Below are 54,879 nucleotides of genomic sequence, written 5' to 3' on the forward strand. Positions count from 1 at the left end.
TTTCATCAACCCGCATTTTTTCTGAAACGCCAGCGTCACAATGAACCATTGGTCACAGACAGGGCCATTCAGGATTTGAGGGAAATGTGCAATCTTGCCGTCCCGGTCACCCACCGGTCATCCGATCGATCGTCACAACAGGTGGACGGCACTGTGCGTTTCAGAAAATCGCTCCTGACGGCGGCCCTTCTGTCCGGCCTTCTCGCGGCGTGCGCCAGCGATCCGTCATCCTCCTCCCGCGACACCAACATCGACGCCCATATATCGGAGGCCTCGCGCCGCTTCGGGATGCCGGAGCAGTGGATTCGCGAGGTCATCCGCCAGGAGAGCGGCGGGCGCACCATGATGAACGGGCGCCCCATCACCAGCCATGCCGGCGCCATGGGTCTGATGCAGGTGATGCCGGTGACCTATTCGGAGATGCGCCGCAAGCACGGGCTGGGCTCCGACCCGTATCACCCGCGCGACAACATCCTGGCGGGGACCGCCTATCTCAGGGAGATGTACGACCTGTTCGGGTCGCCGGGCTTCCTCGGCGCCTACAATTGCGGACCGGGCTGCTACGCCGATTATCTGGCCGGCAACCGCCGCCTGCCCGGCGAGACGCGGCGCTACATCGCGTCGGTGTCGCCGCGCCTGGAGGGAGGCACCACCGGCGGCACGGTGGAAGTCGCCAGCCTGCCCGCCACGCAGCCCTCGCCCATTTCCGCCGCCCCGGCCCCGGTGGTTCCGGTGACTCCGGTGCCGGCCCCACCGGTCGCTCCCCTGCCCCCGCCGGTCATCGCGGCCACGCCGCTGCCGGTGAAGGTCGCCGCCGCGGGCGGCTGGACCGTCCAGCTCGGCGCCTTCCGGTCGCCCGACGACAGCGCCCGCATCATCGACCGGGCGCGCCGGTCCATGCCGGGAACGCTGAGCCGCACGGAGCGGGTGGTGCAGACGGTGGACACGCAGAACGGGCCGCTCTACCGCGCCCGGCTGACCGGCCTGACGCAACAGGACGCGGCGCAGAGCTGCGCCGGCCTGACGGGCATGGGCATGGCCTGCTTCGTGGTACCCCCGGGCGCATAAGCGCCCGGTACTCCAATAACAAGCGCGTAAGCGCCCGGTATTCCAATGACGGGCGCGTAAGCGCCCGGCATCACCAGGCTGGACGCGGGATCAGATGTCGAGCGGCAGGGAGTCGAGATCCAGGCCGAGGCGGCGGACGATCTCCGCCGCCGTGTTCAGGTTGGTCTCGAACTTCCAGGTCTGGCCGTTGGGGCGGTATTCGTTGACGTTGGGGCGCCCGTTCGCGAAGCGGTAGGGCTGCACGCTGTACCAGCGGGCATCGCTCATGCCGATCCCCTGCTCCGCGGCGTAGGATTCGGCAGCCTGCGGCCACATGATGCCGCCGGGCTGGGTGGGCTGGTCGCTGTCCAGGAAAGCGACGATGCGGACGCCATTCAGTTCGAAGTCCACGCGCTGTTTCACACCACCGCCGGTGGAATTGTCGGGGACGGACGCGGCCGAATTCTGCGGCACTGTTACCTTTTCCATGACCTATAGCTCCGATTTGTCTGACAGCGTATAGGCAGTGGCGCACCGGAACCAGAGGCAAAATGCTCCGACCAGCCCCGCCGGCTTGCAAAAGCGGCGGCCGCGTCCCGCGGAAGGTGCCGAGGCGGCGATGCACACGGCTTTCGTCATAACCTGCGATCGAAGAATTACCGCGGGCGGGCCATCGTTGGGGATTCCCACGGACCGTGCGATGCGCTAGATTCGGTTTTGGTTTTGTTCGCAGCCACCATCCCTGGTCAGAATGGCCCGCCTCATCGACCGTCCCGCCGAACATCAGGACCGTTCCATCGCCCCCAGCCCTGCCGCTCCGCGGTGCGAGCATTGCGGGCGGCCGCACGGCCATACGTTGCGCTGTTTGCCGGACGGCCGCTGGCTGTCGCCCGACGGGATCTGGTTCAGCGACGAAGGCGACCCGGCCCCCTGGCCGGACGTGGTCGAGTATGCCGGGGTCCGGACCTCGCGCAGCATCGTCGGACAATACCGCCGCGCCGCGGCGATCGAACGGTCCGCCGAAAAGGCGATGGCCGAGAAGGCGATGGAACGGCGGTGGCTGTGCCGGCGTTGTCATATGGTCACCGCGCGCGACGAGCATCGGCGCGTCACCCGGACCCGGTCCCTGATGCGCCTCGCGCTCGGCGACCTGTTCGAGGGAACCTACACCATCTGAAGGGCTGCTCGGCCCTTCCGGGGAAAGAAAGCCAGACATTCCATGCAGAACGGACATTCGACGCGCCGCGGGACCGAGCCGCGGCGTACGGTGGGGGACTCCGCTTCGCGCCCCGCGAGGCCGGTCGATCCGGTCGTGATGGCTCTGAACCTGCTGAACGGTTCCCGCACCCGGACGGCGCTTCTGAAAGCCGTGGAGGAACGGGTGAAGACGGATGCGGAGGAACGCCGCCGCTTCGCCGCCGCCGCCGGGCGGGTGCAGGGCGCTACGGGCGAGCAGGCGCTGACCCAGGCGGTCGGCAATTACCTGCGCGACCTGTCCCGCCTTCCCGAAGCCGGGCGCAGCGGGCCCTATCTGTGGCTGGCCGAGACGGTCGCCATCCTGGCCGGCGGCGGGCGTCCGGGACAGCCGGCCAGCCTCTTCCGTGACCCGCGGGCCGAGGCGGAAGCGCTGTTCCGCCCGCGCGGAGCGGCCTCGGCGTAACGGCGGCGCTGGAAAACGGGAGAAGCCCGGCGCCGGAGATTCTCCGATGCCGGGCGCTTCCTCAACGGACCACGCGTGCGATCAGGCGATGGTGCCGTCGAACAGGGCCGGTTCGATGGCGTGCATCTTCGCCGTGTTCACCGCCCAGTCGTCGGTCATGATGCCGCCGGTGTCGCCCGAGCCGGGGCTCCAGGCCCAGTAGGTGAAGCTGACGCCCTGGTCGCCCGCCGCCAGGTCGGACTTGCCGTCGCCGTTGTAGTCGCCGTCCATGTACTTGACCATGGCGTCGAGCCACTGCTTGTCCTGGCTGGTCTCCAGCTTGGTGCCGAACTCGCCGACCAGGACCGGCGCGATGTCCTTCTGGACGATCCAGCCCCAGGCGTCCGTCCAGATGTCCTTCATGTTGTTCGGATAGCTGGGGTCGTTGAACCAGCCGAAGCCGGCCATCGACGGCGGGTAGTCGTGGACGGAATAGACCAGCTTGTTGTCGACGTTGAAGTCGACCGGGTTGGTCTTCACGCCGTCCAGGTTGCCGCCCCACCAGTAGGTGCCCTCGGACGAGTTCTCGACGCCCTCGACGATCAGCAGCCAGTTCGGGTTGACCGACTGCACGGCGTTGCCGATGCGCTCCGCCGCGGCCTTCCAGTCGGTGGCCTGGTTGCCGTCACCCCAGGTGGCTTGGCCGTGCGGCTCGTTGTGCAGGTCGGCGGCGACGACCGACGGGTTGTCGGCGTAGCGCTGGGCCAGCATCTTCCAGTTTTCGATCATCTTCGATTCCGGGTACTGGTCGGTGTACCAGAGCCCGTTCTCGTTGGCCGAGGCACCGTCGCCGGAGCGGTGGTGGTCGAGGATGATCTTCATGCCGGTCTGATCGGCGTATTCGATGATCTTGTCGAACACCTCGAGGCTGGTCTTGCCCTGAAGCTCCGGGTTCTTCGAATAGTCGATGCCGGTCGGCATGCGGCCGTTGTCCAGCATGGCGTCCGACCAGGGCAGGCGGATGGTGTTGAACCCCTGGTCCTGCATCTGGTTCATGATGTTCTTGTAGCTGTCCTGCCACAAGCCCTGCGGGGCGAAGGCATAGCCCTCCGCACCGAACCAGTTGACGCCGGTCAGCTTCACGTTGTTGCCGGCGCTGTCGACGATCTGGCTGCCTTCGGTGTGCAGGTAGCCGCTGCTTGACCCGGCCCCGCTGTCGGTGGAGGGGGTGGTCACCGGGGCGGCCGGCGTCGTGCTCGGCGACGTGGAGGGCGCGGAGGCGGAGCCGGAGGTGAACAGGCCCTTGTCGGCCTCCACCACCAGCGTGCCGTTCCACCACAGGTCGGCCTGCCCCTTGATGACGTCCTTGCCGTCGAGCGCGCCCTTGTCGTAGCTGACCGCGGAGCCGGTCGGGGCGTATTCGTGGCCGTTGATGGTCACGCTGCCGACGTGCAGGTTGCGGTCCTGGCCGTTCACCGTGGCGTCGTTGTCGTACTGGACCTGGATCTTGTGCGCCTGATCGGCGGCCAGATCGGTCTTGAAGGAGAAGTCCTTGGACTCGGTGCCGGCCGTGCCCTCACCGATCTTCTTGCCGTCCGCCAGCACCGTGAAGTGCGCGTTCTGGCCCGCCGCGGCGGTGCCGCGGGCGTTGATGGTGATGGTCGAGGAGCCGGTGGCGGCGGAGGCGTCGCTGCCGCCCGTGGCGGCGCTGTCGGCCTCCGGCGCGGCGGGGGTGCTGCCGGACGTGGCCGTATTGGTGGCCGTGTCGGGCGTGGCACCGTAGAGCGACGCCGGGGTGGAGAAGCTCAGCGCCCCGTTCCACCACAGGCCTTCCTGGCCGGCCATGGTCCCGCCGGCATCGTCGTGCCGCTCGTAGCTCGCGTCGGTCGGGCTCAGCGTGTGGCCGTTGATGACGATGGACTTGATGCCCAGGTCGCGGTTCGACCCTGCGTTCACATCGTCGTTGTCATAAACAACCTGGACTTTGTGTGCCTGACCAGAGGAAACGTCAACGTCGAATGTATAGGCTTTCGGCTCGGCCGAGCCCACCGACGCCTGACCAACATCCTTGCCGTCGATCATCAGACGAAAGTGAGGATTCACAGCGTCCGAAGAGGTGCCATAGGCGTTCACGACGATTTTGGACTTGGTCAAACCAGTGGAGGTCGTCGCCATTTGTCTATTCCATTGCGGTTTCGATGGCTAGACCGTGGCTCCAGATGGTTAATGAGATACTAACAATTCCTTTAAAATGAATTAACCATTTGTGGCAAATAGGAGCGGCCGACCGCAGGCATTGCCTGATGCGGCGGCGCAACAGCAGGCCAGCCCTGGGTTTGCGGGGGACGTGCCGGGGACACCGCCGCCGCCCTCGCGCAGGACCGTTCGGTGCCCGTGCCCCAGTCTGGTCACAGGCGGGAGGTCACCCCATTCACATCCGGGATGCCCCCATCGTCCCGGTATGGACAGCGTGGTGCGAGCCGGCGCGGAGTCCGCCCTTCCGAAGTGTCAACCCGTGGGCGAAGCCGCGCGTGCTACACTGTGCGCCACGACGGATGGTGGATGATGACGAGCATGAGGATGGTGGCGGCGCTTTGGACAGCGGCTTTGGCGACAGCCCTGGCAACCGCGCTTGCCAGCGCGCCGGCTCAGGCGTCTCCGGCCCCCGCCATGGGGCAGAGCGTGTCGCTGGTAACCACCAGCGGGTCAGCCACTTTCAAGCTGTGCCGCAACTGGGTCTTCACCCACACCTGCCGCGAGTACGGCAACGTGCCGGTGCCGGCGCGCATCGCGGCGGGCGATTCGTTTGAAATCACCTTCGGCAGCAACCCGAAGACGATGTGGTTCCGGGTCAAGGCCGTCCTGCTTCAGGACGGACGTTGCTTGCTGATCCCCAAGCACGAGGACATGCCCGCCAAGGGCGAGGACGAGCCGGTGGACATGCTGATCGTGGACCCCTGCCGCGTCCTGCGATGAAGGTCCTGCGGTAAAGGCGCGCCCGGTCGCGGGCCGCCTTCCGCAGGACGGCGGACTCAGCGCAGCGGGATGTTCATCTGCACGCTGAGACCCGGGGCGGGCGCGTAATAGACCGGCGGCGGCGGTGCGTAGACCACACGCGGGGCCGGGGCGTAGTAGACGGGCGGCGGGCGGCGCATCACCACGACCGGCGGAGGCGGCTCGTAAATCACCACGGGGCCGTGGTCGCGGTGGTGATGCTTGTGCTTGTGCTTCTTCCAGCGCCCATGGTCGTCGGCCATGGCCGGAGCAGCCAGCGCCACGGTCAGCACCAAGCCTCCCAGCGCCACGCCCCAGCCACGCTTGCCGGGCACACGCTTGCCGAAACCACCATTGCCTGAATGGCCCGCGCCTGAGTGGACGGACATTCCCTGCATCCTTTTTCTGCGATCGGTTGACCCGATCCTAACAGCAGATCGTGTGCCCAAGCTCTGGCTCCAACCATCCGCGCTGGGACAAATTTCGGGCACCCCTTATTCCCCGAAGGTGGTGCCCCCCGGCGGAAATGGCGGGTCGAAAACCGAACGAACGTCAGAGGTTGCGGCCATTCGATTTGGTGTTCGCAGGCGCCGAAACTGTGTCACACTGTCGCATGGTGAATGGCATCGGGAGCGTCCGTATGGAAAGCCGCCGCAACCAGCCGCAACGTCACATCGTTCTCGCCTCGCACCCGACCGGCGGCGCCAAGCCGCGCTACACCCCGGTCCACTGGGGCGCCCCCACCGCTGCGGAGCGCGGGCCGGTCGTCGCCTCCCTCTCCGATCCGGCGCAGCGCAATTCCATCGGCGCCCACGCCGGCAGCTATGCGGTCTACCGGGCGCTCGCCGTCGCGGCGGGTCAGCTCAGCGCCTATCACGTGCCGGACCTGACCAACACCGCCCCGGCGGAGCCCATCGGCCCGCACCCGCAATGGGGCGATCCGGAGAAGATCGTCTCCATCGATCCCTTCGGCCACATGGTCAGCGAGGCCTTCGGCGATCATCTGGCGCGCGGTGTCGACGTCCGCCCGACCATCGCCGTGACCAAGGCGCGCATCAAGATGCCGGAACTGGTGGACGCCATGCGCGCCGGGCGGCTGGCGGCGGACGGCCAGATCCTGCTGCCCAGCGGCGACGCCCGCGTGACCAAGGTCGCCATCGAGCCGGTGTGGTTCCTCCCCGGCATCGCCAAGCGCTTCGGCATCACCGAGAGCGCGCTGCGCCGCGGCCTGTTCGAGCACACCGGCAGCATGTTCCCGGAGCTGGTGACCCGCCCCGACCTGAAGGTCTTCCTGCCGCCGATCAACGGGCTGACCGTCTACATCCTGGGCGACGTGGCGGCGCTGACCGACCCGGCGCGCAAGGTGACCTGCCGGGTCCATGACGAGTGCAACGGGTCGGACGTCTTCGGCTCCGACATCTGCACCTGCCGCCCCTACCTGACCCACGGCGTCGAGGAGTGCATCCGCACCGCCCAGGAGAACGGCGCCGGCCTGGTCATCTACAACCGCAAGGAAGGGCGCGCCCTCGGCGAAGTGACCAAGTTCCTGGTCTACAACGCGCGCAAGCGCCAGCCCGGCGGTGACCGCGCGGAGGCCTATTTCGAGCGGACGGAGTGCGTGGCCGGCGTTCAGGACATGCGCTTCCAGGAACTGATGCCCGACGTCTTCCACTGGCTGGGCGTCACCCGCATCGACCGCATGGTGTCGATGAGCAACATGAAGTCCGACGCCATCCGCCGCGCCGGCATCGAGATTGTCGAGCAGATCCCGATCCCGGAGGAGCTGATCCCCGACGACGCCAAGGTGGAGATGGACGCCAAGAAGGCCGCCGGCTACTTCACCCCCGCCGTGCCGACCGCGGAGGAGTTGACCGTCGCCAAGGGCCGGGGGCTGACCGATTGAGCGCCGTCAGCGACGACAATGTGGGGTGGCTGCTCTCCGCCAACGCGGTGCGCCAGCGCGCCCACGCGATCCTGGCGAAGGCCGAGCACGGCGACCTCGCCCATTTCGAGCTTCGCCCGGAGCGGCTGCTCGATGCCGCCGCCCTGGTCGCCGCGGTAACGCGGGAGTCCTACCCGGACCTCGACGTTCCCTACCACAGCCGCTGGCGGCACTTCGTGGTGAACGGCGACGACCGCTGGGCGACGCTTGCCGCCGGGTTGAGGGCGGACGCCGACGAGACCGCGCGCATCCGCTTCGACCTCGCGGTGACCAGCGTTCTGCTCGACGCCGGGGCGGGCGACCGCTGGCGCTACCGCGACGCCGCGGGGGTGGAGCTGGCCCGCTCCGAAGGGTTGGCCATCGCCAGCTTCGACCTGTTCCGCTCCGGCGGCTTTGCCGACGATCCAGTCCACGCCCCTCTGCGCGCCGACGCGGCGGCCCTGTCCGCCATGACCGAGACGGCGCTCGCCCGTGGCTTCCAAGCCGGGCCGGACAACCCGCTGGTCGGGTTGGAGGGGCGCGCCGCCCTGCTGCGCCGTCTGGGAAGCGCGCTGACTGCCGCGCCCGACCTGTTCGGCACGCCGGGGCGGGTCGGCACCCTCTACGACGCGCTGAAGTCGCGGGCCGTGGACGGGACGCTTCCCGCCTCCGCCATCCTCGACGCGGTGCTGCGCGGGCTGGGGCCGATCTGGCTGGGCCGGATCGAGCGCGGCGGCGTCAATCTCGGCGATACCTGGACTCATTCGGCGGTCGGCCTCGTCCCCTTCCACAAGCTGTCGCAATGGCTCAGCTACTCGCTGGTCGAGCCGCTGGAGGCGGCGGGCATCGCCGTCACCGGGCTGGACCGGCTGACCGGCCTGCCGGAATACCGCAATGGCGGGCTGCTGGTGGACAGCGGCGTTCTGGTGCCCAAGGACGCGCGCCTTCTCACCGACGAGTTGGAGGTGGGGGACGAGGCGGTGGTGGAGTGGCGCGCCCTGACCGTCGCCCTGCTCGACCGCCTCGCCGACGACGTGCGCGCCCGTCTGGGCGTGCCCGCGGAGAGCTTCCCGCTCGCCAAGGTTCTCCAGGGCGGGACCTGGACCGCCGGACGCCGGATCGCCCGCGAGCGCCGCCCCGGCGGCGGCCCGCCGATCCGCATCCGCAGCGACGGAACCGTCTTCTGATGTGACGCCAACCACCCGAAGGGTTGCCCATGCCCATTCCGACACTCACCGTCATCGACCATCCTCTGGTCCAGCACAAGCTGACCCTTCTGCGGCGGCGGGAGACCCCCACCGCCCGGTTCCACGAGGTGATGCGGGAGGTGTCACAGCTGATGGGTTACGAGCTGACGCGCGACCTTCCCCTGGAGGACCGCTCGGTGGAAACGCCGCTGGCCAGCTTCGACGCGCCGTTGCTGACCGGCAAGAAGCTGTGCCTCGTCTCCATCCTGCGGGCCGGGCAAGGGCTGCTGGACGGCATGCGCACGCTGCTGCCGTCGGCCCGCATCGGGCATATCGGCCTCTACCGCGACCAGGAGACGCTGACCCCCGTCGAGTATTTCTTCAAGGTGCCGGAGGACATCGAGGAGCGGATGGTCATCCTGGTCGATCCCATGCTCGCCACCGGCCACACGGCGGTCGCGGCGGTGCACCGGCTGAAGGACGCGGGTGCGGCTTCGATCAAGCTGGCGGTGCTGGTGGCCGCCCCGGAGGGCCTGCGCACCTTCCACGACGCGCACCCCGACGTGCCGGTCTTCACCGCCGCGGTGGACGAGCGGCTGGACGAGAACGGCTACATCCTCCCCGGCCTGGGCGACGCGGGCGACCGGCTTTACGGCACCCGCTGAGAATCGTTGCCGCCCTTTTGGTCACATGCCACCCTGCCGACCCGTGAGAGCCGCAGCAGGGCTGACGCGCACGGAATGGCATTGCCGTTGCAACGCCTCTGCTGCATTTCTGAGCTGAAACAGCAAAGCAGACGGAGGGGGTTGCAAAATGGGGAATCTGTTGGGCGTGGCGCGGCGCGCCGTCCTGTGCGGCGCGGCGGCGGCCGCCGTCGCGGCGATGGCTCTGCCCGCCTGGGCCCAGTCGAAGGTCAAGGTCGCCGGCATCTACACCGTGCCGATCGAGCAGCAGTGGGTCAGCCGCATCCACACCGCCCTGAAGGCCGCCGAGGCCCGCGGCGAGATCGAGTATGTCTGGGCCGAGTCGGTCGCCAACACCGATTATGAGCGCGTGATGCGCCAGTACGCCGAGGGCGGCCAGCAGCTCGTCTTCGGCGAGGTCTTCGGCGTCGAGCGCGCAGCCCGCGCCGTCGCGAAGGACTATCCCAAGACCGCCTTCGTCATGGGCTCCAGCTTCAAGCCGCAGGAGCCGAACTTCTCGGTCTTCGACAACTACATCCAGGAGCCGGCCTATTTGACCGGCATGATCGCGGGTGCGGTGTCCAAGTCAAACGTCATCGGCATGGTCGGCGGCTACCCGATCCCGGAGGTGAACCGCCTGATGAACGCCTTCATGGAGGGCGCCAAGGAGGTGAACCCGAACGTGAAGTTCATGGTCAGCTTCATCGGCTCCTGGTTCGACCCGCCGAAGGCCAAGGAAGCCGCCTTCGCCATGATCGACCGCGGCGCCGACGTGATGTACGCCGAGCGCTTCGGCGTGTCCGACGCCGCCAAGGAGCGCAAGGTCCTGGCCATCGGCAACGTCATCGACACCCAGCCGCAGTACCCGGACACGGTGGTCGCCAGCGCGCTGTGGCACATGGAGCCGTCGGTGGACCGCGCCATCGCCGCCGTGAAGGCAGGTAATTACAAGGCCGAGGATTACGGTCCCTACAGCCAGATGGTCCACAAGGGCTCCAGCCTCGCCCCGCTCGGCACCTTCGAGGGCAAGGTGCCCGCCGATGTGGTGGCCAAGGTGAAGGCCCGCGAGCAGGAGATCCTCGACGGCAAGTTCACCGTGAAGGTGAACGACAACGAGCCCAAGTCGACGATGTGATCCACATTTCCTTCTCCCTCCTGTGAGGGAGGCCATCGAACCCTCTCCCCTCTGGGGAGAGGGTGGCCCGAAGGGCCGGTGAGGGGGTTGCGCTTTTGCCGGACGTGCCGAGACGCGCGCGCTTTTGCCGGACGTGCCGAGACGCGCAACCCCCTCACCCTAACCCTCTCCCCGGAGGGGAGAGGGAATATGTTTCTTGCCTCCCCGGCACCCCGCGGACATCCATGACATCACCCCCCATCGTCCTCCGCCTCTCCGGCATCACGAAGCGGTTCGGGCCGCTCGTCGCCAACGAGTCCATCTCGCTGACGCTCCACAAGGGCGAGGTGCTGGCCCTGCTGGGCGAGAACGGCGCCGGCAAGACGACTCTGATGAACATCCTGTTCGGCCATTACGTGGCCGACGAGGGCAGCATCGAGGCGTTCGGCCAGCCGCTTCCCCCCGGTTCCCCCGCGCGGCGCTGGCCGCCGGGATCGGCATGGTCCACCAGCACTTCACGCTCGCCGACAACCTGTCGGTGCTCGACAACATCGCCGTGGGCACGGAGTCGCTATGGCGACCGCGCTCCAACCGCGCCGCCGCCAAGGCCAAGCTGCTCGACCTCGCCCGCCGCTTCGGACTGGAGGTGCGGCCCGACGCGCTGGTCGGCGACCTGTCGGTGGGCGAGCGGCAGCGGGCCGAGATCCTGAAGGCGCTGTACCGCGACGCCCGCGTCCTGATCCTGGACGAGCCGACCGCGGTGCTGACCCCGCAGGAATCCGCCAGCCTGTTCGACACGCTGCGCCGCCTGACCGCCGACGGCCTGGCGGTGGTCTTCATCAGCCACAAGATGAACGAGGTCTTCGCGGCCAGCGACACCGTCGCCGTGCTGCGCGGCGGGCGCCTCGTCGCCACCCGCAGGACCGCCGAGACCGACCGCGAGGAGCTGGCCGAGCTGATGGTCGGGCGCGCCCTGAAGCCGCCTACCCCCGCCCCGCTGGAGCCGGGCGAGCCGGTGCTGACGCTGTCCGGCGTCACCGTCGCCTCCGGCCACGGGCGCCCGCTGCTCGACGGCGTGGACCTGACCGTGCGCCGTCGTCAGATCGTCGGCATCGCCGGCGTGTCGGGCAACGGACAGACCGCGCTGGCCGAGCTGATCAGCGGCCTGATCCACCCCGACTCCGGCACCATGGCGCTGAAGGGAGAAGCCGCCGGGAACGCCAGCCCGGCGGGGATGGTCCGGCGCGGCGTCGCCCGCATCCCGGAGGACCGGCATGCCGCCGGCCTCGTCGGCGCCATGGCGGTGTGGGAAAACCTGATCGCCGAGCGCTACCACGACCCCGCCTTCCAGCGCTTTGGCCTGATTCGCCGGGGGGCTGCCCGCGCCTACGCCGAGGAGGTGATCGAGGCGTTCGACGTGCGCTGCCCGGGGCCGGACGCCCGCACGCAGCTGCTGTCCGGCGGCAACATGCAGAAGCTGATCCTGGGCCGCACGCTGGCCCACGGGCCGGACCTGATCCTGGCGAGCCAGCCTACCCGCGGCCTGGACGTCGGCGCGGTATCCTACGTCCATGGGCGGCTGCTGGAGGCCCGCGCCGCCGGGGCCGGGGTGCTGGTGATCTCCGAGGATCTGGACGAGATCCTGGCGCTGGCTGACGGCATCACCGTCGCCTATCACGGGCGCCTCACCCCCGTTCTGCCCCACGGCCGCGTGTCGGTCCGCCAGCTCGGCCTGCTGATGGCCGGGCATTGGGAGATTTTGCCGGAGATCGTCGGGGAGGGCGTCCAGTGAACCGACACCGTCCACCGTCATTGCCGCGAAGGGGCACTGCCGGCGCCGTTGCCCCTCCCCGACCCTCCCCCGCGTTGCGGAAGAGGGTGCCTTGGGCGAAGCGGCGGCAGTCCCCTCCACCTCGAAGAGGGGGAGGGTTGCGGCAGTCCCCTCCACCTCGAAGAGGGGGAGGGTTAGGGAGGGGGCAGCGGCGGTGCCTGAATGCCGCCGCAGGGAAAACGAACAAGGAAAAAACCATGCGGCTTGAACCGCGAGAGCATACCCCGCTGGCCGCCCGCCTGCTGGCGCCCGTGGCGGCGGTGGTGGCGGCGCTGGCGCTCTGCGCGCTGCTGGTCGCCTGGACCGGCGCGCCGGTGCTGCGCGCCTACGGCCTGCTGCTGGAGGGAGCCGCCGGCTCCCGCTTCGCCCTGACCGAGACGCTGACCCGCGCCACCCCGCTGATCCTCACCGGCCTCGCCGCCGCCGTCGCCTTCCGCGCCAAGCTGTGGAACATCGGGGCGGAGGGGCAGCTCTACATGGGCGCGCTCGCCGCCGTCGTGCTGGGCGGCGGGATGCTGGACCTGCCGGCCTGGCTGCTGCTGCCGACCGTGATGATCGCCGGGGCCGCCGCCGGGGGCGCCACGCTGCTCGGCCCCGCCGTGCTGAAGGTGCGCTTCGGCGTGGACGAGGTGGTGACCACGCTGCTGCTGAACTTCATCGTCCTGCTGCTCGTCTCCATGCTTTTGGAAGGCGCGCTGAAGGACCCCATGGGCATGGGCTGGCCGCAGTCCGCCCCCGTCGTCGAAGCCGCCGAGCTGCCCAAGCTGGTCGAGCGCACGCGGCTGCACACCGGCCTGCTGGTCGCGCTGGGCCTGTCGGCCCTGCTCTGGCTGATCGACACCAGGACCATCTGGGGCTACGAGAACCGGGCGGTCGGCGCCAACCCGCGCGCCGCGGCCTTCGCCGGCATGCCGGTGACCCGCGTCATGCTGCGCACCGCCCTGCTGTCCGGCGGGCTGGCCGGTCTGGCCGGGGTGATCGAGGTCTGCGGGCTGAAGGGCTACCTGACGCTCGACCTGTCGCCTGGCTTCGGCTACAGCGGCATCGTCGTCGCCATGCTGGCGCAGTTGCACCCGGTGGGCGTGGTCGGAGCCGCGGTCTTCATCGCCGGCATCTTCGTCGGCGCCGACGCCATGAGCCGCGCCATGCCGGTGCCCAACTACATCGCCGACGTGCTCGTCGCCACCAGCCTGTTGTGCATGCTGGTCGCCGGGCTGCTGACGCGCTACCGGCTGCGGCGGGGGTGAGCGCCATGGAGCTGTTGCAAACGATCCTCGACATCCTGGTCTCCGCCGCCTTCTGGACGGCGGTGCTGCGCATCGCCACCCCCTACATCCTGGGCACGCTGGGCGAGCTGCTGTGCGAGCGGGCGGGCGTGCTGAACCTCGGCATCGAGGGCATCATGACGATGGGCGCCATGGCCGGCTGGATGGCCGTCTACCAGGGCGCCGACCTGTGGACCGGCGTGCTGGTGGCGGCGCTGTGCGGCGGGCTGATGGGGCTGCTGCACGCCACCCTGACGGTGCCGCTGGGCCTGTCGCAGCATGTGGCGGGCATCGGCGTCACCCTGCTCGGCACCAGCCTGTCCTACTTCGTCTACCGCCTCGTCCTGCCGCAGGCGAGCACCCCGCCGACGATCGAGCCGTTCCAGCCGCTGGACCTGCCCGGCGCGCTGGCCCAGACGCCGATGACCTACATGGCGCTGATCCTCGTCGCCGTGGTCGCCTACGTCCTCTACCGCACGCCGGTCGGGCTGGCGGTGCGCATGGTCGGCGAGAATCCGGCGGCGGCGGAGGCCCAGGGCCTGAGCGTCACCGCGGTGCGCATCGGCGCGGTGGTGGCGGGAAGCGCGCTGATGGCGCTGGCCGGGGCCTTCCTCACCCTGTCGGCCTTCAACGCCTTCTTCTTCAACATGGTCAACGGGCGCGGCTGGATCTGCATCGCGCTGGTCGTCTTCGCCTCCTGGCGACCCGGCAAGGCGCTGCTGGGCGCGGTGCTGTTCGCCGCCTTCGACGCGCTGCAATTGCGGCTTCAGCAGGTGGCGGGGGGCGTCCTGCCCTACCAGCTGTTCCTGATGATGCCCTACCTGTTGAGCATCCTGGCGCTGGTGCTGGTGGCGCGCCGCGCCTCCTACCCGCGGGCGCTGATGATCCCGTACCGCAAAGGAGAACGCTGATGTTCGATCTGATCCTGCGCCGCGCCACGCTGCCCGACGGCCGCACCGGCATGGACATCGGCGTCCGCGAGGGCCGCATCGCCGCGGTGGAAAAGGACCTGCCCGGTCCCGCCGGGGAGGAGATCGACGCGACGGGCCGGCTGGTCACGCCGCCCTTCGTCGATTCGCACTTCCACATGGACTCCACGCTCAGCTACGGCCTGCCCCGGGTCAACCGCTCCGGCACGCTGCTGGAGGGCATCGCGCTGTGGGGCGAGCTGAAGCCGCAACTCGTCCAGGACGCCATCGTCGAGCGGGCGCTAGCCTATTGCGACTGGGCGGTGGCGCGTGGCCTGCTGGCGATCCGCAGCCATGTGGACATCTGCGACCCGCGCCTGCTGGCCGTGGAATCGCTGCTGGAGGTCAAGCGGCGGGTCGCCCCCTACCTGGACCTGCAGCTCGTCGCCTTCCCCCAGGACGGCGTCCTGCGCGCGCCCGGCGCGGTGGAGCTGCTGAAACGCGCGCTCGACATGGGCGTGGACGTGGTCGGCGGCATCCCGCATTTCGAGCGGACGATGGCCGACGGTGCCGCCTCCGTGAAGCTGCTTTGCGAGATCGCGGCGGAGCGCGGGCTTCTGGTCGACATGCATTGCGACGAGTCGGACGACCCGCTGTCCCGCCATGTCGAGACGCTGGCCTACGAGACGCAGCGGCTGGGGATGCAGGGCCGGGTGACCGGTTCGCACCTTACCTCCATGCATTCCATGGACAACTACTACGTCTCCAAGCTGATCCCGCTGATGGTCGAGGCGAAGCTCGGCGTCATCGCCAACCCGCTCATCAACATCACGCTCCAGGGCCGCCACGACACCTATCCCAAGCGCCGCGGCATGACCCGCGTGCCGGAGCTGATGGGTGCCGGCCTGACCGTCGCGCTGGGCCACGACTGCGTGATGGACCCCTGGTACCCGCTCGGCTCCGGCGACATGCTGGAGGTCGCGCACATGGGCCTGCATGTCGGGCAGATGACCGGCTATGACGGGATGCTCGCCTGCTTCCGCGCGGTGACCGAGGCGCCGGCCAAGCTGCTGCACCTCGACGGCTACGGGCTGGAGGTGGGCTGCCACGCCGATCTGGTGGTGCTCCAGGCCGCCGACCCGGTGGAGGCGATCCGCACCCGCGCCACCCGCCTGTTCGTCCTGCGCCGCGGCGCCGTGGTCAGCCGCTGCGCCCCGGTGGAGGCCCAGCTTTCCCTGCCGGGCCGCCCGGAGTCGGTGTCCTTCACCCTGCCTACGGCGCGGGCGCGGTAACGTCCCGCAATCCTTCCCTCTCACTTCCGGGGAGATGGAAGGACCCGCGGATCACGCCTTGTGGACACCGGCGATGAAGCGGTCGATTTCGCGCGCCAGTTCCTTGGACTGACCGGCCACCCCGGCGGCGGCGGCGAGGAGCTGGTCGGCGGCGGCGCCCGTATCGCCCGCCCCGGCCCGGATCTCGCCCATGCCGCCGCTGACCTCGCGGGCGCCGTCGGCGGCCTGCAGGACGCTGCGGGCGATGTCGCGGGTGGCGGCGGACTGCTGGTCCACCGCCGCCGCGATGCCGGACGCGATGCGGCTGACCTGGGCGATGGTCTGGCTGATGCCGCGCACCGCCTCCACCGCCTCGCCCGTTGCGTCGCGGATGCCCTTGATCTGGCCGACGATGTCCTCGGTCGCGCGGGCGGTCTGGTTGGCCAGGCTCTTGACCTCTCCAGCGACCACCGCGAACCCCTTTCCCGCCTCACCCGCACGGGCCGCCTCGATGGTGGCGTTGAGCGCCAGCAGGTTGGTCTGGCCGGCGATGTCGTTGATCAGGCCGACGACGGCGCCGATCCGCTCCGCGCTGTCGGCCAGCACGACGACCGCCGAGTCGGCGCGCTTCACGTCGGCCACCGCCGCCTCGGCGATGCGGGCGGACTCGCCCACCTGCTGCCCGATCTCCTCCACCGAGGCCGACAGCTCCTCGGTCGCGGCGGCGGCGGTCTGCACGTTGTCCGCGGCGGAATGGGCGGAGAGCGTCATCCGCTCCGACCGGCCGTGGGTCTGCTCGGCGATGCCGGTGAGGGCGCGGGCGGTGGATTCGAGCTGCTGCGCCGCCGAGGCCAGCGCCCCGGTCAGGCCGCCCGCCCGCTCCTCGAACCCGCGCTGCAGGTCGAGGAGGGTGGCGGTCCGCGCCTCCCTGGCGCGCCACTCCGCCTCCTGCTGGCGGCCCAGGTCGCGGGCCTGCACCAGCCCCTGCTTGAACACCCCGACCGCGCGGGCCATGGCGCCCGCCTCGTCCTTGCGGTCGGCGCCGGGGATGGCGGCGTCCAGATCGCCGGCGGCCAGCCGGTCCATGGTGACGGTCAGCCCGGCGATCGGCCGGGCGATGCCGTCGCCCACCCGCCACGCCACCAGACCGCCGAGCAGGATGCAGCCCACCCCGACCAGGACGGTCAGCAGGGTCAGCCGGTTGGCATCGGCCATCACGCTGGCCTGCGGCGCGGCGACCAGGAACGACCACGCGCCGTCGGCGCCGGTGAAGCGCACCGGCGACAGGCGCAGGTAATAGGGGGCACCGCCGAGCGTGACGACGCCGTCGTAGGCCCGCCCCTCGGCGATGGCGCGGCGCGCCTCCTCCGGCAGGTCGTCGGCGGGATGGGACAGGCGGCCGGCGTCGGGATGGGCCACATAGACCCCGGCGCCGGTGAGCACCGCCGCGTGGCCGTCGCCATAGGGCTTCACCCGGCGGACCAGATCGGTCAGTCCGCTCAGCGTCAGGTCGACGCCGGCGACGCCGATCACCCGGTCGCCGTCCTTCACCGGTGCTGCGGCGCTGGTCATCAGCGTCTTGGTCAGATCGTCCAGATAGGGTTCGGTCAGCACCGGCTTCCCGGCCGCGGCGGCGGCCCGGTAATATTCCTTCTCCTTCACGTCGGAGAAGGGATAGCCCTCGCTGTCGTCGGCCTTGGGGCCGGGCAGCCACAGCAGGCTCATCCGCCCGGTGCCGGGCAGCCCCAGAATCTCGGCGGCGCGGTCCAGCCCGGCTACCTCGCGGTCGCGCCCGTCGAAGCCGTCGTCAGCCATGTCCACCCACACCCCGGCGTAGAGGGGGCCGACCGCCATCAGGCGGTTGAGGTAGCGGTTGACCGTCTCCCGGCGCGGGGCGCCGGTGGAGCGTTCCACCTCCACCAGCGCGGCGGTGGAACGGGCGTCGGCCAGGGCGGCGGAGATGTCGGCGGCCACCCGCGCGCCGTGATGGTCGGCGGTTTCGGCCACCAGGGTCGTGACCGCCCGCTCCGCGGCGTCGCGCGACAGGAACAGGGAAACCGAGGTGACCGCCGCCGCTCCCACGGCCAGGACAGCGGTCATGCCGATGATGATCTTGGTTCTGAAACGCCCCGTCATGCCCCTACCCTGTTCGAGCCGCCGCCCCGGATCAGAGGCGGTCGGCCATCTTGGCACACCGAAAACCGAACGGCCATATCTGCCGGCTACGGATCATCCGCCGGCTCAACGGTGGCGAGCGCCCGCCCTCCCCCTCATCCGCCACGGACGAGGCGGGTGCCGGTTTTATACCGGAGGCTTCATGGCGGCTCCCTGGTGCCGGAACGGACCCGGATGCGCGCATCGGGCCGCCCCCTCTCCCAGTCTCCGGCATTTGCCGCGAAAGGTCCGAAGCGCGATTAGTTCGCCTAACGCACAAAAGGGCTTGCCAGGCATTTCGCATCTGGTATACGGTATCTCACATCCCATCGCGCTTCGGAAACGAAGTGCAAAACCAAGGGCGCGGGCGTGTTTTGAAGAAAACATGACGGCGTCGGAAGGTTTCGGGTCCGGTGTCGGAGCGAATGCTTTCATGAGCGCAACAGTCGATTTCGCACAGCTGGTCATGGCCGCCGGGGACGCGATCGTCGTGTCCGACGCGCAGGGCGCCATCACCCTGTGGAATCCGGCGGCCGAGCGGATGTTCGGCTTCGCGGAGGGCGAAGCGCTGGGGCAATCGCTCGACATCATCATCCCGGAACGCCAGCGCCAGCGCCATTGGGACGGCTACGCCAACACCATGCGCACGGGCCAGACGCGCTACGGCAGCGATGTGCTGCGCGTCCCGGCCCTGCACAAGGACGGGCACGCCCTGTCCATCGCCTTCACGGTCGCCCTGCTGACCGCGCCGGACGGCTCGGTGACCGGAATCGTCGCCATCATCCGCGACGAGAGCAGCCGCTGGGCCGAGGAGCGCAAGCTCCGCCGACGCCTGTCGGAGTTGGAGTCCGCAAGCCAGTAACCACAACCCATCCCGCCAGTTTGTCCGTGTTGTCCAGTGCTCAACAACGGCATCGCAATAAGTGAGAGGGAGTAAACGAGCCATGAGCAAGCCGCTCGAAGGAATCAAGATCATCGACTTCACCCACGTTCAGGCCGGCCCCGCCTGCACGCAGCTCCTCGCCTGGTACGGCGCGGACGTCATCAAGGTGGAGCGGCCGGGTTCCGGCGACGTCACCCGCAACCAGCTCCGTGACATTCCCGAAGCGGACGCGCTCTACTTCACGATGCTGAACAGCAACAAGCGCTCGCTGACGCTGGACACCAAGACCCCGGCGGGCAAGGAAATCCTTGAGAAGCTGATCAAGGAGTCCGACGTCCTCGTGGAGAACTTCGGTCCGGGCGCGCTCGACCGCATGGGCTTCACCTGGGAGCGCATCAACGAGCTGAACCCGGGCATGATCGTCGCCTCGGTGAAGGGCTTCAGCGACGGCCACCATTACGAGGACCTGAAGGTCTACGAGAACGTCGCCCAGTGCGCCGGCGGTGCGGCTTCGACCACCGGTTTCTGGGATGGACCGCCGACCGTCAGCGCCGCCGCTCTCGGCGACAGCAACACCGGCATGCACCTCGCCATCGGCATCCTGACTGCCCTCATGGGCCGTTCGAAGACCGGCAAGGGCCAGAAGGTCGCCGTGTCGATGCAGGACTCGGTCATCAACCTCTGCCGCGTCAAGCTGCGCGACCAGCAGCGTCTCGACCGCGTCGGCTATCTGGAAGAGTACCCGCAGTACCCGCACGGCGAGTTCTCCGACGTGGTTCCGCGTGGCGGCAACGCCGGCGGCGGCGGTCAGCCGGGCTGGGTCCTGAAGTGCAAGGGCGCCGAGACCGACCCGAACGCCTACATCTACTTCACCATCCAGGGCCACGCCTGGGCGCCGATTTGTAAGGCTCTCGGCAAGCCGGAGTGGATCGACGATCCGGCCTACAACACCGCCCAGGCGCGTCAGGACAAGATCTTCGACATCTTCGCCTTCATCGAGGGCTGGTTGGCCGACAAGACGAAGTACGAGGCGGTCGACATCCTGCGCAAGTTCGACATCCCGTGCGCCCCGGTGCTGACCATGAAGGAAATCGCCGAGTGCCCGTCGCTCCGCAAGAGCGGCACGATCGTCGAGGTCGACCACAAGGCCCGCGGCAAGTACCTGACCGTCGGCAGCCCGATCAAGTTCTCCGACATGACCGTCGAAGTGACCGGATCGCCGCTGCTCGGCGAGCACTCCGACGAGGTTCTGGCCAGCCTCGGCTACACCCCGCAGCAGATCGCCGAGCTGCACGCCAACAAGGTTGTCTGATCGCTTCCCGACAGTCTGACGGCACACCTCGCGAAGACGGCGCCCCCAAAAGGGGCGCCGTTCCTTTTTGTGCGCTTGGCGTCCCGCTCTCTCCAGGGCCCGCTCTTTATAGGGAGAGAGGGCGCTTTCAGCGCAGCCACTCCCTCACTTCACGAATGCGCTGGTTGCCCTCCGGCGTACGGGCGTAGGCCTTGCCGTACTGGGTCTCGTACTCGCGCACGAAGCCTTGACGCAGCAGCCCGTCCAGCACCGGGCGGACGATGGCCGGCTTCAGGTTCGCGGCCTTGGTGATCGTCAGGAACGAGGCCGGCAGAGCCGTCACCTCCGGCCCCGGCGTGGCGCGCAGGGTGTTGAGCGAAGTCCAGTCGACGGAGGTTGGTGAAATCATCGGCTACCCTCGATGCGGCGCGCTGTTGACTCTCTCTCGATACGACCTCAACTTCACTTGAGGTCAAGAGGTTCCGAACCCCAGGGGAGGCCCGGCGATGGCGATTCTCGATCCCGCCGACATGGACAAGGACCTTTCCGTGGGCGAGGTCGCGGAACGCTCCGGTGTGGCAGTGTCCACCATCCACTTCTACGAATCAAAGGGGCTGATCGCGAGCTGGCGGAGCAGCGGCAACCAGCGCCGCTTCCCCCGCGACGTGCTCCGGCGCATCGCCGTCATCAAGGTGGCCCAGCGCCTGGGCGTCCCGCTGGCCACCATCGCGCAAGCGCTGAAGACTCTGCCGGACGGCCGCACCCCCACCGCCGAGGACTGGAAACGCTTGTCCGCGGCCTGGAAAGCGGACCTGGACGAGCGCATCGCCGTGCTCACCAAGCTGCGCGACGGGCTGGAGGGGTGCATCGGCTGCGGCTGCCTGTCGCTCGGTGAATGCCCGCTGCGCAACCCCTGGGACGAGCTGTCGGAGGACGGGCCCGGCCCGCGCCTGCTCGATCCGCGGTGACATCCGCGCTGTTTTGCCGCACCGCAGCATGGCCTCCTCATCCGGCTCCGCCTCGGCAATAAAAAGGCCGTGCTGTTTCCAGCACGGCCAGTATCCGAGAGGCTCGCATATAATGCGGAGCAACAACCCGCCCGATACAAAGGGTGATGAACCCTGTGTAAGAAGAATGATGCCTGAGTCTTCGTCGGGACGCAACAAGGAATCTTAAGTTTCCACATTGCGGAAACAAAGTATTTTGCCAAAAAAAGACCGCGCCGTTGCGGGCGCGGTCAGTTTCTTCAGGGCAGCACTACGTGACAGGAAGGAAAACCGGGGTAACAGCCGCCCCAACCCAATCCGAAGGATTTGCGGATCGGGGCGGATCGCGCCTCCCGGCCGGCGCGAATTCGAATTCCGTAAGGGTGTTCCGGATCAGGCCCAGGGATCAGGCCCGGGGATCAGGTGGGAAAACGCCCGCCGATCTCGGCGGTCACCGCCGCGGCGGTGCGCTTGACCATCTCGCCGAAGGCCACGACGCGGGCGTCGTCCAGGCGCCGGTTGGTGCTGGACAGCGACAGGGCGCCGATGACGCGGGCCTGCTCGTCGTAGATCGCCGCGGCGACGCAGTGCAGGCCGCTGACCCGCTCCTCCTGGTCCACGGCGTAGCCGCGGTCGCGCGTCAGGATCAGCTCCCGGTGCAGCGCCGGGATCGATGACACGGTGGTCCGGGTGAACTGGCGCATGCCGCGCTGGGTCACGATGCTCTGCACCCGCGTGTCGGGCATGCCGGCGAGCAGCGCCTTGCCCACCGCGGAACAGTGCAGCAGCGTGCGGTCGGTGACGGGAAGCGCCGCCTGGGCGACGCGCGGGCCGCCGACGCGGTGCAGATAAATGGCTTCGCCGTTCTCCTCGACGGCCAGATTGACGACCTCGCTGGTCTCCTCCATCAGCCGGCGCATGCGCGGGCGGGCGACGTCGAGCAGGCTGCGCGTCTTCAGGAAGCCGGTGCCGGTCATGTAGGCCTGCACCCCGACCGCCCAGCCGCGCTTGCCCTGGTCGAAGCGCACGTAACGCTCCTCCTGCAGGGTGGTCAGCAGACGGTGCGCCGTGGAGGGCGAGAGATGTGCCGCTTCGGCCACCGCGGTGAGGCTCATCGGGCTGTCCGACTGGCCGAGGATGGTCATGATGCTCAGTGCCCGCGACAGCGACTGCACGAGATTGCCCTTCGCCGCACGGTCCACGGTTTCCGCGCGGCCTTCGGCCCGCGGGGCCGGGGGTGCCATCATCAGCGCTTGCGTCTTCATCGTCCCATCCCTCTCGAAATCGTCCGGCGCTGTTGCATCGCGCCGTTGTCGTCCTCGGGTGTGGCGGCCCCCGGTTCTCCCTTGCGGGGAGCGGGGGCCGCCGGTTGGCTATGCCGCCGGCTCGATGCGGGCCGCGGCGAACTTGAACTCGGGAATCTTCCCGTAGGGGTCCAGCTTCGGGTTGGTCAGCACGTTGGCCGCCGCCTCGGCGTAGCAGAAGGGCACGAACACCAGCCCGGACGGGACGTTGTAGTCCGACCGCGCCTTCAGCTCGATGGTGCCGCGCCGGGTGGTGACCTTCATGCGGTCGCCGCCCTTGGCGCCCATCCGCCGCAGGTCCGCCGGGCTCATGTAGGCCACCGCCTCCGGCTCCAGATCGTCGAGAACCTGGGCGCGCCGGGTCATCGACCCGGTGTGCCAATGCTCCAGCTGGCGCCCGGTGGTCAGGACCATCGGGAACTCGGCGTCCGGCTCCTCGGCCGGCGGGATCACGTCGGCGGGGACCAGACGCCCGCGGCCGGTGGCCGTGGGGAAGCCGTCGCCGAAGACGATCTCCTGACCCGGATCGTCCGCGGACAGACTGGGGTAGGTGACCGAACGCTCACGCTCCAGCCGCTCCCAGGTGATGTTGTCGAGCGACGGCATCGCCCCCTTCATCTCCCGGAACACGTCGCGCGGATGCTCGTAGTTCCAGTCCAGACCCAGGCCGCGGGCCATGGCGTTGACGATCCACAGATCCTGCCGGGCCTCGCCCGGAGGCGGCAGGGCCTGCCGGCCGAGCTGGACCTGGCGGTTGGTGTTGGTCACCGTGCCGGTCTTCTCCGGCCAGGCCGAGGCGGGCAGAACCACGTCGGCGTATTTGGCCGTCTCGGTCAGGAACAGGTCCTGGACCACCAGATGGTCAAGCTTGGCGAGCGCGTCGCGGGCGTGCTCCACGTCCGGGTCGGACATGGCCGGGTTCTCGCCCATCACATACATGCCGTTCAGCGAGCCGGCATGGATCGCGTCCATGATCTCCACGACGGTCAGGCCGCGCTTGGAGTCCAGCTTGGTGTCCCAGAAATCCTCGTAGAAGGCGTGGACCTCGGGATCGTCCACCGGACGGTAGTCCGGGAACATCATCGGGATCAGGCCGGCGTCGGAAGCGCCCTGGACGTTGTTCTGGCCGCGCAGCGGGTGCAGGCCGGTGCCGGGGCGCCCGATCTGGCCGGTGACCAGCGACAGGGCGATCAGGCAGCGCACGTTGTCGGTGCCGTGGGTGTGCTGCGACACGCCCATGCCCCAGAAGATGATCGAGCCCTTGGAGGTGGCGTAGAGGCGGGCGACCTCGCGGAGCTGCTCCGCCGGGATGCCGCAGACCGGCTCCATGGCCTCCGGGGTGTAGCTGGCGATGTGGGCGCGCAACTCCTCGAAGTCCTGGGTGTGCTCCGCCACATACTGCGCGTCGTACAGCCCCTCGCTGATGATGACGTTCAGCATGGCGTTCAGCATCGGCACGTCGCGGCCCGGCTTGAACTGGAGCATATGGCTGGCGTGACGCTTCAGCACCTGGCCGCGCGGGTCCATGATGACCAGCTTGGCGCCGCGCTTGGCCGCGTTCTTGAAGAAGGTCGCGGCGACCGGGTGGTTCTCCGTCGGGTTGGAGCCGATGACGACGATCACCTCGGCGTCCTTGGCCGCCATGAAGGGAGCCGTCACCGCGCCCGACCCGATGCCCTCGATCAGCGCCGCCACCGAGGAGGCGTGGCACAGGCGGGTGCAATGGTCGACGTTGTTGGTGCCGAAGCCGACGCGCACCAGCTTCTGGAACAGATAGGCTTCCTCGTTGGAGCCCTTGGCCGAGCCGAAGCCGGCGAGCGCCGAACCGCCCCGCTCGTCGCGGATCTTGCGCAGGCCAGCGGTGGCGACCTCCAGGGCCTCCTCCCAGCTCGCCTCGCGGAAGTGGGTCAGCGGGTTGAGCGGGTCGATGTCCACGTCGTGCTTGGACACGCCCTCCTTGCGGATCAGCGGCTTGGTCAGGCGGTGCGGGTGGTGGATGTAGTCGAAGCCGAAGCGGCCCTTCACGCACAGCCGGTTCTTGTTGGCGGGACCGTCGCGGCCCGTCACCGACAGCAGCTTCTCGTCCTTGATGTTGTAGGTGAGCTGGCAGCCGACGCCGCAATAGGGGCAGACGCTGTCGACCTGGCGGTCCGGGGCGGCGGCGAAGACGCCGCTGTTCATGTCCACCTGGGTCTTCGGCATCAGCGCGCCGGTCGGGCAGGCCTGGACGCATTCGCCGCAGGCGACGCAGGTGCTGTCGCCCATCGGGTCGGCGAAGTCGAAGACGATCGTCTCCTTGTGGCCGCGCAGCGCCATGCCGATGACGTCGTTGACCTGGACCTCGCGGCAGGCGCGGACGCACAGGTTGCACTGGATGCAGGCGTCGAGCTGCACCGCCATGGCCGGGTGGCTGAAGTCGGGCTTCGGCGCGCATTCCCGGCTGGGGAAGCGGCTGTCCGAGACCTCCAGACGGTCGGCCCAGCGCCAGAACTTGCTGTCGGGGTCGTGGGCCTCCTCCCGCTTCGGCTGGTCGGCGACCAGCATCTCGATGACCATCTTGCGGGCGAACTTGGCGTTCTCGCTGGCCGAGCGGACGCGCATGCCCGGCGTCGGGTGACGCACGCAGGAGGCCGACATGGCGCGCTCGCCGTCGATCTCGACCATGCAAGCCCGGCAGTTGCCGTCCGCGCGGTAGCCCGGCTCGTCGGCGTAGCAGAGATGCGGGATCTCGGTGCCCAGGCGGTTGGCGACCTGCCAGATGGTCTCGCCGGCGTGGGCTTCGACGAGCTCGTCGTCGAGGTGGAACAGGATGCGGTCGCTCATATCACCGGACCTCCCCGCGCAGATCGTCGCGGAAGTGCTTCAGCGCACTCTTGAGTGGGTTCATCGCGGCCTGACCCAGGCCGCAGATCGACGCCGTGCCCATCAGCCGGGCGAGCTCCGTCAGAAGCGGCTCATCCCACACCGGCTGCTTGATGAGCGCCACCGCCTTCTCCGTTCCGACGCGGCAGGGCGTGCACTGGCCGCAGCTCTCGTCCTCGAAGAAGTCCAGCAGGTTGCGCACGACCTTGCGCATGTCGTCCTGGTCCGACAGCACGACCACCGCGGCGGAGCCGATGAAGCAACCGTGCTGCTCCAGCGTGCCGAAGTCCAGCGGGATGTCGTCCATGCTGGCGGGCAGGATGCCGCCCGACGCGCCGCCGGGCAGATAGCCCTTGAGCGTGTGGCCGTCGGCCATGCCGCCGCAATACTCGTCGATCAGCTCGCGGATGGTGAGGCCGGCGGGGGCCAGCTTCACGCCCGGGTCCTTCACATGACCGGAGACGGAGTAGCTGCGCAGGCCCTTGCGGCCGTTGCGCCCGTGGCCGCCCCACCAGTCGGCGCCCTTCTCAAGGATGTCCCTGATCCAGAACAGCGTCTCGACGTTGTTGATGAGGGTCGGGCGGCCGAACAGGCCGACGACCGACGGGAAGGGCGGCTTGTGCCGCGGCAGGCCGCGCTTGCCCTCGATGCTCTCCAGCATCGCGGACTCCTCGCCGCAGATGTAGGCCCCGGCGCCGCGCCGCAGATGGATGCGGGTGTGCCCGGCAAGGCCGGCCTTCTCCACGGCGGCGATCTCGTGCTCCAGCAGCTCGCGGATGTGCGGGTACTCGTCGCGCAGGTAGATGTAGACGTCGGTCGCCTCGACCACCCAGGCGCCGATCAGCATCCCCTCCAGGAAGCGGTGCGGATCGTTCTCCAGATAGTAGCGGTCCTTGAAGGTGCCCGGCTCGCCCTCGTCCCCGTTCACCGCCATCAGGCGGGGGCCGGGCTCGTGGCGGACGAAGCGCCACTTACGGCCGGTCGGGAAGCCGGCGCCGCCGAGGCCGCGCAGGTTGGCGCCTTCCAGCTTGCCGAGGATGTCGTCCACCGGGACGTTGCCCGTCAGACAGTCGGCGAGCAGGCGATAGCCACCCTCCGCCTTGTACTGCTCCAGGCTGACATAGGTGGGGAGCTGCGGGTGCGTCTCGCCGTTCTTCACGGCGGTGACCACGCTCTCGACCGTGGCGTTCTCGTGCAGGGCGTGGCCGATGGCCACCGCCGGGGCGTTGTGGCAGGCGCCCATGCAGGGGGCGCGCACCACCCGGACGTCCGGCCCCATGTCGGCGGCCTTCAGCTCGTCGAGCAGCGTCTCGCCGCCGGCCATGCAGCAGGACAGGCTGTCGCAGACCCGGACGGTCACAGGCGGAGGGGCTTCCTCCCCGTCCATCACGATGTCGAAGTGGGCGTAGAAGGACGCCACCTCGTACACCTCCACCAGGGCCAGCCGCATCTCGTGGGCGAGCGCCGCGAGATGGCGGGCGTGCAGCCCGTGATAGGTGTCCTGCAACAGGTGCAGATGCTCGATCAGCAGGTCCCGCTGCCGGGACCGGTCACCGAGAAGTTCCTGCACCTCCGCCAGGGCCGCCGGATCGACCTGCCGGCCCTTCGGCTGGGGCCGGGTGTTCCGGCGCCCCGAACCGGGATGGATGGAGCGCCTTTTCGTGTCGTCTTTGGCGACGATGGCCGTGTCCATGTCCGCCCTCCCCTCTCGTCTCAGGCTGATTCTTCGTAACGTTGGGATGTCGTGCAGTCGTTTGGAACCGCCCCCCGATTTTTCCGGGGGGCTTTATTTTTATGATTCAGGAAGGCGTTACGTCTTTGGCCCCTTGCGGACGGCGCTGGTGGGGTTGAGGCTGCCGATGTTGCCGCTCTCCGACCCGGCGTTGGGGTCGATCACCGCGTTGATCAGCGTCGGCCGGCCGCTGTCCATCGCCGCGCTGACCGCGCGGTACAGCTCGTCCGGCGTCGTCACGTTGACGCCCGCGCCGCCGAAGGCCTCCATCATCTTGTCGTAACGGGAGTCCGGAACGAAGACCATCGGCGACGGGTCCGACCCGCCCGTCGGGTTCACGTCCGTCCCCTTGTAGATGCCGTTGTTGTTGAACACCACGATGCACACCGGCAGGTTGTAGCGGCAGATCGTCTCCACCTCCATGCCCGAGAAGCCGAAGGCGCTGTCGCCTTCCACCGCCAGCACCGGCTTGCCCGACTCCACCGCCGCCGCCACCGCGAAGCCCATCCCGATGCCCATCACGCCCCAGGTCCCGACGTCCAGGCGCTTGCGCGGCTGGTGCATGTCGATGATCCCGCGCGCCAGGTCCAGCGTGTTGGCCCCCTCGTTCACCAGCAGAGCCTCGGGCCGCTCCTGCACCACCCGGCGCAGCGCGCCCAGCGCGCCGTGGAAGTTCATCGGCGAGGCGTTGCTCATCAGCTTGGGCGCCATCTTGGCGATGTTCGCCTCCTTGCGCGCCGACACCGCCCCCGTCCACTCCGCCGGCGGCGGCGTCCAGCCCTTGGCCATCCCGGCGGTCAGGGCCGACACGCACGACCCGATGTCGCCGACCAGCGGCGCCACGATCGCCACGTTGCTGTCCATCTCGCGCGGCTCGATGTCGATCTGGATGAAGGTCTTCGACCCCGGCTCGCCCCAGGTCTTGCCCTTGCCGTGCGACAGCAGCCAGTTCAGACGCGCACCGACCAGGACCACCACGTCGGCGTCCTTCAGAACCATCGAGCGCGCCGCCCCCGCCGACTGCGGGTGGGTGTCGGGCAGCAGCCCCTTGGCCATGCTCATCGGCAGGAACGGGATGCCGCTCTTCTCGACCAGCTCGCGCACCGCCTCGTCGGCCTGGGCGAGGGGGCAAGGCCTCACCGCGGCGGCGCGATGACCGCGACGGCGCCCGGCCGCACGCGGAAGCGCGCCGGGGTGTGGGTGGTGATGTCGCCGTCGGTGTTCACCGGGCGGCGGTGGCGGGTGGTGATCTCCACCTCCTGCCCGTACCAGGCGTGGACATTTTTCCAGTGCCCGTGCCGCCCGCGCCGGAAGTCCGGGTACAGCAGGGGCCACTCCCACCAGCCGCGCAGGTCGATGCTGTAGACGTCCAACTGCCCGTCGTCGGGGGCGGCGTTCTCCTGCACGGTCATGCCGCCCCCGTAATGGCGTCCGTTGCCGACTCCGATCTGCACCGACTTGACGCGGTGCCGCGCCCCGTTGATGCGGATCTCGGCGCGGAAGGGCGCCATGCGCCGCGCCACGCGGAAGGCCGCCACGGCGTAGCCGAACACGCCCCAGCGCCGCTTCATCTCGCGCGTCAGTTCGCGGGCCAGTTCGACGCTGAGTCCGATGCTGGCGACGTTGAAGAAGGGGACGCCGTTGACTTCGCCCAAGTCGATCCGGCGAATCGGGCCGCTGACGGCGAGTTTCGCCGCCTCCCGCACATCCAGCGGGATTCCCAGCGTGCGCGCCAGATCGTTCGCCGTGCCCATGGGCAGGATGGCGAGCGGCAGGCCGGTGTCGGCCAGCGCCGGAGCGGCGGCGTTCAGCGTGCCGTCGCCGCCCCCGATGATGACCATGTCCACCGAGTCGGCATGGTCGCGGATCGCCTCGGCGATGTCCTCCCGCTCGCGGCACTCGGCGCGGATCAGGGTGACGCCCGCCGTCGCGGCCTCCTCCCGGATGTCGTCGAGCGCGCGCTGCCCCTGGCGGGCCTTCCCGTTGACGATCAGCAGCGCACGGCGTCGGTCGGCGCTCAGCGTCGGCCTCCCACCTCGTCCAGATGCTCCAGCAGGCTGGCGGGGTCCTCATAGACGCGGAAGGCGCCGGCCCGCTCCAGCTCGTCCTGCCCGTAGCCGCCGGACAGCAGCCCGATGCTGAGCGCGCGGGCACGCCGCGCAGCGAGGATGTCCCACACGCTGTCGCCGACCACGATGGCCGTTTCGATGGCGACGCCGAGCCGCTCCGCGGCGGCCAGGAACAGGTCGGGGTCGGGCTTGGCGTATTTCACCTGATCGCGCGTCACCACCGGCACCGTGTCTGGATCGACGCCCAGAGCCTCCAGCCCGGAGCGCGCCGTCTCGATCCGCCCGCTGGTGGCGATGGCCCAGGGGATGCCCGCCGCCGTCAGGTGGGACAGCAGCTCCTGCGCGCCGGGCAGCGGGCGGACACGCCCGGCCAGCCCGCGGAACGCCTCGGCGTGGCGGCGACGCAGCCGCTCCAGAAGCTCCGGACTGATGGCGAGGCCGGTCTCGCGCAGCAGCATGTTGGCGAACAGGCCGCCGCTCATGCCGATCTTGCGGTGGATGCGCCAGACCGACAGCTCGATCCCCTCATGGTCCAGCGCCTCCTGCCAGGCCAGCACATGCTGGTAGACGCTGTCGATCAGCGTGCCGTCGAGGTCGAACAGGAAAGCCGTGTTGATGCGGTCCATGGCGTGTGTCCCCAGGCTGAATCCCGCTCCGGCGGAGCCGGCCCCAGTGAGTTGGTGGCAGCCCCGCTGCGCCGCAACGTCCCCCGGATGGCAATTCTGCGCTCCGGCCGGGACCGGAGCGTTGCGGAACTTCGCGGCCGGTTTCGCGTCAAGCTCATGCTGCCCGACCGGCAGCGCGGCGCAACGGCGGGGAGCGGACGGCCTTGGCACAGCGTGAGGACGCGGACGGGAATCGGCGCTGGTCCATCGACCGGATGACACTCGGCCTCTGGCTGCTCGGCCTGCTGGCCGCCCTGGCCGTCCTGTGGGGCCTCGGCGCCGCCTCGCCGGTGCTCATCCCGCTGGCCGGCGCCTTCTTCGTGGCGGTCGCCGTGGCGCCGGTCGGGCGCTGGGTGCGCGACCGGGTACCGCCGCGGCTGGCCCTGCTCGGCCCGCTCGCCGCCATGCTGACGGTGCTGCTGGTGCTGGCCGTCTTCGCCGGAGGCCTGTGGTTCATCGGCCAGCGCTTGGCCGGCGAGGTGCCGCGCCACGCCGAGGAGCTGCAACGCCTGTGGGGGCAGGCGAACGGCTGGATCGACGGGCTGCGCGAACAGTTCCTTGGCGATTCGGGTGGCGACCCCGACGGCGGAGGCGGCGGGGCGGAGGCGCTGTCCGGCCTCGTCGCGTCGGTGCTGGCGGCGGCGCGGGAGGCCGTCTCGACGGTGGTCATCGTGCTGTTCCTCGCCCTGCTGATGCTGGTTGAAGCGCCGGTCTGGCGCGAGAAGATCGTCAAGACGCTGGGGCCGGAGCGCTGCGCCACCACCGTCACCGCGGTCACCGCCATCGCCCAGCAGTTCCGCCGTTTCCTGCTGGTCAGCACGACGCTGGGGCTGATCACCGGGGCGCTCTACATCGGCTGGCTGTCGCTGTTCGGGATCGACTTCCTGTTCCTGTGGGGCTTCCTGGCCTTCCTGCTGAACTACATCCCGGTGATCGGGTCGGTGGGAGCGGCCACGCTGCCTGTGCTGATGGCGCTGGCCCAGGGCGGATCGACCACCGCCCTGATGGTCGCGGGTGGGCTGCTGGTGATCGAGCAGGTGATGGGCAATTTCATCGGGCCGCGGCTGGAGGGCAAGCAGCTCGCCATCTCGCCCCTGGTGATCGTCAGCTCGCTGCTGCTGTGGAGCTGGCTGTGGGGGGCCGCCGGGACCGTGCTGGCAGTGCCGATGACCGTCCTGATCGCCATCGCGCTCAGCCACATCGACGCGTTGCGCCCCTTCGCCTTCGTGCTCAGCGACAAGAGCGACCGCCGCCGCTTCGAGGCGCGCACCCGGCCGGAATAACGCAGCGCTGTTTTTTCCGCCATTTTTCTGGCGCCCCCCTCTCTTGACAGGTTTCCCGGCCCTCCCCACGTCTCCGGGACCTGTGATCCGGGCCCCTCTGGCGACTTAGACGTGGTCGCGATGTCGGATCTCTTCACCTGCTCTTGCGCCGACGGGCGTGACCGCACTTGGAGGGACTGAATGCTCCCATGGACCCGCGATTCCCAGACCTCTCCCACACCCTCCACATCGTTCCGGCCCCCTCCGGACGCCGCCGCCCACCCAATGGACGACGCGCCGGGGCACGCCCGGACCATCCCTCAAACCACCGAGAGCACGAGCACCGCCATGGACCAGACCGAACGCCAGATCATTGACGACCTCTTCGCCAAGCTGCGTCAGGCCGAGGCCCAGTCCGGCCCACGCGACCCGCAGGCCGAAGCCCACATCCGCGACACCATCGCCCGCCAGCCGGGCGCGCCCTACCTGATGGCGCAGGCCATCGTCATGCTGGAGCAGGCGCTGGCCGCCTCGCAGAACCAGAACCAGGAGCTGGAGCGCCAGCTTCAGGAGCGCCCGGCCGCGGCGGCCGGTGGCGGCGGCATCTTCGGCGGCCTGTTCGGTGGCGGCGCCGCCGCCAAGCCCGCCCCGGCCCCGCAGCAGCGCCCCGGCGGCTCCCCCTGGGGTCAGGCGCCCGGCGCCGCCCCGGCCTACGGCGACCCGCGCGTCGCCGCCTACGCCCAGCAGCCGCAGCGGGCCGGCGGCGGCTTCATGGCCGGCGCCATGCAGACCGCCATGGGCGTGGCCGGCGGCATGCTGATCGGCAGCGCGCTGTCCAGCGCCTTCTCCGGCGGCGGTGAGGCCATCGCCCAGGAGGCCCAGGGCGCCGTCGATCAGGTGGCCGAGGACATCCCCAGCGAAGAGGATTCGTGGGGCGGCTTCGGCGGGGACGAGGAGTTCTGATCCCCGCGGGGACCGGTCGGGCGGCCTCCTCCCACCGCCCGGCCGGTCCCCGGCCACCCTCTCCCGTCTTGAGAGCAGACCGGAAATCATCGTTCGCGGCCCCGTCCGCGACACTTTTCCGACGCGGAACCGTTCCCGCGCTCATCTCCTTGCTTTTTGCAGGCCGGTCAACCGTCCGCCTTGCCAGCAATTTCATGCGCATCTAGTTTCCTTCAAGAGAACGCCCCGTCGCTCCCCCGCCCGACCAAGACAGGGTGAAGCACAGGGCAAGGAAAAGCGGACACGCCGAACCATCGCACGGCGCGCGGAACCCTGCCGCGCGCGACGCCCGAGCTTTGCGTTGCGGTGATCTCCGCTTTTTCAAAAAGAAAAAGATCAGGAGGAAACCGTGCCGCTGTTCGACCATCCCGATTTCGACGACCATGAGCAGGTGGTCTTCTGCTCCGACGCCGCGTCCGGCCTGCGCGCCATCATCGCCGTCCACGACACCGCGCTCGGCCCGGCGCTGGGCGGCTGCCGCATGTGGCCCTACGCCAGCGACGAGGAGGCCCTGCGCGATGCGCTGCGCCTGTCGCGCGGCATGACCTACAAGTCGGCCCTGGCCGGTCTGCCGCTGGGCGGCGGCAAGTCGGTCATCATCGGCAACCCGCGCACCGACAAGAGCGAAGCGCTGCTGCGCGCCATGGGCCGCCACGTCGAACGGCTGGGCGGACGCTACATCGTCGCCGAGGATTCCGGCACCGGCGTTCCCGACATCAAGACCATGGCGCTGGAAACCGCCCATGTCTCCGGCGTGGTCGAGAAGGCGACCGCGGGCGGCGGCACGCGCAGCGGCGATCCTTCCCCCTCAACCGCCTACGGCGTCTTCGTCGGGCTTCGCGCGGCGGTGCGCCATCGCCTGCACCGCACCGACCTGGAGGGGCTGGCCGTCGCCATCCAGGGCGTGGGCAGCGTCGGCGGGCATCTCGCCCGCTATCTGGCCGAGGCCGGGGCGCGGCTATGGGTCGCCGACATCGACGAGGCGCAGGCCCGCCGCGTGGCCGACCGCGTCGGCGCCACGCCGGTGCCCGCCGACGCCATCCTCGATCTGGAGGTGGACGTCTTCGCCCCCTGCGCGCTGGGCGCCGTTCTGAACGACGCCACGATCCCGCGGCTGACCTGCCCGGTCGTCGCGGGTGCTGCCAACAACCAGCTCGCCGAGGCACGGCACGGGCAGGCGCTGGCCGACCGCGGCATCCTCTACGCCCCCGACTACGTCATCAACGCCGGCGGGGTGATCGACGTCTATCACGAGCGCGCCGGTTATGATCATGGCCGCGTGATGACCCACATCGAGCGGATCGCCGATACGCTGACGGAGATCTTCGCCCGCGCCGACATGGAGCGCAAACCGACCGCCGCCGTCGCCGACCGCATGGCCCGGCAGCGCGTGGGGCGAAGTCGTTGAACCGTGCCGCGCTGAATCAGGCTCAGCGCCCCGAGGCCAGCACGGGGAAGGCGTCCAGGAGGCCGGTCAGCAGGATCTGGACGCCGACGCAGAACAGCAGGAAGGCGAACAGCCGCGTCAGCACGCGGGCGCGGGTGTGGCCGAGCAGAGCCACCAGCCGGTCGGCGGAGCGGTAGGACAGCCAGATCAGCAGCGCGATGGCCAACGCCGCCGCCGACACCCCGATGAAGAATTCGGTGAGCCCTTCGGTGCCCCGGGGGCGGGTGGCGCCCAGCGCGATGGCGACGGAGATGGTGCCCGGGCCGGTGGTGAAGGGGATGGTCAGGGGGAAGAAGGCCGATTCCCCGACATCGGAGTCCCCGGCCTCCTCCGCCGGTGCGGCCTGTTCCTGCTTGCGGGCCTCATGCGCCTCCGGCGCGCTCAGCAACGCCCAGGCGCGCTCCGCCACCACGAAGCCGCCGGCGATCCGCAGCGCCGCCAGGGAGATGCCGAAGAAGTTCAGCACATAGGACCCCGCCCACAAGGCGGTCAGCATGACGATGGCCGAATAGACGGCGACCAGCGTGGCGAGCTGTGCGCGCTCCTTCGGGCTGCGCTCCGCCGTCACTTGGCTGAAGATTAGCGCCATGGCGATGGGGTTGACGATCGAGAACAGCGCCGTGAAGGCGAGAAGGAAGCTGTCGAACATGGGACGGGCCGACCTGTGCCTTGGCGGTTGGCGGGGCGCACCGCCGTGGTACAGGCCGGCCCGTTTCTTGGCAAGGCGCCATGATTTGCGGACCCCATTGTTCAGGCTGGAAACACCGTGCTTGCCGTTCGACCGGCAAGACGGCCACACTCCCCCCAGCGGGGAAGTCTTCTTGACGTGATGCCGGAGGAGTTGCGATGGGTCGGCGAACACGGCGGTGGGTTCTGGCTCTTCTGATGACCGGGCTGCTTCCGGTCCTGCCCGCGCGGGCGGAAACACCGGCCCAGTTCCGGGCGGCGGTGTCGCAGATCGCCTATGCCGATCCGGGCACGGGCAAGACGGTGCCGATCCTGCTGCTCTACCCGACGCGCGACCACGTCCAGCCGATCCGCCGGGGACCCTATCACCTGAACGTCGCCCCGGAAGGCGGGCCGGCGCTGGATTCCATGCCGCTGGTGATGATGACCCAGGGGCCGGCGCGCAACGGGCTGGCGATGGTCAGCGTCGCCCTGTTCCTGGCGCGCCGCGGGATGATGACCGCCATCGTGACCCATCTCGGCGGCATGGAACCGGGCGCTGACCCCAGGGCCGGCAAGGGCGACCGGGTCGGCACCGTCCCGCTGTGGCCGGAATTGCCGCTGCAGCTCCGCGCCGCGCTGGACGCCGTGCTGGACTCCTCACCCATGGGCTTCCGGGTGGACCGGCAGCGCATCGGCGTGCTCGGCTACGCGGCGGGTGGCCATGCGGCGCTGGCGGCGGCGGGCGGGGTCGCCGATCCGGGTCGGCTGGCCCAGGTCTGCGCTGCCCATCCCGACGACCGGACCCTCTGCCCGGCGGGCGCCAAGACCAACGCCGCGGCCACGCCGAAGCGGCTGGAGGCCGCCACCGACCCCCGCATCCGCTCGCTGCTGCTGATGGACCCGGTCGGCGCGCTGTTCGGGGACGGCGCGCTGTCCCGTGTCACCGTTCCGGTCCGGCTCTACGAGGCGGAGAAGGGCGACGAGAGCGGCGCCCTCCAGGTGGCGCGGGTGCGCGGCCTGCTGCCCCGGCCGCCGGAGTACGACCTCGTCCCCGGCGCCGGCCACTACGCCTTCCTGACGCCGGTCCCGGCCAGCGCCGCCGCCCGCTTCGGCGCGACGGTGCAGGACCCGCCGGGCTTCGACCGCGCCGCCTTCCACGCGCGGCTGAACGACGAGGTTCTTGACTATTTCCGGCGGACACTGAACGCCGCGCCCTGACCCACCGGGGCCGGAACGCCGCCCAACACCTGCCAACCATCAAGAAAAACGGAAACGCACCATGACGACGATGACCTTGAAGGACGCCCTGGCCGAGGTTCTGGACCCACGGGACCGGACCGTGGTGGATGTCGGCTGCGGCGACGGATCGCTGACCCGCCATTTCGCGGGCCTCGGCGCCCGGGCCATCGGCATCGAGATCAGCGAGGGCCAGCTCGCCCGCGCCCGCAAGGCGGAGCCGGTGGCCGGCGCCGACTACCGCGTCGGCAAAGGCGAGGCGCTGCCGCTGGAGGACGCGTCGGTGGACGCCATCGTCTACTCCAACAGCTTCCACCACCTGCCACTGGCGGTCATGGCCGACGCGATGGCCGAGGCGGCGCGGGTGCTGAAGCCCGGCGGCACGCTGGTGGTGGTCGAGCCCATCGCCGAGGGCGCCTATTTCGAGGTCATCCTGCCCATCGAGGACGAGACGGAGGTGCGCGCCGCCGCCTACGACACGCTGAAGCACCCGCCGCTGCCGCTGGAGGCGGTGGATGAGACGGTCTATGGCACGGTGGTGCGCTACCGAGACGCCGATCATTACCTGACCCACGTCACCGCCGTGGACCCGGTGCGGCGCGAGCGCCTTCCGCCGGTGGAGGCCGAGGTCCGCCGCCGCTTCGCCGCCAACGGGCGGACCGACGCGGAGGGGATGACCGCCTTCGACCAGCCGATGCGGCGCATGGTCTTCAAGAGGCTGCCGTAAGCACGGACCACTTGGCGGCGATACGGCGGCGTGCCAGCATGAGCGCCGCCGTTTGGTCACAGGCGCGCCATCGCGCGTCCGGGGCATAGTGGAGCGGCGTAACCCTTTCAAAGGCCGAAGACCATGCCCCGCCCTGCCTTGTCCCGCTCCGGCCTTTTCCGCTCCGGCTTGTCCGCCGCCGTCCTGCTCTTCCCGGCGGCCCTGCTTCTGACCGGTTGCGGCGTGGTGGTCGCCACTGTGGACACGGCGGCCAGCGTCGCCGGGTCCGCGGTCAGCGTCGCAGGCGACGTGGTGTCGGCCACGGCCCATGTGGCGACCGCGCCCTTCCGCGGCGGCGACGAGAAAAAGGACGAATAGCGCTCAGCGCCGGGCGCTCAACGCCAGAACAGGCGGCGCCACCAGGGGCGCTGCCGCCGCGCCAGCTCGGTCACCAGAATGCGGCATTGGTCGCGCATCGCCTCGTAGGCGGCGACCTCGGCCTCGCGGTCGCGGCGCAGGCCGTCCAGCGTGCCGGTCAGCCGCTCCAGCCGCTTCTCCAGCTCCGCACCGGTCCGTCGTTCCTGCTCCAAGGCCGTTTGCGCCTCCTCGCTGCGGCGCTCCGCCGCCTCGATGCGCTGGCGGAAGCCGCGCTCCCGCGCCTCCGTGTCGGCGATCAGCCGTTCCACGAGGTCGCCGATGCGCTTGCGCTCGGCCTCGCGGTCGGCCTGGAGGCGGTCCAGCGCCACCGCGTGGGACAGGCGCAGGGCGGCGATCTCCGCGTTCACCGCGGACAGCCGGTCCTCCGCGTCCTGAAGCGCGCGGGCCATGCCCTGCTCGCGCGCCGAGGTCTCGGCGATCAGCGTCTCGACGAGTTGGTTGATGCGGTCGCGTTCCGCCTCGCGGTCGCCCTGGAGGGTCCCGACCTCCCCGGAGCGGGCCCGCTCCACCTGCCCGATGGCCTCGCGCCAGCGTTCGCGCTCGGAGGCGTGCTCGGCGATCACCCGCAGCCGCTCCGCCCGTTCGCTGTCCGCCGCGGCCTCCGCCTTGGCGATCTGTTCGCCGAGCGTGGCGACCTGATCCCCGTAGACGCGCAGGAGTTGCGTGGTTTCCTCCGACGGCGCCTTCGCCGAGCGCTGACGGGTGGTCCGCTTGGCCGGCGCCGCGGGCGGAGGCGTCGTATCCTCGGCGTTGGAGAGCGGCATCATCTCGGTCATCGCGGCTTATCCTGACAGTCGGGCCTGCAGCGCCACAGTAGCGCGTCCGGCGCGCCGCGCACAGGAACCTTTTTTCCATAGGCCGGGGCCGGGAGACGGTCCGGCACATAGACTGCCGAGAATTCATCTCGCATTTTCACGGATTTCGTCGGCAAATTTTCCAAAATCAGGTCTGTTAACAGGTTTTAAAACCGCCTTAACGCCGACTCCTGCCTCTCGCCAAGGTATTAACACCAACGATTGACAGTACGGATTTCGATTGGTTTTTTGAATGATGTTTGCAGGCGCGAAAAAGACTTTTCCTAAAAAGCAAAACAATCGCCCTGGTCGATCCGATGCTGCGGAGAGCCCCATGCGTGCTGTTCTGGTTGAACCGAACCCCCTGATCGCCGACGCGCTCGGCCGTCAGCTCGGCATGGGGAAGATCCGCTACGACCGCCAGAACTGGGCCGGGCTGGAGGAGCTTCTGCGGGAGCAGGGTGCGGAAGGACTCGGCTACGACGCCATCGTCCTGGGCAGCGTCGACGATCCGGCGCGCTGTGTGGCGGCGCTGCGGGCGCATCAGGTCGGGGCGGCGATCCTCTGCCTGCTCGACCGGCGCTGCGTGGCGACGACGGTGGAGCTTCTGCACGCGGGGGCCGACGACGTCCTGGTCAAGCCGGTGGTCAGCGCCGAGGTGCGGGCGCGCATCGAAGTGGCGCGGCGGCGTTCGCGCGGCCTGCTGAGCAACGCGGTGCGGGTGGGCCAGCTCACGGTGTTCCTCGACGGGCGCGACCCGGAGGTCGGTGGCGAGCGGCTGCGGCTGAGCCAGCGCGAGCACGCCATCCTCGGCGTGCTGGCCGCCCACCACCGCCGCGTCGTGTCCAAGGAGCACATCTACGACGAGGTCTACGGCCTGTCCGGCGCCGACCCGCTGGACAAGGTCATCGACGTCTACATCTGCAAGCTCCGCAAGAAGATCGCCGAGGCCACCGGCGGCGCCCGCTACATCGAGACCGTCTACGGACGCGGCTACAAGTTCGAGGCCCCGCCCGAGCATGAGGACCCTGCCCCGGCCCTGCCGGCACGCCGGGTGTTGCCGGGCTACGCGGCGTTCGGGCGCGGGGGTGGCGAGGCGCGGCTGGCGGGGTGAAGACGTTGTCGCGTTGAGCCCCCACCCTTCCCACGGCTCACGCCGTGGGCTCCCTGGCGGACGGCGGGGTAGGGTTAGGGTGGGCCCGGCGCGACCACCTCCCCCCTACCCCGACCAGTCCGCGCTGAGAACCTCCTCCTCCAGATCCAGCCAAGCCCCGGCCAGCGGTCCCACCGACAGGTCGCCGCCCAGGCCCGCGTCGCCCATGGCTCCGGCGAATCCGTCCTGCATGTCGGCCAGCGCGGCGGAGGACAGGCCGCCGCCGGTCTGCAGCGTCACGTCGAACCGCCGCCCCTCCCCCGCCGCGACGAGCTGCACCGCCCCCAGCGCCGGCAGCCGCATCTGCAGGACCAGCGCGCTTCCCGTCTGAAGGTCCGCCCCGTCGGAAATGGCGCAGAGCAGGCCGCGGCAGCCGCCCGCCGCCGTGCCGTCCATCACCGGTATGCTCATCACCCGCCACTCCCGCCCGTCGGCGGTGCGACGGTGGCGCGGCGCCAGCGCCAAGTCGAGATCGTCCAGCAGCGCACCGCCGTCGAGCTGCTCCAGCAACCGGCAGCGCTTCGGCCCCAGCCACGCCCGCGCGCCGTTGGCGGTCGCCGCCAGGAAGAAGGCCAGCCCGAGGCCGAAGGTGGAATCGCAGCGCGGCAGCCCGCCGCGCAGCTCCTGCGCCGCCCGCGGGTCCAGCGCCTCGACCACCGCCAGCAGATGGCCAACCTCGGCGACCGCGTCCGGCATCAGCACACCCATCCGTAGACGGCCATCAATAGACGACGGCGTCCGCTTCGTCCGATTGCGGAAGGACGATCGCCCCGTCGTCGGCCATGGCCTTGGCGACCTGCACGATCTCCGCCTGCGCCTCGTTGACGTCGCGCATGCGCACCGGCCCCATGTTCTCGATCTCGTCCTGGAGGATCATGCGGGCACGCTCGGACAGGACCGACAGGAAATGGTCGCGCTGCAGCGCCTCCGCCCCCTTCAGCGCGATGGCCAGCTGGCCGGTGTCGCAGCGCCGGATCACCGCCTGCAGCGACACGCGGTCGAGCCGCAGCAGATCCTCGAAGGTGAACATGAGCTGGCGGATGCGGTGGGTCGAATCCGGCATCACCGCGTCCAGGTCGGTGAAGATGTCCGCCATGGTGTCGCGGTCGATGCGGTTGAAGATGTCGGCCATCCGCTCGTGCGTGTCGGCGCCGTGGGTGCGGGCGTAATTCGCCATGAACTCGTTGTGCAGGATGGATTCGATGTCCAGCAGCACCTCGCGCTGCACGGATTCGATCTGGATCATCCGCTCGATCACCTCCAGCCGCAGCGCCGGAGCCAGCAGCGGCAGCACCTTGGCGGCGTGGTCGCTGCGCATGCGCGACAGGATGACCGCCGCCGTCTGCGGGTACTCGCCCGCCAGATAGGTGGCGAGCACGGCCTCGTTCACGTTGGACATCTTCTCCCACATGGTGCGGCCGGCCGGGCCGCGGATCTCGCCCATGATCTCCGACACGCGGTCGTCGGGCAGGAAGCGGGAGAGCATGCGCTCCGTGCTGTCGTAGGAGCCGACGACGGAGCCGGTGTTGGCGAAGCGCTCCGTGAAGCTGCGCAGCAGCGCCTCGACGAGGTTGGAGGTGACGTTGCCCAGGCTGGCCATGGCGCGGCTGACCATGCGGATTTCGTCGTCGTCCAGCTTCTCCATCAGGCGGGAGCCGCGCTCCTCGCCCAGCGCCAGGAAGATCACCGCGGTCCTCTCCGACCCGCTCAGGCTCTTGAAATTGTCTCGGATCTTGATCGGCATGCCCATGCTGGCACCTCAGAAGAAGCGGTCGGCGGTCAGGGTGGAGTGGTCGGAGTCGTCGTCCCGCTCCAGGGGGCGGTCGCCCTGCAGGCGGTCGTGACGGAAGACGTTCGCGAGGACGCTGCCGGCCACCAGCACCATGCGGTGCGGCACCAGCGGGTTCGGGTCGAGCGCGTTCAGGAGGGTGACGACGGCCGTCTCGTCGTCCACCGTGACGCCCCGCCGTCGGGCGAAGGCGGTCACGCTGTCGGCCATCCCCGACGCCCCGGCGGGGGGTGCGGCGGGGGGCGCCGACAGGCCGGCGGAGGGAACGGCGGGCAGCAGCCGGGGCTCGGTCATCGCGTCAGGTTCCCCCATAGGAGCGGATCAGGCTGTTGGCGATCAGGAACCAGCCGTCGGTCAGCACGAAGAAGATGATCTTGAAAGGCAGCGCGATCATCACCGGCGGCAGCATCATCATGCCCATCGCCATCAGCACCGCCGCCACCACCATGTCGATCACCAGGAAGGGCAGGAAGATCAGGAATCCGATCTCGAAGGCGCGGCGCAGCTCCGACAGCAGGAAGGCCGGGACCAGCACGCGGAGGTCGGCGGTGGCCGCCGTCTTCGGCTGCTCCGCCTCCGGCTTTCCGGTAAAGCCGGCGAAGGCCGACAGGTCCTTGTCCCGCACCTGGGAGGCCATGAAGTTGCGGAAGGGCTCGACCATCCGCTCCAGCCCCTGCTCCTGGGTCACCTGCTCGTTCAGCATCGGTCGCAGCCCATCCTGCCACGCCGCGTCGAAGACCGGCCCCATGATGTGGAAGGTCAGGAACATGGCGAGGCTGATCAGCACCATGTTCGGCGGCGACTGCTGAAGCCCCAGCGCCGAACGCAGCAGCGACAGCACGACGATGATCCGGGTGAATGAGGTCGCCATGACCAGCAGGCCCGGCGCCACGCTGAGCACCGTCAGCAGGACGATGCCCTGAATGACGCGCCCGGACAGCGACCCGCTCTCCCCCGTGGCGCTGCCGAGCGCGCTGCCGATGGAGGACAGGTCCAGCCCGCTGCTCTGCGCCCAGGCCGCCGCGGGAAGCAGAACGGCGAGAACGAGGGCAAGGGCGGGCGGAAGCAGGCGTCGGATCATGGCGGAGCCCCGTGGGTGCGGCACAAGGGGTATCAATCGATCGCCAGATCGGTGCGCACGATCTCGGTCAGCGTCACGCCCAGCCGCTGGTCCTCGACGATCACCACCTCGCCGCGGGCGACCAGACGGTGGTTCACCAGGACCTCCACCGGCTCGTCCACCTTGCGCTCCAGCTCCACCACGGCGCCGCGGCCGAGCTTCAGGAGCTGCGCCACCAGCATGCTGGTGCGGCCGAGCACCACCTGCACGTCCACCGGGACGTTGTAGATGGCGTTCATCGATCCGCCGGCCACGGCCGCGGCGGGGATGCCGACGGCGTCCTTCTCGGCGGGCTTGGCGTCGTCTTCCAGGACGTCGAGGTTCAGTGGGGCCATGATGCGGTGCTTTCCGTGTCGGTGAAGAGGTCATGTTCGGTGGACAAGGCGGCCAGAGCGCGGTCGCACAGGCCGTCGACGGCGCGCTCCACCGCGGCGGGGTCGTAGCGCAGTCCCCCGGCTTCCCAAGCGGCGTCGAGCCCGCCGGGCGGCAGGGACGGGTCGGCGACGACCTCCAGCGCGCCCTTGAAGCCAAGCGATTCCGGGTCGGCCAGTTTGGCGCGGACGGGCTCCGCCAGATCGGGATGGACACGCAGCCGCAGCCGCGGCGACCCGCCGGCCAGCCGCAGGGCATCCGTGGCGAGCCGTTCGGTCTCCGCCGCGCCGATCCGCTCCAGCAAGGCCGGGGCGAGGCGGCGGACGAGCGCCAGCATCACCGCCGACCCTTGCGCCTCCACCCCGCGCAGGGCGTCGGTGAAGCGGTCGTCCAGGGCGGCAAGCTGCTCGTCGAGGTGGGAAAGCGCCTGCGCCAGCGCGGCGTCGGTGCGGGCCGCGGCCTCCGCCGCCCCCTCGCGTCGGCCCTGCTCCACCCCCTCGGCGAAGGCGCGGACCTCGGCGCCATAAACGGCGGCCCGGAGGTGGCGTTCGGAATGGACGATTTCATCGAGCGGGTCGATGGGGTCCGGTTCGGGAGGGACGCCGAATTCCGCCGCCGCCTGCGCCGCAGCCTGGGCCGTGCTGTCGAAGCGCTGGTCGAAGCGGTAGCGCGGGTAGCCCATCAGACCGCCTCCTCGTAGAGCCAGGAGCGCAGGATGTCGATCGCCTCATCGGGATACTGGTCGACGATGTCGCCCAGCCGGCGGATGGAGGAGGCGCGCACCCGGCCCTCCACCGTGCGCAGCTCGATGAGCTGGTCCATCGTCTCCTCGATGCCCGGCAGGGCCGCGGTTGCCGGATCGCCCGCGTCGGTGAGCTGCGCCGCCTGCATGGCGGGATCGCCGCCCATGGCCGGACCGGTGAGCTGCGGCATCGCCGCTCCCGTGGCCAGCGCCGGGGCGGCGGCTTCGGCCGCCACGGGCTCCGGCGCCGGGAAGACGCGGCGGATCAGCGGGCGCAGCCCCAGCACGATCAGCAGCCCGCAGAGCACCAGCAGGATCACCCACTGGATCAGCGTCATCACGTTGCGGCTGAGCGTGTCGACGATCTCCGCCATCGGCTCGCGGGCGCCCAGCTCGGGGGCGAGGTTGACGAACTCCAGGTTGTCGACGGTGACCCGGTCGCCGCGCGCCTCGCTGAAACCCATGGCGGAGCGCACCAGCTCGGTGATGCGCTGCAACTCCTCGGGCGCGCGGGCCTCGTAGCTGCGCGTGCCGTCCTGCGCCGTCGCCCAGGTGCCGTTGACCAGCACGGCGACGCTGACCCGGCGGATGTCGCCCGGCTCGATCACCGTTTCGCGGGCGATGTTGGAAATCTCGTAATTGACCGTCTCCTCCTGGCGCTTGGAGTCGGAGGAGGAGCGGTTGTTCTGGGCCTGGGCGCGAACCTCGCGCTGCGGCAGGTTCTGCTCGGCGGTGACCGGCGGCTCGCCTGTGCTGTCCAGGCTGCGGTCCTGCTCCTGCACCGTCTGGGTGGAGCGGACGACCTGGCTGTTCGGGTCGAAGCTCTGGCTGCGCACGACCTCGCGCTTGGTTTCGACGTCGACAGCAACCTGAACGCGAACATTCCCCTGCCCCAGCCGCGCCACCAGCATCTGCTCGATGGCGCGGGAGATGCGCGTCTCGTGCCCGGCGCGCAGCCCGTCGACCTTCGCCGAGGACCGGGCGTCGCCGTCCTCCTCGGTCAGCAGCACCTCGCCGGACGCGTCGAGCACGGTGACGGCGCTCGGCTTCAGGTTGGGCACGGCGGCGGAGACGAGGTGGCGGATCGACAGCGCCTGCCGCCGCTCCAGCGGCGCCCGGCCGCGCATGCGCACCACGATGGAAGCGGTCGGGGTGGGGGCGGCGCGCGAGAACTCCTCACGGTCGGGAAGCACGATGTGGACGCGCGCCGCCTCGATGCCGGACAGCGTCTCGATGGTGCGCGCCAGCTCGCCTTCCATGGCGCGCAGCCGGTTCATCCGCTGCATGAAGCTGGTGATGCCCAGCGGCTTGTCGGTGTCGAACAGTTCGTAGCCGATGCCGCCGCGCGACGGCAGGCCCTTCTCGGCCAGCAGCATGCGCAGCCGCGGCACCTCGGCCTCCGGCACCTGGACGGCGGTGCCGTCGAAGGCGGCGGACACCGGCACGCCCATGGCCTCCACCGCCTTGACGATGCGCCCGGCCTCCGCCGGTTCCAGCCCGGTGTAGAGCGGCGTCATGTGCGGCCGCGACAGCAGAACCGCCATGGTGGCGACCGCCAGGACGATGCCGACACCCGTGCCGGCCAGCACCAGAAGGCGCGTGCGCCCAAGCGTCCGCAGATTGTCGATCAGTCCCGTCACGACACCCGCACCTTTAAAGTTTCCGAAAAGCGGGGACCGTAATGTTCACCCCGTGAGCCTTCACAACCTACCGGGATGACTTTTAAGCGGAGTAAAAGCCGCGAAGATAGACCGGAAGGAAGTCGCTAAAACTTGATCGTTTAAAACAGTCTCTCAAATTTTCGGTATTTTGGAGGCGCCGGCCGCGATGAATACAGATGCTGGAAAGGCAAGGACGGGAACGCCGGGCCGGCAGCGGATGTACGTCATCGTGCTGCCGTTGGCCCGGCTGGCAATCGGCGCGGCCGCCCTGTGCGGCGTCGCCGCGGCCGGGTTCGGCGGCTACTGGATGGCCGTCGGGCCGGACGGGGTGGCGCAGCTGTTCGAGGGCACGCCCATCGCCGAGCCGGCCCAGGCGACGCTCGACATGCCGGAGCTGCTGGTGAACCTGCGCCCCGACACGCCGTCGCGCTTCATGAAGATCGGGGTGACGCTGGCCCTGGCGCCCAAGGACCGCGGCCGGGTGGAGCAGGCGATGCCCCATCTCGTCAACGCCCAGCAGGAGTTCCTGCGCAACATCGACCAGCACGACCTGCGCGGTTCCGCCGGTCTGCTGCGGCTGCGCGGGGAACTGCGCCGCCGCTTCAACCTGATCCTCGGCCCGGACACGGTGTCCGACGTCCTGCTGCGCAGCCTTCTCACCCAATAGCCGACCCAGAGGAACGGATGAGCACTCCCATCGACACGGACGACGGCGGTTCTGGGGACGGTTCCGGGGACGACCTCGACTGGGGCCTGGACGCCGGCTCCGGTGAGTCCGAGGCCGCCGCCCTGATGGCCGACACCAAGGAGCTGAGCCAGGAGGAGATCGACCGCCTGCTGAACTTCGCCGTCGGGCCGCAGACGGAATCCGCCGGGCAGACCCGCGCCATCGAGCGGCTGATCAGCACGACGACGGTCAACAAGGACCGGCTGCCGATGCTGGACGTGGTCTTCGACCGCATGGTCCGGCTGCTGAACACGTCGCTGCGCCAGTTCTCCTCGACCAGCGTGGAGGCCAGCCTGCTGCGCATCGACTGGCTGCGCTACAACGAGTTCCTCGACACCATCGAGCTTCCGGCCCTGGTCGGCGTCGCGCGGGCGGAGCAGTGGGACAACCACATCGTCGTGTCGGTCGACAGCGCGCTGATCTACTGCATGATGGACGTGCTGCTGGGCGGGCGGCGCAGCCGCGCCCGGCGCATCGACGGGCGCACCTACACCTCCATCGAGCGCAAGATCACCGAGCGGCTCATCCGGGTCATCCTCCAGGATCTCAGCCAGTCCTTCGACCCGATCACGCCCATCGACTTCACCTTCGACCGGCTGGAGACGAACCCGCAATTCGCCACCATCACCCGCGCCACCAACGCGGTGATCCGCGTGCGCATCGCGGTGGAGGTGGAGCGCCGCGTCGGCCACGCCGAGGTGGTCATTCCCTACGCCACGCTGGAGCCGGTGCGCGGCAAGCTGGTGCAGACCTTCATGGGCGAGAAGTTCGGCCACGACACGGTGTGGGAAAGCCACCTGAAGGCCGAGCTGATGCGGGCCAAGCTGGACCTCGTCGCGGTGCTGCAGCAGACGCAGGTCTCGCTGGGCGAGGTGCTGAACTGGGAAAAGGGCACTTCGCTGAAGCTGCGCATCGACCCCGACGCGCCGGTGGTGCTGCAAAGCAAGACCACCCCCCTCTTCGCCGGCCACATGGGCCAGCGCAACGGCAACATCTCCGTCAAGATCGACACCGACCTGGAGACCAAGCAGGAGCTGATCGATGGTCTCATTCCTCATTGACGCCGTCCTGGCGATCATGCTCGTCACCGCCACGGTGTTCCTGGTGATCGTCAACAAGCGGCTGAAGGTGATGCGCTCCAGCCAGGCCGAGATCGGCGCGCTGATCGGCACCTTCTCCAAGACCATCGACGAGACGGAGGCCTCGGTGCAGCGCTTGGTCGCCGCCGCGACGGAAGCGTCCGCCAAGCTGTCCGACGGGCTCGACCGCGCCAAGGGCGTGACCGAAGAGGCGGCGCTGGTGCTCGGCTCCTGCGAGCGGGCGTCCAAGCGCATCGAGGCGTCCGTGCAGGAGGCCCGCGCCCTGGTCCGCCGGCTGGAGGACGGCCCGGCGCCGCGCCCGCGGCCCCGCCCGGTCCCGACGCCCGCCACCGCCCCTGCCACCGCCCCTGCCACCGCCCCTGCCACCGTCACGGAACCGGTACCCGCCCCTGCGAACGCCGCTTCGTCGCCGGACAGCGACGCGCCGGAGGACGAGGACGGCTTCCGCCCGATGCGCGTCGCCGCGCTGGCCGGGGTCGCCGCACGCCCGGCGGAGGGGATGGCGCCCGCCCCGGAGGAGGCCGCCATTGAGACCGCCGAATCCACCGTGGAAACCGGCGGCGCACGGCAGCAGGCCGCCAATGCCTTCTATGCCCGGCTGCGGGCCATCGGACCGGAGCGCTGAGCCATGCTGCGTGTACTTCCCATCACGCTGGTGGCGATCCTGATGGTGCTGCCGCTCAAGCTCGGCTCGCTGATGGAAGGGCTGCCGGTCGTCGCCCAGCAGTTCGACCGCGAGTTCGGCAAGCATGAACGCCCCTGGGCCAAGGATCTGAAGGGCGGCGCGGAAGCATCTCCGGACGCCGCGGCGGAGCCAGCGTCCACCCTGGCGGGCCCCGCCATGGCGGCCTTGCCGGCGACCCCGGCGGCTCCGCCCGTGGACGCCGCCCTGCCCGCGGCGAGTTGCACCGACCCGGCCCTGCGCGCCGCCATCGCGGAGCAGAAGGCCGACGTGAGCGCCCGCACCCGCCATCTCGGCGAGGCGGAAGCGGTGCTGACCGCCGCCGAGACCCGCGCCACCGCCCAGATCCAGAAGCTGAGCGCCATCAAGCGCGACGTGGAGGCGCTGATGCAGCAGCGCTCCAACCTCCAGGCGGAGGATCTGAAGCGCATGGTGACGATCTACGAGACGATGAAGCCGCGCGACGCCGCGCGCATCTTCAACGACCTGGAAACCGACATCATCATCGACGTGCTGGACCGCATGGCCGAGCGCCGCTCTGCCCCGATCATCGCGGAGTTGGAGGACGGCAAGGCGCGCGAGGTCACCCGCCTCGTCCTGCAACGCCGCGCCCTGCCCGGCGACCGCCCGCCGCCGCCCGCCCCGCTGCCCGTCCGCCTGATGCAGACGCCGACGAACTGAACCCGGCCCCGGCTGCCAGACACGCGGTTCTCTCACCAAGAGACATCATGCCCAGCCTTCCCGACATCATCGCCGCCCCGCCGCCCCGCCCCGCCCGTTCCGCGGAAGGAACGGCGGCGCCATCCTCGGGCGAACGGGAGGCGTCCGGCACGCCCTTCGCCGACCTGCTGGACGACGCGGCGGAACGCGGCGGCGCCGGGGCGGACGGGGAGCAAGCGGACTCCTCCGCTCAAACCGGTGGCGCCCAAACCGGTGGCACGCCGGCCGGGGCCGACGCCGCCCTGGCGGCCCTTCTGCCGCTGCTGACCGCACCGCCGCCCGCCGCGGCGCCCGGCATCGCAACGGCCGGCGCTGTGCCGGAGTCCGTGCCTTCGACCAGCGGCCCGCCCGTGGCGCCACCCGTCACGGCTCCTCCGGCGGAAAGCGCCGCAGCACCTCAGCCGCCGGTTCCGACGCAAACCGGTTCGCCGCAGCCGACCGCGCCGCTGCCCATGGTGCCCACCGCCGCGACACCCCCGGACGCCAGACCGGACGGGACGCCGCAGGCCGCGACCGACGCCGCGGCATCCGCCACCCCGCCCGTTCCCCTGCCGGCTTCCGGCGCCAAACCGGACCCGGCCCCGCTGTTCCAAGCCAAGGACTCCGCGACGCCCGCCAAGGGCGACGCGACGCAGGCTCCCTCCCCCCAGCTTCAGCAGGCGATGGCCCAGGCGGGCGGCAACGCCGCGTCCAACGGCGGCACCGGCCAGAATCCGAGCCAGGGGCAAGGCCGCGGCAACCCGGCCGGACCGGAAGCCTTATCGGCGCTCTCCTCCCCGGCGGACCCCGTCGGGGCGGCGCCGCTGCCCTCCGCCCTTGCCCCGCCGGCGGCCCACGCGGCGGCCCACTACGCGGCGCACCCCGGTGAGAGCGCCGCGGCGCGGCTGCCCGCCGCCCAGGTCGCCGGCCAGCTGGTGCGCGTCGTCGAGGCAGGCGGCGGCGAATTCCACATCGACCTGAAGCCGGAGGAGCTTGGCCCCGTCCGCGTCGTCGCCGAGCTGAGCGGCGCCCGCGTCGCCCTGCATGTCCAGGCCGAAAGCCCGGAGACGCTGGCCCTGCTGCGCCGGGACATCCATCACCTGGAGCGCGCCCTGTCCGACGCCGGGTTCGAGCTGGACGGCGGCACCCTGAACTTCTCTCTGCGCGGCGACGGCGAGCCGCGCGGCTTCGCCTTTTCCGGCCAGGGCGACGGGACGGGCGGACGCCAGGACGGCCCCGGACGGGCGGTCCGCCTCGCCGATCCCATCGGCGCCCTGCCGCCCGAACGCGCCGCCCGCCCCATCGACGGCCTCGTCGACATCTCCGTCTAGCCGCAAGGACCCGCCATGACCACGACCGCGGCCACCAACACGGCCACCACACCTCCCTCCGCCGCCGCAAAGAAGCAGACGGTGGATTACGAGGCGTTCCTGAAGCTGCTGACCGCGCAGCTGCGCAACCAGGACCCGCTCTCGCCCATGGACGCCACCCAGTTCATGACGCAGCTCGCCCAGCTCTCCACCGTGGAGCAGGGCGTGCGGACGAACGAGACGCTGGGGCAGGTTCTGGACACGCTGAAGAACAGCGGCATGCGGCTGGACATGGCCTATCTGGGCCGCAAGGTGGAGGCCGCCTCGGACCGCATCAGCCTGTCGGAGGGCAAGGCGGAGATGGCCTACGCCATCGACGGGGCCGCCGCGTCGGTGAAGATCGAGGTGGTGAACGACGCCGGGCAGGTGATCTACAGCGCCCCCGGCAGCCCGAAGACCGGCCGACAGACCTTCACCTGGGACGGCAAGCGCAGCGACGGCGCCACCGCCGCGGACGGCACCTACCTCGTGCGCGTGACGGCGAAGGACAAGGCGGGCACGTCGCTGACCACCGCCACCGTGACGACCGACACGGTGAAGGAGGTGCGCAGCGTCAACGGCGAGACGGAATTCGTCCTGAAGGGCGGCGCCGTCGTGAAGGGCACGGACATCCTGTCCGCATCGTAAAATCCATCTTCAACAAACGAAAAACCCCTTCTCCCGAGACCGGAAGAAGGGGTTCTTCGTTGTGAAGCGTCGCGTCACTTCGCCGACACGGTGCCGGTCCAGCCGGGCTCGACGCCCTTCATGTCGGGAAGCCGGTGGGCGATGCCCTTGTGGCAGTCGATGCAGGTCCGTTCACCCGTGAACAGGTAAGTCTCGTGCATCTTGGCCGCCCGCGGGTTCTGGCGGGTGATGTCCATGGATTCCGCGCTGTGGCAGTTGCGGCATTCCAGGGAGTTGTTGGATTTCAGCCGGTCCCATTCGTGGGTGGCGAGCTCCAGCCGCTTGTCGAGGAACTTCTCGCGGGTGTCGATGGTGCCGAAGATCTTGCCCCAGACCTCCTTCGACGCCTGCATCTTGCGCCCGATCTTGTGCGTCCAGTCGTGCGGGACGTGGCAGTCCGGGCAGGTGGCGCGCACGCCGGAGCGGTTGGTGAAGTGGATGGTCTGTTTCAGCTCCTCATAGGGGTTGTTCTTCATCTCGTGACAGGAGATGCAGAAGGCCTCCTTGTTGGTGACCTCCAGGGCGGTGTTGAAGCCGCCCCAGAACATCACGCCGGCCAGGAAGCCGCCCAGCGTCAGGAAACCCAGGCTGAAATGCACGCTGGGCCGCGAGAAGACGCGCCAGAAGCGTCCGGCGAGACTCAGAAGGCCTTTCATTTGGCGCCTTCCTTTCCACCGGCCAGAATGCTGTCGATGTCGCGGAAGCGGTTGCCGGTGATCGGCTGGGCGTCGGTCTGCGGCACGTGGCACTGGGTGCAGAAGTAGCGCCGCGGGCTGACCGTGCCCAGCGTCTGGCCGTCACGGTCCTGGAAGTGGGTGACCGAGATCATCGGGGCCTGCGAGCCCTCGGTGTTCTTGCGGTCATGGCAGGTCATGCATTTGTTGATGTTCAGGTCGATCTGGTAGTCGCGGATCGCGTGCGGGATCAGCGGCGGCTGGTCGGCGTAGTTCCGCGCCCGCTTGTGATCGTCGGTGATCTCCTTCGCCATCGGGTCGGCGGGGATCTCCTGGGTGATCGGGTGCGGGCCGGAGGGAACCTTCGCGGGGGCGGCCCCGTCCGCGGCGAACACGCCGGACACCAGGAGCGGCATGGCCGCGGCCAGCGCGAGGGCGGCAAAGGTGATGCGGGTCTTCATGGACGGGCTCCTCACGCGACAGGAATGATCTTGACCGCGCATTTCTTGAAGTCGGTCTGCTTGCTCAGCGGGTCGGTGGCGTCCAGTGTCACCTTGTTGATGAGCACCGTGTGGTCGAAGAAGGGCACGAAGACGAGGCCCCGCGGCGGCTTGTTGCGGCCCCGCGTCTCGACCCGCACCCGCACCTCGCCACGGCGGGAGGCGATGCGCACCTCCTGCCCGCGCCGCAGGTTCAGGTCCTTGGCGTCGTCGGGATGGATGAAGACGACGGCGCTCGGGAAGGCCTTGCGCAGCTCCGGAACGCGCAGCGTCATGGAACCGGAGTGCCAATGCTCGACCACGCGGCCGGTGCAGAGCCAGAACGGGTAGTCCTTGTCCGGCGATTCCGCCGCCGGCTCATAGGGCAGCGCGAAGATGTTCGCCTTGCCGTCCTTGTTGCCGTAGAAGCGCACGCCCTCGCCCGCCGGGACGTAGGGGTCGAAGCCCTCGCGGTAGCGCCACTTCGTCTCCTTGCCGTTCACCACCGGCCAACGCAGGCCGCGCTCCTGGTGGTACATGTCGTAGGGGGCGAGATCGTGGCCGTGGCCGCGCCCGAAGGTCGCGTATTCCTCGAACAGGCCCTTATGGACGTAGAAGCCGAAGGCCTGCGATTCGCGGTTCTCATAGGCCGGGTCGCAGTCGGACAGCGGGAAGGCGTTGACCTGACCGTTGCAGTACAGCACGTCGTAGAGCGTCTTGCCGCGGACCTCCGGCTTCTTGGCGATCAGCTCCTCCGGCCACACCTCCTCGATCGCGAAGCGCTTGGAGAATTCGATGATCTGCCAGAGGTCGGAGCGCGCCTCGCCCGGCGCGCCGACGAGCTGGTGCCAGACCTGGGTGCGGCGTTCCGCGTTGCCGTAGCCGCCTTCCTTCTCCACCCACATGGCGGTCGGCAGGATCAGGTCGGCGGCGAGCGCCGTCACCGTCGGATAGGCGTCCGACACGACGATGAAGTTTTCCGGGTTCCGATAGCCCAGGTAGGTCTCGTTCGCCGTGTTCGGCGCCGTCTGCATGTTGTTGTTGCACTGGACCCAATAGGCGTTGAGCTTGCCGTCCTTCAGCATGCGGTCCTGCTGGACGGCGTGATAGCCGACCTTGTCCGGGATCGTGCCCTCGGGCAGCTTCCAGATCTCCTCGGCGTGCTTGCGGTGTTCCGGGTTGGTGACCACCATGTCGGCGGGCAACCGGTGCGAGAAGGTGCCGACCTCGCGCGCCGTGCCGCAGGCCGAGGGCTGGCCGGTCAGCGAGAAGGGGCCGCAGCCCGGCTGGCTGATCTTCCCGGTCAGCAGATGGATGTTGTAGACGAGGTTGTTGGCCCAGACGCCGCGGGTGTGCTGGTTGAAGCCCATGGTCCAGAAGGACATGACCTTCACCTTCGGGTCGGCGTACAGCTCGGCCAGCGCCTCCAGCCGGTTCTTCGGCACGCCCGACAGCTCGTGCGCCTTCTCCAGCGTGTAGGGCTCGACGAACTTCGCGAATTCCTCGAAGGAGATCGGGTCGGACTCGTTGGCCTTGGCGACGTTCTTCGCCTTCTGCTCCAGCGGATGCTCGGGCCGCAGGCCGTAACCGATGTCGTCGCGGCCGCGCTTGAAGTTGACGTGCCTGGCGATGAACTCCTGGTTCACCCGGCCCGTCTTGATGATGTGGTTGGCGATGTAGTTGAGGATCGCCAGATCGGATTGCGGCGTGAAGACCAGGCCGATGTCGGCGAGGTCGAAGCTGCGGTGCTCGTAGGTGGACAGGACGGCGACCTTGCAGCCCTCATGGGTCAGCCGGCGGTCGGTGACGCGGGTCCACAGGATGGGGTGCATCTCCGCCATGTTGGAGCCCCACAGCACGAAGGCGTCGGCCTGCTCCATGTCGTCGTAGCAGCCCATCGGCTCGTCCATGCCGAAGGTGCGCATGAAGCCGACCACCGCCGACGCCATGCAGTGGCGGGCGTTGGGGTCCAGGTTGTTGGAGCGCAGGCCTGCCTTCATGAACTTGGAGGCGGCGTAGCCTTCCATGATCGTCCACTGGCCGGAGCCGAACATGCCCACCGCGGTCGGACCCTTCTTCTTCAGGGTCTCCTTCCACTTGGTGGCCATGATGTCGAAGGCCTGGTCCCAGGTGATCGGGGTGAATTCGCCTTCCTTGTGGAACTGGCCGTCCTTCATGCGCAGCAGCGGCTGGGTCAGCCGGTCCTCGCCGTACATGATCTTGGACAGGAAATAGCCCTTCACGCAGTTCAGGCCGCGGTTGACCTCGGCCTTCACGTCGCCGTGGGTGGCGACGATGCGCCCCTCCTTCACGCCGACCATGACGCCGCAGCCGGTGCCGCAGAAGCGGCAGGGGGCCTTCGACCAGGTGAGCTTGGCGTCGGCGCCGGCCGTCAGGGTGCCGGCCTCGGCGGGCTGGATGACGGACGGCAGGCTCACACCGGCCGCCGCCGCCGCGGTCACGGCGGCTTGGACCTTCAGATAATCACGGCGGGTCAGGGACATAGGGGGGTGCCTCCTGGGGCGGGTCGTCTTTTCTTGGACGGACGTCAATGGGCGTGGGGGACGAGAGCGGTGTCGGCGGGCATCGGCTCCGCGCAGCGCTCGGCGTCCTCGTAGTGGTGGTAGACCAGCGTGGTGGTGTGGACGCCCGCCATGGCGTTGATGTCGGCGATGCGGTCCAGGACCTCGGCCTCCGTCGCGGTTTCCAGCGTGACGATGGCTTTGCCGTTCTCCGACGCGTGCCAGTCGGCGCCGTCGAGCGCGCGGACCACCTCCTTCAGGGCGGCGGTGCGGTCGGGCGCGTGCTGGATGACGAGGCTGGAAATGTGCAGTTCGGGCATGGCCGCCTCACATCCCGCTGGAGAGGGACAGGATCTGGTACATCCAGACGGAGAAGCCGTAGGCCCCGACCAGCCCGATCGCCAGGAACGGCCAGATCAGGATGGAGAGGGCGAAGAAGACCAGCCCCTCGAAGCGGCGGGTCGGGGCGGTGGTGTCGGCGGTGCGGGCGGGCGGCGCGTTCATGGCGATCCCATGGATTGATCGAACGGTATCGCCGCGGAGCTTCATCCTTTCGCATCATGAGTGGCTTGACCGAGGTCAAGTGCCGGTACCGACTCAGTCCCTAAGTACCGGTACTTTCGTTGCTTTGGACGTTTTGCCGCACGTCAACGCAAAGCCCCTCCCCCGCTGGGCGCGAGGGAGGGGCTGACGGAGCGAACCGGGATTGAATGGGTTACAGCCGGGTGTTTTCCTGGCGCATCAGGCGGTCGATCAGCACGCCGCGCACCAGATCGGGGCCGAGCTGTTCGGCGGCGGCCTGCTTCAGGGATTTGGCAACGGCGGCGGGATCGACCGCCGGGCCGTCGAAGGCGCCCGCCCCCGCCATGCCGAACAGGGCCTGCAGCAGGGCGTTGCGCGCGTGGGGCAGATGGCGGCGCAACAGGTTGGATTGCTCGACGCTGCCCGTCTGCAAGGTGATCTGGGTCAGGATGAAGGCGTTGGTGCGGCCTTCCACCAGCACCGGGACCATCAATTGCCCGACCTCCACATAGAAGGGGCCGGGACCGTCGGTGGGCAGGTCCGGCCCGGCGCCGGCCTGCTGCTCCGCAGCCTTCTCCTCGGCGCCGAGCGTCAGCTGCAGGCGTCCGATGCCGTAGCCGACCGCCGCCGCCAGCGCGGCGCAGAGCACGAAGACCGAGTATCGGCTGGGTCCGGGACGGTCCGCCATGGTCGCGTCTCCCCGCCGCTCAGAAGGGCATGATGATGTCGAAGACCTGCTGGCCGTAGCGCGGCTGCTGGACGTCGGTGATCTGGCCGCGCCCGCCGTAGGTGATCCGCGCCTCGGCGATCTTGTCGTAGTCGATGGTGTTCACGTTGGTGATGTCCTCGGGCCGGATGACCCCGGCGATGCGCATCTCGCGCAGCTCGTAGTTCACCCGCACCTCCTGCCGGCCGGCGATCACGAAGTTGCCGTTGGGCAGCACCTCGGTCACCACCGCCGCGGCGCGCATGGCGATGCGCTCGTTGCGCTGGATCGTCCCGGTGCCGGAGGAGGAGGAGGAGCTGTCCATGTCGACGAGGCTGGACGGGTTCACCGCGTCGGGCAGCACCGCCGGCAGCCGCGACTCCAGCCCGAAGAAGTTCGGCACGCCCGCCGACTCGGCGTTGGAGCGCTGGCGCTGCGTCTGGTTCTGCAGCTGCGCCTGGTCGGCGATGTTGATGATGACGGTCAGAAGGTCACCCACCTGCTTGGCCCGCGGGTCGCGGAAGAAGTCGCGGGA

General features: G+C 69.5%; 53 protein-coding genes and 2 pseudogenes (1 of these 55 running past the window's edge). 28 read left to right on the top strand and 27 right to left on the bottom strand.

The window, feature by feature from the left end; all coding sequences use genetic code 11:
* Positions 1 to 153 precede the first annotated feature (153 nt).
* A complete protein-coding gene (locus ABAZ39_RS31600) occupies positions 154 to 1,068 on the top strand; it encodes a lytic transglycosylase domain-containing protein (protein WP_040138440.1) in 915 nt (304 codons plus the stop codon).
* Positions 1,069 to 1,158: 90 nt separating this feature from the next.
* On the opposite strand, the gene ABAZ39_RS31605 is transcribed toward ABAZ39_RS31600, so the two are convergent.
* Positions 1,159 to 1,536, bottom strand: coding sequence for a hypothetical protein (locus tag ABAZ39_RS31605; protein WP_040138252.1), 378 nt, complete (start codon positions 1,534 to 1,536; stop codon positions 1,159 to 1,161).
* Positions 1,537 to 1,798: 262 nt separating this feature from the next.
* Between ABAZ39_RS31605 and ABAZ39_RS31610 the strand changes: the two genes are divergently transcribed.
* Together ABAZ39_RS31610 and ABAZ39_RS31615 are read left to right on the top strand one after the other, a co-directional pair.
* Complete coding sequence (locus ABAZ39_RS31610) at positions 1,799 to 2,224, top strand: hypothetical protein (protein WP_014200085.1); 426 nt, start codon at positions 1,799 to 1,801, stop codon at positions 2,222 to 2,224.
* A 138-nt stretch (positions 2,225 to 2,362) separates the two neighbouring features.
* Positions 2,363 to 2,707, top strand: a complete 345-nt coding sequence (locus tag ABAZ39_RS31615) for a hypothetical protein (RefSeq protein ID WP_247881802.1) — start codon at positions 2,363 to 2,365, stop codon at positions 2,705 to 2,707.
* A gap of 81 nt (positions 2,708 to 2,788) precedes the next feature.
* Here ABAZ39_RS31615 and ABAZ39_RS31620 read toward each other — a convergent pair whose 3' ends face one another.
* Complete coding sequence (locus tag ABAZ39_RS31620) at positions 2,789 to 4,861, bottom strand: cellulase family glycosylhydrolase (protein WP_040138254.1); 2,073 nt, start codon at positions 4,859 to 4,861, stop codon at positions 2,789 to 2,791.
* A 390-nt stretch (positions 4,862 to 5,251) separates the two neighbouring features.
* On the opposite strand from ABAZ39_RS31620, the gene ABAZ39_RS31625 reads away from it, so the two are divergent.
* The gene (locus ABAZ39_RS31625; RefSeq protein ID WP_247881803.1) at positions 5,252 to 5,662 is read left to right on the top strand and encodes a hypothetical protein; all 411 of its coding nucleotides are present in this window, start codon (positions 5,252 to 5,254) and stop codon (positions 5,660 to 5,662) included.
* 56 nt (positions 5,663 to 5,718) lie between these two features.
* Here ABAZ39_RS31625 and ABAZ39_RS31630 read toward each other — a convergent pair whose 3' ends face one another.
* On the bottom strand, positions 5,719 to 6,069 hold the full coding sequence (locus tag ABAZ39_RS31630; RefSeq protein ID WP_040138256.1) for a hypothetical protein: 351 nt from the start codon (positions 6,067 to 6,069) through the stop codon (positions 5,719 to 5,721).
* 251 nt (positions 6,070 to 6,320) lie between these two features.
* Here ABAZ39_RS31630 and ABAZ39_RS31635 point away from each other — a divergent pair, with 251 nt between their 5' ends.
* From ABAZ39_RS31635 to ABAZ39_RS31670, 8 genes and pseudogenes are all read left to right on the top strand, one after another.
* On the top strand, positions 6,321 to 7,583 hold the full coding sequence (locus tag ABAZ39_RS31635; RefSeq protein WP_040138257.1) for a GTP cyclohydrolase II: 1,263 nt from the start codon (positions 6,321 to 6,323) through the stop codon (positions 7,581 to 7,583).
* Positions 7,580 to 8,788 carry a URC4/urg3 family protein gene (locus ABAZ39_RS31640; RefSeq protein ID WP_040138258.1) on the top strand — a complete coding sequence of 403 codons (1,209 nt, stop codon included), beginning with the start codon at positions 7,580 to 7,582 and terminating at the stop codon, positions 8,786 to 8,788. Before ABAZ39_RS31635 ends, ABAZ39_RS31640 begins: the two co-directional genes overlap by 4 nt.
* Before the next feature lie 29 nt (positions 8,789 to 8,817).
* Positions 8,818 to 9,453, top strand: a complete 636-nt coding sequence (gene upp, locus ABAZ39_RS31645; protein WP_040138259.1) for a uracil phosphoribosyltransferase — start codon at positions 8,818 to 8,820, stop codon at positions 9,451 to 9,453.
* A 148-nt stretch (positions 9,454 to 9,601) separates the two neighbouring features.
* A complete protein-coding gene (locus ABAZ39_RS31650) occupies positions 9,602 to 10,606 on the top strand; it encodes a BMP family protein (RefSeq protein WP_040138260.1) in 1,005 nt (334 codons plus the stop codon).
* A 224-nt stretch (positions 10,607 to 10,830) separates the two neighbouring features.
* A pseudogene (locus tag ABAZ39_RS31655) lies at positions 10,831 to 12,377 on the top strand (ABC transporter ATP-binding protein).
* A 236-nt stretch (positions 12,378 to 12,613) separates the two neighbouring features.
* Entirely contained in the window at positions 12,614 to 13,663 is a 1,050-nt protein-coding gene (locus tag ABAZ39_RS31660) for an ABC transporter permease (RefSeq protein WP_014200097.1), read from the top strand.
* A gap of 5 nt (positions 13,664 to 13,668) precedes the next feature.
* Complete coding sequence (locus tag ABAZ39_RS31665; RefSeq protein ID WP_040138261.1) at positions 13,669 to 14,592, top strand: ABC transporter permease; 924 nt, start codon at positions 13,669 to 13,671, stop codon at positions 14,590 to 14,592.
* On the top strand, positions 14,592 to 15,881 hold the full coding sequence (locus ABAZ39_RS31670; RefSeq protein WP_040138262.1) for an amidohydrolase family protein: 1,290 nt from the start codon (positions 14,592 to 14,594) through the stop codon (positions 15,879 to 15,881). Before ABAZ39_RS31665 ends, ABAZ39_RS31670 begins: the two co-directional genes overlap by 1 nt.
* Before the next feature lie 51 nt (positions 15,882 to 15,932).
* Here ABAZ39_RS31670 and ABAZ39_RS31675 read toward each other — a convergent pair whose 3' ends face one another.
* On the bottom strand, positions 15,933 to 17,996 hold the full coding sequence (locus ABAZ39_RS31675; RefSeq protein WP_040138263.1) for a methyl-accepting chemotaxis protein: 2,064 nt from the start codon (positions 17,994 to 17,996) through the stop codon (positions 15,933 to 15,935).
* A 451-nt stretch (positions 17,997 to 18,447) separates the two neighbouring features.
* On the opposite strand from ABAZ39_RS31675, the gene ABAZ39_RS31680 reads away from it, so the two are divergent.
* Positions 18,448 to 18,876 (top strand): PAS domain-containing protein, encoded by a 429-nt coding sequence (locus ABAZ39_RS31680; RefSeq protein WP_040138264.1) that lies wholly within the window; start codon positions 18,448 to 18,450, stop codon positions 18,874 to 18,876.
* Positions 18,877 to 18,958: 82 nt separating this feature from the next.
* Positions 18,959 to 20,209, top strand: a complete 1,251-nt coding sequence (gene frc / locus ABAZ39_RS31685) for a formyl-CoA transferase (RefSeq protein WP_040138265.1) — start codon at positions 18,959 to 18,961, stop codon at positions 20,207 to 20,209.
* A gap of 127 nt (positions 20,210 to 20,336) precedes the next feature.
* On the opposite strand, the gene ABAZ39_RS31690 is transcribed toward frc, so the two are convergent.
* Positions 20,337 to 20,597, bottom strand: coding sequence for a hypothetical protein (locus ABAZ39_RS31690; RefSeq protein WP_014200106.1), 261 nt, complete (start codon positions 20,595 to 20,597; stop codon positions 20,337 to 20,339).
* Between the two features lie 97 nt (positions 20,598 to 20,694).
* On the opposite strand from ABAZ39_RS31690, the gene soxR reads away from it, so the two are divergent.
* The gene (soxR, locus tag ABAZ39_RS31695; RefSeq protein WP_014200107.1) at positions 20,695 to 21,156 is read left to right on the top strand and encodes a redox-sensitive transcriptional activator SoxR; all 462 of its coding nucleotides are present in this window, start codon (positions 20,695 to 20,697) and stop codon (positions 21,154 to 21,156) included.
* A 437-nt stretch (positions 21,157 to 21,593) separates the two neighbouring features.
* Here the strand turns inward: soxR and ABAZ39_RS31700 are convergent, their stop codons facing one another.
* The 6 genes and pseudogenes from ABAZ39_RS31700 to ABAZ39_RS31725 form a co-directional block, all read right to left on the bottom strand.
* Positions 21,594 to 22,439, bottom strand: coding sequence for an IclR family transcriptional regulator (locus ABAZ39_RS31700; protein ID WP_014200109.1), 846 nt, complete (start codon positions 22,437 to 22,439; stop codon positions 21,594 to 21,596).
* Between the two features lie 108 nt (positions 22,440 to 22,547).
* Positions 22,548 to 25,301 (bottom strand): formate dehydrogenase subunit alpha, encoded by a 2,754-nt coding sequence (gene fdhF / locus ABAZ39_RS31705; RefSeq protein ID WP_040138266.1) that lies wholly within the window; start codon positions 25,299 to 25,301, stop codon positions 22,548 to 22,550.
* 1 nt (position 25,302) lies between these two features.
* Positions 25,303 to 27,033: an NAD(P)H-dependent oxidoreductase subunit E gene (locus ABAZ39_RS31710; protein WP_051658802.1), complete on the bottom strand. Its 1,731-nt coding sequence runs from the start codon at positions 27,031 to 27,033 to the stop codon at positions 25,303 to 25,305.
* Positions 27,034 to 27,150: 117 nt separating this feature from the next.
* Positions 27,151 to 28,272 (bottom strand): annotated as a pseudogene (gene oxc, locus ABAZ39_RS31715) (oxalyl-CoA decarboxylase); the annotation flags it as partial.
* Positions 28,209 to 29,093 (bottom strand): lipid kinase, encoded by an 885-nt coding sequence (locus tag ABAZ39_RS31720; RefSeq protein ID WP_040138267.1) that lies wholly within the window; start codon positions 29,091 to 29,093, stop codon positions 28,209 to 28,211. The pseudogene oxc and the gene ABAZ39_RS31720, both read right to left, overlap by 64 nt.
* The gene (locus ABAZ39_RS31725) at positions 29,090 to 29,767 is read right to left on the bottom strand and encodes an HAD family hydrolase (protein ID WP_014200114.1); all 678 of its coding nucleotides are present in this window, start codon (positions 29,765 to 29,767) and stop codon (positions 29,090 to 29,092) included. Before ABAZ39_RS31725 ends, ABAZ39_RS31720 begins: the two co-directional genes overlap by 4 nt.
* A gap of 203 nt (positions 29,768 to 29,970) precedes the next feature.
* Here ABAZ39_RS31725 and ABAZ39_RS31730 point away from each other — a divergent pair, with 203 nt between their 5' ends.
* The 3 genes from ABAZ39_RS31730 to ABAZ39_RS31740 all read left to right on the top strand — a co-directional run bounded on the left by ABAZ39_RS31730 (position 29,971) and on the right by ABAZ39_RS31740 (position 33,478).
* On the top strand, positions 29,971 to 31,089 hold the full coding sequence (locus ABAZ39_RS31730; protein WP_040138268.1) for an AI-2E family transporter: 1,119 nt from the start codon (positions 29,971 to 29,973) through the stop codon (positions 31,087 to 31,089).
* Between the two features lie 327 nt (positions 31,090 to 31,416).
* Positions 31,417 to 32,031 (top strand): DUF2076 domain-containing protein, encoded by a 615-nt coding sequence (locus tag ABAZ39_RS31735; protein ID WP_040138445.1) that lies wholly within the window; start codon positions 31,417 to 31,419, stop codon positions 32,029 to 32,031.
* Positions 32,032 to 32,419: 388 nt separating this feature from the next.
* Positions 32,420 to 33,478: a Glu/Leu/Phe/Val dehydrogenase dimerization domain-containing protein gene (locus tag ABAZ39_RS31740; RefSeq protein ID WP_040138269.1), complete on the top strand. Its 1,059-nt coding sequence runs from the start codon at positions 32,420 to 32,422 to the stop codon at positions 33,476 to 33,478.
* A 22-nt stretch (positions 33,479 to 33,500) separates the two neighbouring features.
* Here ABAZ39_RS31740 and ABAZ39_RS31745 read toward each other — a convergent pair whose 3' ends face one another.
* The gene (locus tag ABAZ39_RS31745) at positions 33,501 to 34,166 is read right to left on the bottom strand and encodes a MarC family protein (protein WP_035682886.1); all 666 of its coding nucleotides are present in this window, start codon (positions 34,164 to 34,166) and stop codon (positions 33,501 to 33,503) included.
* Between the two features lie 236 nt (positions 34,167 to 34,402).
* Here ABAZ39_RS31745 and ABAZ39_RS33620 point away from each other — a divergent pair, with 236 nt between their 5' ends.
* The 3 genes from ABAZ39_RS33620 to ABAZ39_RS31760 all read left to right on the top strand — a co-directional run bounded on the left by ABAZ39_RS33620 (position 34,403) and on the right by ABAZ39_RS31760 (position 36,506).
* Positions 34,403 to 35,404 carry an alpha/beta hydrolase family protein gene (locus ABAZ39_RS33620; RefSeq protein ID WP_051658803.1) on the top strand — a complete coding sequence of 334 codons (1,002 nt, stop codon included), beginning with the start codon at positions 34,403 to 34,405 and terminating at the stop codon, positions 35,402 to 35,404.
* Between the two features lie 61 nt (positions 35,405 to 35,465).
* Complete coding sequence (locus tag ABAZ39_RS33625; protein ID WP_051658804.1) at positions 35,466 to 36,149, top strand: class I SAM-dependent methyltransferase; 684 nt, start codon at positions 35,466 to 35,468, stop codon at positions 36,147 to 36,149.
* A 123-nt stretch (positions 36,150 to 36,272) separates the two neighbouring features.
* Complete coding sequence (locus ABAZ39_RS31760) at positions 36,273 to 36,506, top strand: hypothetical protein (RefSeq protein WP_081863480.1); 234 nt, start codon at positions 36,273 to 36,275, stop codon at positions 36,504 to 36,506.
* Positions 36,507 to 36,523: 17 nt separating this feature from the next.
* Here ABAZ39_RS31760 and ABAZ39_RS31765 read toward each other — a convergent pair whose 3' ends face one another.
* Complete coding sequence (locus ABAZ39_RS31765; protein ID WP_040138271.1) at positions 36,524 to 37,342, bottom strand: coiled-coil domain-containing protein; 819 nt, start codon at positions 37,340 to 37,342, stop codon at positions 36,524 to 36,526.
* A gap of 352 nt (positions 37,343 to 37,694) precedes the next feature.
* On the opposite strand from ABAZ39_RS31765, the gene ABAZ39_RS31770 reads away from it, so the two are divergent.
* Positions 37,695 to 38,474: a response regulator transcription factor gene (locus ABAZ39_RS31770; RefSeq protein WP_040138272.1), complete on the top strand. Its 780-nt coding sequence runs from the start codon at positions 37,695 to 37,697 to the stop codon at positions 38,472 to 38,474.
* A gap of 105 nt (positions 38,475 to 38,579) precedes the next feature.
* Here the strand turns inward: ABAZ39_RS31770 and ABAZ39_RS31775 are convergent, their stop codons facing one another.
* Genes ABAZ39_RS31775 through fliF form a run of 7 tightly spaced genes read right to left on the bottom strand, consistent with a single transcriptional unit; the run spans position 38,580 to position 44,176 of the window.
* On the bottom strand, positions 38,580 to 39,209 hold the full coding sequence (locus ABAZ39_RS31775) for a hypothetical protein (protein ID WP_247881804.1): 630 nt from the start codon (positions 39,207 to 39,209) through the stop codon (positions 38,580 to 38,582).
* A gap of 25 nt (positions 39,210 to 39,234) precedes the next feature.
* Positions 39,235 to 40,263 (bottom strand): flagellar motor switch protein FliG, encoded by a 1,029-nt coding sequence (locus ABAZ39_RS31780; protein WP_014200129.1) that lies wholly within the window; start codon positions 40,261 to 40,263, stop codon positions 39,235 to 39,237.
* 9 nt (positions 40,264 to 40,272) lie between these two features.
* Positions 40,273 to 40,596 (bottom strand): hypothetical protein, encoded by a 324-nt coding sequence (locus ABAZ39_RS31785; RefSeq protein WP_051658806.1) that lies wholly within the window; start codon positions 40,594 to 40,596, stop codon positions 40,273 to 40,275.
* Between the two features lie 4 nt (positions 40,597 to 40,600).
* Positions 40,601 to 41,383: a flagellar type III secretion system pore protein FliP gene (gene fliP / locus ABAZ39_RS31790; RefSeq protein ID WP_040138273.1), complete on the bottom strand. Its 783-nt coding sequence runs from the start codon at positions 41,381 to 41,383 to the stop codon at positions 40,601 to 40,603.
* A 32-nt stretch (positions 41,384 to 41,415) separates the two neighbouring features.
* The gene (fliN, locus tag ABAZ39_RS31795; RefSeq protein WP_040138274.1) at positions 41,416 to 41,757 is read right to left on the bottom strand and encodes a flagellar motor switch protein FliN; all 342 of its coding nucleotides are present in this window, start codon (positions 41,755 to 41,757) and stop codon (positions 41,416 to 41,418) included.
* Positions 41,745 to 42,476 carry a FliH/SctL family protein gene (locus tag ABAZ39_RS31800; RefSeq protein WP_051658807.1) on the bottom strand — a complete coding sequence of 244 codons (732 nt, stop codon included), beginning with the start codon at positions 42,474 to 42,476 and terminating at the stop codon, positions 41,745 to 41,747. Before ABAZ39_RS31800 ends, fliN begins: the two co-directional genes overlap by 13 nt.
* Complete coding sequence (fliF, locus tag ABAZ39_RS31805) at positions 42,476 to 44,176, bottom strand: flagellar basal-body MS-ring/collar protein FliF (RefSeq protein WP_040138275.1); 1,701 nt, start codon at positions 44,174 to 44,176, stop codon at positions 42,476 to 42,478. The genes ABAZ39_RS31800 and fliF overlap by 1 nt, the downstream gene beginning before the upstream one ends.
* A gap of 238 nt (positions 44,177 to 44,414) precedes the next feature.
* Here fliF and ABAZ39_RS31810 point away from each other — a divergent pair, with 238 nt between their 5' ends.
* The 6 genes from ABAZ39_RS31810 to ABAZ39_RS31835 are packed head-to-tail and all read left to right on the top strand — an operon-like array spanning position 44,415 to position 49,402.
* Positions 44,415 to 44,864, top strand: coding sequence for a flagellar basal body-associated FliL family protein (locus tag ABAZ39_RS31810; protein ID WP_247881805.1), 450 nt, complete (start codon positions 44,415 to 44,417; stop codon positions 44,862 to 44,864).
* Positions 44,865 to 44,881: 17 nt separating this feature from the next.
* Positions 44,882 to 45,985, top strand: coding sequence for a flagellar motor switch protein FliM (fliM, locus tag ABAZ39_RS31815; protein ID WP_040138276.1), 1,104 nt, complete (start codon positions 44,882 to 44,884; stop codon positions 45,983 to 45,985).
* Positions 45,966 to 46,649 carry a DUF6468 domain-containing protein gene (locus ABAZ39_RS31820; RefSeq protein WP_040138277.1) on the top strand — a complete coding sequence of 228 codons (684 nt, stop codon included), beginning with the start codon at positions 45,966 to 45,968 and terminating at the stop codon, positions 46,647 to 46,649. Before fliM ends, ABAZ39_RS31820 begins: the two co-directional genes overlap by 20 nt.
* Before the next feature lie 3 nt (positions 46,650 to 46,652).
* Positions 46,653 to 47,387 (top strand): MotE family protein, encoded by a 735-nt coding sequence (locus ABAZ39_RS31825; RefSeq protein WP_040138278.1) that lies wholly within the window; start codon positions 46,653 to 46,655, stop codon positions 47,385 to 47,387.
* A 47-nt stretch (positions 47,388 to 47,434) separates the two neighbouring features.
* A complete protein-coding gene (locus tag ABAZ39_RS31830) occupies positions 47,435 to 48,736 on the top strand; it encodes a flagellar hook-length control protein FliK (protein ID WP_040138279.1) in 1,302 nt (433 codons plus the stop codon).
* A gap of 15 nt (positions 48,737 to 48,751) precedes the next feature.
* Entirely contained in the window at positions 48,752 to 49,402 is a 651-nt protein-coding gene (locus tag ABAZ39_RS31835; RefSeq protein WP_040138280.1) for a flagellar hook assembly protein FlgD, read from the top strand.
* 74 nt (positions 49,403 to 49,476) lie between these two features.
* On the opposite strand, the gene ABAZ39_RS31840 is transcribed toward ABAZ39_RS31835, so the two are convergent.
* The 7 genes from ABAZ39_RS31840 to flgH form a co-directional block, all read right to left on the bottom strand.
* Positions 49,477 to 50,097 carry a NapC/NirT family cytochrome c gene (locus tag ABAZ39_RS31840; RefSeq protein WP_035682928.1) on the bottom strand — a complete coding sequence of 207 codons (621 nt, stop codon included), beginning with the start codon at positions 50,095 to 50,097 and terminating at the stop codon, positions 49,477 to 49,479.
* Entirely contained in the window at positions 50,094 to 50,576 is a 483-nt protein-coding gene (locus tag ABAZ39_RS31845; RefSeq protein ID WP_040138281.1) for a nitrate reductase cytochrome c-type subunit, read from the bottom strand. The genes ABAZ39_RS31840 and ABAZ39_RS31845 overlap by 4 nt, the downstream gene beginning before the upstream one ends.
* Before the next feature lie 11 nt (positions 50,577 to 50,587).
* Positions 50,588 to 53,098 (bottom strand): nitrate reductase catalytic subunit NapA, encoded by a 2,511-nt coding sequence (napA, locus tag ABAZ39_RS31850; protein ID WP_040138282.1) that lies wholly within the window; start codon positions 53,096 to 53,098, stop codon positions 50,588 to 50,590.
* A 44-nt stretch (positions 53,099 to 53,142) separates the two neighbouring features.
* A complete protein-coding gene (locus ABAZ39_RS31855; protein ID WP_040138283.1) occupies positions 53,143 to 53,436 on the bottom strand; it encodes a chaperone NapD in 294 nt (97 codons plus the stop codon).
* A gap of 7 nt (positions 53,437 to 53,443) precedes the next feature.
* Positions 53,444 to 53,620: a periplasmic nitrate reductase, NapE protein gene (locus tag ABAZ39_RS35300; protein ID WP_081863482.1), complete on the bottom strand. Its 177-nt coding sequence runs from the start codon at positions 53,618 to 53,620 to the stop codon at positions 53,444 to 53,446.
* A gap of 211 nt (positions 53,621 to 53,831) precedes the next feature.
* Positions 53,832 to 54,326: a hypothetical protein gene (locus ABAZ39_RS31860; protein WP_040138284.1), complete on the bottom strand. Its 495-nt coding sequence runs from the start codon at positions 54,324 to 54,326 to the stop codon at positions 53,832 to 53,834.
* 19 nt (positions 54,327 to 54,345) lie between these two features.
* A protein-coding gene (gene flgH, locus ABAZ39_RS31865; RefSeq protein WP_040138285.1) for a flagellar basal body L-ring protein FlgH crosses the window boundary here: on the bottom strand, positions 54,346 to 54,879 show its 3' portion. 210 nt of this gene lie beyond the right edge of the window; only the last 534 of its 744 coding nucleotides appear in the window; its start codon lies beyond the right edge, outside the window; its stop codon occupies positions 54,346 to 54,348.

The organism is Azospirillum argentinense (assembly GCF_000632475.1).
Lineage (GTDB): Bacteria > Pseudomonadota > Alphaproteobacteria > Azospirillales > Azospirillaceae > Azospirillum > Azospirillum baldaniorum.

Bases quoted from the DNA above. Each gene is read 5' to 3' on its own strand.
- ABAZ39_RS31625 (WP_247881803.1), top strand. From the start codon at position 5,252: ATGACGAGCATGAGGATGGTGGCGGCGCTTTGGACAGCGGCTTTGGCG.
- ABAZ39_RS31630 (WP_040138256.1), bottom strand. From the start codon at position 6,069: ATGTCCGTCCACTCAGGCGCGGGCCATTCAGGCAATGGTGGTTTCGGC.
- upp (WP_040138259.1), top strand. From the start codon at position 8,818: ATGCCCATTCCGACACTCACCGTCATCGACCATCCTCTGGTCCAGCAC.
- ABAZ39_RS31855 (WP_040138283.1), bottom strand. From the start codon at position 53,436: ATGCCCGAACTGCACATTTCCAGCCTCGTCATCCAGCACGCGCCCGAC.
- ABAZ39_RS31725 (WP_014200114.1), bottom strand. From the start codon at position 29,767: ATGGACCGCATCAACACGGCTTTCCTGTTCGACCTCGACGGCACGCTG.
- napA (WP_040138282.1), bottom strand. From the start codon at position 53,098: ATGTCCCTGACCCGCCGTGATTATCTGAAGGTCCAAGCCGCCGTGACC.
- ABAZ39_RS31770 (WP_040138272.1), top strand. From the start codon at position 37,695: ATGCGTGCTGTTCTGGTTGAACCGAACCCCCTGATCGCCGACGCGCTC.
- ABAZ39_RS31830 (WP_040138279.1), top strand. From the start codon at position 47,435: ATGCCCAGCCTTCCCGACATCATCGCCGCCCCGCCGCCCCGCCCCGCC.
- ABAZ39_RS31675 (WP_040138263.1), bottom strand. From the start codon at position 17,996: ATGACGGGGCGTTTCAGAACCAAGATCATCATCGGCATGACCGCTGTC.
- ABAZ39_RS31610 (WP_014200085.1), top strand. From the start codon at position 1,799: ATGGCCCGCCTCATCGACCGTCCCGCCGAACATCAGGACCGTTCCATC.
- ABAZ39_RS31700 (WP_014200109.1), bottom strand. From the start codon at position 22,439: ATGAAGACGCAAGCGCTGATGATGGCACCCCCGGCCCCGCGGGCCGAA.
- ABAZ39_RS31635 (WP_040138257.1), top strand. From the start codon at position 6,321: ATGGAAAGCCGCCGCAACCAGCCGCAACGTCACATCGTTCTCGCCTCG.
- ABAZ39_RS31670 (WP_040138262.1), top strand. From the start codon at position 14,592: ATGTTCGATCTGATCCTGCGCCGCGCCACGCTGCCCGACGGCCGCACC.
- ABAZ39_RS31800 (WP_051658807.1), bottom strand. From the start codon at position 42,476: ATGGGCTACCCGCGCTACCGCTTCGACCAGCGCTTCGACAGCACGGCC.
- ABAZ39_RS31650 (WP_040138260.1), top strand. From the start codon at position 9,602: ATGGGGAATCTGTTGGGCGTGGCGCGGCGCGCCGTCCTGTGCGGCGCG.
- ABAZ39_RS31620 (WP_040138254.1), bottom strand. From the start codon at position 4,861: ATGGCGACGACCTCCACTGGTTTGACCAAGTCCAAAATCGTCGTGAAC.
- ABAZ39_RS31615 (WP_247881802.1), top strand. From the start codon at position 2,363: ATGGCTCTGAACCTGCTGAACGGTTCCCGCACCCGGACGGCGCTTCTG.
- ABAZ39_RS31760 (WP_081863480.1), top strand. From the start codon at position 36,273: ATGCCCCGCCCTGCCTTGTCCCGCTCCGGCCTTTTCCGCTCCGGCTTG.
- ABAZ39_RS31825 (WP_040138278.1), top strand. From the start codon at position 46,653: ATGCTGCGTGTACTTCCCATCACGCTGGTGGCGATCCTGATGGTGCTG.
- ABAZ39_RS31840 (WP_035682928.1), bottom strand. From the start codon at position 50,097: ATGAAAGGCCTTCTGAGTCTCGCCGGACGCTTCTGGCGCGTCTTCTCG.
- ABAZ39_RS31680 (WP_040138264.1), top strand. From the start codon at position 18,448: ATGAGCGCAACAGTCGATTTCGCACAGCTGGTCATGGCCGCCGGGGAC.
- soxR (WP_014200107.1), top strand. From the start codon at position 20,695: ATGGCGATTCTCGATCCCGCCGACATGGACAAGGACCTTTCCGTGGGC.
- ABAZ39_RS31690 (WP_014200106.1), bottom strand. From the start codon at position 20,597: ATGATTTCACCAACCTCCGTCGACTGGACTTCGCTCAACACCCTGCGC.
- ABAZ39_RS33620 (WP_051658803.1), top strand. From the start codon at position 34,403: ATGACCGGGCTGCTTCCGGTCCTGCCCGCGCGGGCGGAAACACCGGCC.
- ABAZ39_RS31660 (WP_014200097.1), top strand. From the start codon at position 12,614: ATGCGGCTTGAACCGCGAGAGCATACCCCGCTGGCCGCCCGCCTGCTG.
- ABAZ39_RS35300 (WP_081863482.1), bottom strand. From the start codon at position 53,620: ATGAACGCGCCGCCCGCCCGCACCGCCGACACCACCGCCCCGACCCGC.
- frc (WP_040138265.1), top strand. From the start codon at position 18,959: ATGAGCAAGCCGCTCGAAGGAATCAAGATCATCGACTTCACCCACGTT.
- ABAZ39_RS31860 (WP_040138284.1), bottom strand. From the start codon at position 54,326: ATGGCGGACCGTCCCGGACCCAGCCGATACTCGGTCTTCGTGCTCTGC.
- ABAZ39_RS31735 (WP_040138445.1), top strand. From the start codon at position 31,417: ATGGACCAGACCGAACGCCAGATCATTGACGACCTCTTCGCCAAGCTG.
- ABAZ39_RS31765 (WP_040138271.1), bottom strand. From the start codon at position 37,342: ATGACCGAGATGATGCCGCTCTCCAACGCCGAGGATACGACGCCTCCG.
- fdhF (WP_040138266.1), bottom strand. From the start codon at position 25,301: ATGAGCGACCGCATCCTGTTCCACCTCGACGACGAGCTCGTCGAAGCC.
- ABAZ39_RS31845 (WP_040138281.1), bottom strand. From the start codon at position 50,576: ATGAAGACCCGCATCACCTTTGCCGCCCTCGCGCTGGCCGCGGCCATG.
- ABAZ39_RS33625 (WP_051658804.1), top strand. From the start codon at position 35,466: ATGACGACGATGACCTTGAAGGACGCCCTGGCCGAGGTTCTGGACCCA.
- ABAZ39_RS31605 (WP_040138252.1), bottom strand. From the start codon at position 1,536: ATGGAAAAGGTAACAGTGCCGCAGAATTCGGCCGCGTCCGTCCCCGAC.
- fliM (WP_040138276.1), top strand. From the start codon at position 44,882: ATGAGCACTCCCATCGACACGGACGACGGCGGTTCTGGGGACGGTTCC.
- ABAZ39_RS31785 (WP_051658806.1), bottom strand. From the start codon at position 40,596: ATGACCGAGCCCCGGCTGCTGCCCGCCGTTCCCTCCGCCGGCCTGTCG.
- ABAZ39_RS31745 (WP_035682886.1), bottom strand. From the start codon at position 34,166: ATGTTCGACAGCTTCCTTCTCGCCTTCACGGCGCTGTTCTCGATCGTC.
- fliP (WP_040138273.1), bottom strand. From the start codon at position 41,383: ATGATCCGACGCCTGCTTCCGCCCGCCCTTGCCCTCGTTCTCGCCGTT.
- ABAZ39_RS31810 (WP_247881805.1), top strand. From the start codon at position 44,415: ATGTACGTCATCGTGCTGCCGTTGGCCCGGCTGGCAATCGGCGCGGCC.
- ABAZ39_RS31780 (WP_014200129.1), bottom strand. From the start codon at position 40,263: ATGGGCATGCCGATCAAGATCCGAGACAATTTCAAGAGCCTGAGCGGG.
- ABAZ39_RS31835 (WP_040138280.1), top strand. From the start codon at position 48,752: ATGACCACGACCGCGGCCACCAACACGGCCACCACACCTCCCTCCGCC.
- ABAZ39_RS31665 (WP_040138261.1), top strand. From the start codon at position 13,669: ATGGAGCTGTTGCAAACGATCCTCGACATCCTGGTCTCCGCCGCCTTC.
- ABAZ39_RS31775 (WP_247881804.1), bottom strand. From the start codon at position 39,209: ATGCCGGACGCGGTCGCCGAGGTTGGCCATCTGCTGGCGGTGGTCGAG.
- ABAZ39_RS31710 (WP_051658802.1), bottom strand. From the start codon at position 27,033: ATGGACACGGCCATCGTCGCCAAAGACGACACGAAAAGGCGCTCCATC.
- ABAZ39_RS31820 (WP_040138277.1), top strand. From the start codon at position 45,966: ATGGTCTCATTCCTCATTGACGCCGTCCTGGCGATCATGCTCGTCACC.
- fliN (WP_040138274.1), bottom strand. From the start codon at position 41,757: ATGGCCCCACTGAACCTCGACGTCCTGGAAGACGACGCCAAGCCCGCC.